The 57,671-nt window shown below is 69.5% G+C and carries 53 protein-coding genes and 1 pseudogene (2 of these 54 running past the window's edge); 31 read left to right on the top strand and 23 right to left on the bottom strand.

Features of this window, described 5'->3' with window-relative positions:
- The 5 genes in view from ACIA5C_RS39430 to ACIA5C_RS39410 are tightly spaced (at most 50 nt apart) and all read right to left on the bottom strand, a layout consistent with a single transcriptional unit that may run on beyond the window.
- Window positions 1-143 carry the beginning of a VOC family protein gene (locus ACIA5C_RS39430; protein WP_396064499.1) on the bottom strand. Its footprint begins 607 nt before the window's first position, so the window shows 143 of its 750 coding nt (coding positions 1-143); its start codon is at window positions 141-143; its stop codon lies beyond the left edge, outside the window.
- A 50-nt stretch (window positions 144-193) separates the two neighbouring features.
- Window positions 194-934 (bottom strand): ABC transporter permease, encoded by a 741-nt coding sequence (locus ACIA5C_RS39425; protein WP_396064497.1) that lies wholly within the window; start codon window positions 932-934, stop codon window positions 194-196.
- Between the two features lie 10 nt (window positions 935-944).
- On the bottom strand, window positions 945-1,811 hold the full coding sequence (locus ACIA5C_RS39420) for an ABC transporter ATP-binding protein (protein ID WP_396064495.1): 867 nt from the start codon (window positions 1,809-1,811) through the stop codon (window positions 945-947).
- Complete coding sequence (locus tag ACIA5C_RS39415) at window positions 1,808-2,125, bottom strand: winged helix-turn-helix domain-containing protein (protein WP_396064493.1); 318 nt, start codon at window positions 2,123-2,125, stop codon at window positions 1,808-1,810. The genes ACIA5C_RS39420 and ACIA5C_RS39415 overlap by 4 nt, the downstream gene beginning before the upstream one ends.
- Entirely contained in the window at window positions 2,122-2,754 is a 633-nt protein-coding gene (locus tag ACIA5C_RS39410) for a transporter (RefSeq protein WP_396064491.1), read from the bottom strand. Before ACIA5C_RS39410 ends, ACIA5C_RS39415 begins: the two co-directional genes overlap by 4 nt.
- 71 nt (window positions 2,755-2,825) lie before the next feature.
- On the opposite strand from ACIA5C_RS39410, the gene ACIA5C_RS39405 reads away from it, so the two are divergent.
- The gene (locus tag ACIA5C_RS39405; protein ID WP_396064489.1) at window positions 2,826-3,254 is read left to right on the top strand and encodes a GNAT family N-acetyltransferase; all 429 of its coding nucleotides are present in this window, start codon (window positions 2,826-2,828) and stop codon (window positions 3,252-3,254) included.
- A 147-nt stretch (window positions 3,255-3,401) separates the two neighbouring features.
- On the opposite strand, the gene ACIA5C_RS39400 is transcribed toward ACIA5C_RS39405, so the two are convergent.
- From ACIA5C_RS39400 to ACIA5C_RS39385, 4 genes and pseudogenes are all read right to left on the bottom strand, one after another.
- Window positions 3,402-4,262 (bottom strand): hypothetical protein, encoded by an 861-nt coding sequence (locus tag ACIA5C_RS39400; protein ID WP_396064487.1) that lies wholly within the window; start codon window positions 4,260-4,262, stop codon window positions 3,402-3,404.
- 146 nt (window positions 4,263-4,408) lie between these two features.
- Window positions 4,409-5,067 (bottom strand): annotated as a pseudogene (locus ACIA5C_RS39395) (LuxR C-terminal-related transcriptional regulator).
- On the bottom strand, window positions 5,052-5,222 hold the full coding sequence (locus tag ACIA5C_RS39390) for a hypothetical protein (RefSeq protein ID WP_396064485.1): 171 nt from the start codon (window positions 5,220-5,222) through the stop codon (window positions 5,052-5,054). Before ACIA5C_RS39390 ends, ACIA5C_RS39395 begins: the two are co-directional and overlap by 16 nt.
- Window positions 5,223-5,263: 41 nt before the next feature.
- Window positions 5,264-7,261 carry a HelD family protein gene (locus ACIA5C_RS39385; protein WP_396064483.1) on the bottom strand — a complete coding sequence of 666 codons (1,998 nt, stop codon included), beginning with the start codon at window positions 7,259-7,261 and terminating at the stop codon, window positions 5,264-5,266.
- Window positions 7,262-7,438: 177 nt separating this feature from the next.
- Here ACIA5C_RS39385 and ACIA5C_RS39380 point away from each other — a divergent pair, with 177 nt between their 5' ends.
- Genes ACIA5C_RS39380 through ACIA5C_RS39370 form a run of 3 tightly spaced genes read left to right on the top strand, consistent with a single transcriptional unit; the run spans window position 7,439 to window position 10,103 of the window.
- Window positions 7,439-8,002: an ArsR/SmtB family transcription factor gene (locus tag ACIA5C_RS39380; protein ID WP_396064481.1), complete on the top strand. Its 564-nt coding sequence runs from the start codon at window positions 7,439-7,441 to the stop codon at window positions 8,000-8,002.
- A gap of 32 nt (window positions 8,003-8,034) precedes the next feature.
- On the top strand, window positions 8,035-9,255 hold the full coding sequence (locus ACIA5C_RS39375) for an MFS transporter (protein ID WP_396064479.1): 1,221 nt from the start codon (window positions 8,035-8,037) through the stop codon (window positions 9,253-9,255).
- On the top strand, window positions 9,252-10,103 hold the full coding sequence (locus ACIA5C_RS39370; protein ID WP_396064477.1) for a menaquinone biosynthetic enzyme MqnA/MqnD family protein: 852 nt from the start codon (window positions 9,252-9,254) through the stop codon (window positions 10,101-10,103). Before ACIA5C_RS39375 ends, ACIA5C_RS39370 begins: the two co-directional genes overlap by 4 nt.
- Before the next feature lie 105 nt (window positions 10,104-10,208).
- On the opposite strand, the gene ACIA5C_RS39365 is transcribed toward ACIA5C_RS39370, so the two are convergent.
- Together ACIA5C_RS39365 and ACIA5C_RS39360 are read right to left on the bottom strand one after the other, a co-directional pair.
- A complete protein-coding gene (locus ACIA5C_RS39365; protein ID WP_396064475.1) occupies window positions 10,209-13,655 on the bottom strand; it encodes a S8 family serine peptidase in 3,447 nt (1,148 codons plus the stop codon).
- Between the two features lie 180 nt (window positions 13,656-13,835).
- Window positions 13,836-14,780: an aldo/keto reductase gene (locus ACIA5C_RS39360; RefSeq protein WP_396064664.1), complete on the bottom strand. Its 945-nt coding sequence runs from the start codon at window positions 14,778-14,780 to the stop codon at window positions 13,836-13,838.
- Window positions 14,781-14,921: 141 nt separating this feature from the next.
- Between ACIA5C_RS39360 and ACIA5C_RS39355 the strand changes: the two genes are divergently transcribed.
- Complete coding sequence (locus tag ACIA5C_RS39355; protein ID WP_396064472.1) at window positions 14,922-16,502, top strand: beta-1,3-glucanase family protein; 1,581 nt, start codon at window positions 14,922-14,924, stop codon at window positions 16,500-16,502.
- A 58-nt stretch (window positions 16,503-16,560) separates the two neighbouring features.
- On the opposite strand, the gene ACIA5C_RS39350 is transcribed toward ACIA5C_RS39355, so the two are convergent.
- The 4 genes from ACIA5C_RS39350 to ACIA5C_RS39335 all read right to left on the bottom strand — a co-directional run bounded on the left by ACIA5C_RS39350 (window position 16,561) and on the right by ACIA5C_RS39335 (window position 21,321).
- A complete protein-coding gene (locus ACIA5C_RS39350; protein ID WP_396064469.1) occupies window positions 16,561-16,923 on the bottom strand; it encodes a winged helix-turn-helix domain-containing protein in 363 nt (120 codons plus the stop codon).
- Window positions 16,920-17,429: a hypothetical protein gene (locus ACIA5C_RS39345; protein ID WP_396064466.1), complete on the bottom strand. Its 510-nt coding sequence runs from the start codon at window positions 17,427-17,429 to the stop codon at window positions 16,920-16,922. The genes ACIA5C_RS39350 and ACIA5C_RS39345 overlap by 4 nt, the downstream gene beginning before the upstream one ends.
- An 80-nt stretch (window positions 17,430-17,509) precedes the next feature.
- Window positions 17,510-18,322, bottom strand: a complete 813-nt coding sequence (locus tag ACIA5C_RS39340; RefSeq protein WP_396064464.1) for an SWIM zinc finger family protein — start codon at window positions 18,320-18,322, stop codon at window positions 17,510-17,512.
- Complete coding sequence (locus ACIA5C_RS39335) at window positions 18,322-21,321, bottom strand: SNF2-related protein (protein WP_396064462.1); 3,000 nt, start codon at window positions 21,319-21,321, stop codon at window positions 18,322-18,324. The genes ACIA5C_RS39340 and ACIA5C_RS39335 overlap by 1 nt, the downstream gene beginning before the upstream one ends.
- Before the next feature lie 96 nt (window positions 21,322-21,417).
- Here ACIA5C_RS39335 and mqnC point away from each other — a divergent pair, with 96 nt between their 5' ends.
- From mqnC to ACIA5C_RS39230, 21 genes are all read left to right on the top strand, one after another.
- The gene (gene mqnC / locus ACIA5C_RS39330) at window positions 21,418-22,656 is read left to right on the top strand and encodes a cyclic dehypoxanthinyl futalosine synthase (protein WP_396064460.1); all 1,239 of its coding nucleotides are present in this window, start codon (window positions 21,418-21,420) and stop codon (window positions 22,654-22,656) included.
- A 353-nt stretch (window positions 22,657-23,009) separates the two neighbouring features.
- On the top strand, window positions 23,010-23,705 hold the full coding sequence (locus ACIA5C_RS39325; RefSeq protein WP_396064458.1) for a demethylmenaquinone methyltransferase: 696 nt from the start codon (window positions 23,010-23,012) through the stop codon (window positions 23,703-23,705).
- A gap of 49 nt (window positions 23,706-23,754) precedes the next feature.
- Window positions 23,755-24,033: a hypothetical protein gene (locus ACIA5C_RS39320; protein ID WP_396064456.1), complete on the top strand. Its 279-nt coding sequence runs from the start codon at window positions 23,755-23,757 to the stop codon at window positions 24,031-24,033.
- 98 nt (window positions 24,034-24,131) lie between these two features.
- The gene (locus tag ACIA5C_RS39315; RefSeq protein ID WP_396064454.1) at window positions 24,132-25,427 is read left to right on the top strand and encodes a geranylgeranyl reductase family protein; all 1,296 of its coding nucleotides are present in this window, start codon (window positions 24,132-24,134) and stop codon (window positions 25,425-25,427) included.
- 79 nt (window positions 25,428-25,506) lie between these two features.
- Window positions 25,507-25,872 (top strand): NADH-quinone oxidoreductase subunit A, encoded by a 366-nt coding sequence (locus ACIA5C_RS39310; protein ID WP_396064452.1) that lies wholly within the window; start codon window positions 25,507-25,509, stop codon window positions 25,870-25,872.
- 6 nt (window positions 25,873-25,878) lie between these two features.
- A complete protein-coding gene (locus ACIA5C_RS39305; protein WP_396064450.1) occupies window positions 25,879-26,550 on the top strand; it encodes a NuoB/complex I 20 kDa subunit family protein in 672 nt (223 codons plus the stop codon).
- Entirely contained in the window at window positions 26,547-27,269 is a 723-nt protein-coding gene (locus tag ACIA5C_RS39300; RefSeq protein ID WP_396064448.1) for an NADH-quinone oxidoreductase subunit C, read from the top strand. Before ACIA5C_RS39305 ends, ACIA5C_RS39300 begins: the two co-directional genes overlap by 4 nt.
- Window positions 27,266-28,582, top strand: coding sequence for an NADH-quinone oxidoreductase subunit D (locus ACIA5C_RS39295; protein ID WP_396064446.1), 1,317 nt, complete (start codon window positions 27,266-27,268; stop codon window positions 28,580-28,582). The genes ACIA5C_RS39300 and ACIA5C_RS39295 overlap by 4 nt, the downstream gene beginning before the upstream one ends.
- Window positions 28,583-28,636: 54 nt before the next feature.
- Window positions 28,637-29,809, top strand: coding sequence for an NADH-quinone oxidoreductase subunit NuoE (gene nuoE, locus ACIA5C_RS39290; RefSeq protein WP_396064444.1), 1,173 nt, complete (start codon window positions 28,637-28,639; stop codon window positions 29,807-29,809).
- Entirely contained in the window at window positions 29,806-31,122 is a 1,317-nt protein-coding gene (nuoF, locus tag ACIA5C_RS39285; RefSeq protein WP_396064442.1) for an NADH-quinone oxidoreductase subunit NuoF, read from the top strand. Before nuoE ends, nuoF begins: the two co-directional genes overlap by 4 nt.
- Window positions 31,122-33,614 carry an NADH-quinone oxidoreductase subunit G gene (locus tag ACIA5C_RS39280; RefSeq protein ID WP_396064440.1) on the top strand — a complete coding sequence of 831 codons (2,493 nt, stop codon included), beginning with the start codon at window positions 31,122-31,124 and terminating at the stop codon, window positions 33,612-33,614. The genes nuoF and ACIA5C_RS39280 overlap by 1 nt, the downstream gene beginning before the upstream one ends.
- Window positions 33,611-34,987, top strand: coding sequence for an NADH-quinone oxidoreductase subunit NuoH (gene nuoH, locus ACIA5C_RS39275; RefSeq protein WP_396064437.1), 1,377 nt, complete (start codon window positions 33,611-33,613; stop codon window positions 34,985-34,987). The genes ACIA5C_RS39280 and nuoH overlap by 4 nt, the downstream gene beginning before the upstream one ends.
- Before the next feature lies 1 nt (window position 34,988).
- Window positions 34,989-35,645, top strand: a complete 657-nt coding sequence (nuoI, locus tag ACIA5C_RS39270) for an NADH-quinone oxidoreductase subunit NuoI (protein WP_396064435.1) — start codon at window positions 34,989-34,991, stop codon at window positions 35,643-35,645.
- Window positions 35,642-36,394, top strand: a complete 753-nt coding sequence (locus ACIA5C_RS39265; RefSeq protein ID WP_396064432.1) for an NADH-quinone oxidoreductase subunit J — start codon at window positions 35,642-35,644, stop codon at window positions 36,392-36,394. The genes nuoI and ACIA5C_RS39265 overlap by 4 nt, the downstream gene beginning before the upstream one ends.
- Entirely contained in the window at window positions 36,391-36,690 is a 300-nt protein-coding gene (nuoK, locus tag ACIA5C_RS39260) for an NADH-quinone oxidoreductase subunit NuoK (protein ID WP_015618499.1), read from the top strand. Before ACIA5C_RS39265 ends, nuoK begins: the two co-directional genes overlap by 4 nt.
- A 60-nt stretch (window positions 36,691-36,750) precedes the next feature.
- The gene (gene nuoL, locus ACIA5C_RS39255) at window positions 36,751-38,619 is read left to right on the top strand and encodes an NADH-quinone oxidoreductase subunit L (RefSeq protein ID WP_396064662.1); all 1,869 of its coding nucleotides are present in this window, start codon (window positions 36,751-36,753) and stop codon (window positions 38,617-38,619) included.
- Window positions 38,616-40,169 carry an NADH-quinone oxidoreductase subunit M gene (locus tag ACIA5C_RS39250; RefSeq protein WP_396064429.1) on the top strand — a complete coding sequence of 518 codons (1,554 nt, stop codon included), beginning with the start codon at window positions 38,616-38,618 and terminating at the stop codon, window positions 40,167-40,169. The genes nuoL and ACIA5C_RS39250 overlap by 4 nt, the downstream gene beginning before the upstream one ends.
- A gap of 2 nt (window positions 40,170-40,171) precedes the next feature.
- Window positions 40,172-41,704: an NADH-quinone oxidoreductase subunit NuoN gene (gene nuoN, locus ACIA5C_RS39245; protein ID WP_396064426.1), complete on the top strand. Its 1,533-nt coding sequence runs from the start codon at window positions 40,172-40,174 to the stop codon at window positions 41,702-41,704.
- Window positions 41,705-42,102: 398 nt separating this feature from the next.
- Window positions 42,103-43,074 carry a polyprenyl synthetase family protein gene (locus tag ACIA5C_RS39240; RefSeq protein WP_396064660.1) on the top strand — a complete coding sequence of 324 codons (972 nt, stop codon included), beginning with the start codon at window positions 42,103-42,105 and terminating at the stop codon, window positions 43,072-43,074.
- Window positions 43,075-43,753: 679 nt separating this feature from the next.
- Complete coding sequence (locus tag ACIA5C_RS39235) at window positions 43,754-44,548, top strand: IclR family transcriptional regulator (RefSeq protein ID WP_396064423.1); 795 nt, start codon at window positions 43,754-43,756, stop codon at window positions 44,546-44,548.
- A gap of 90 nt (window positions 44,549-44,638) precedes the next feature.
- Window positions 44,639-45,319 (top strand): anti-sigma factor family protein, encoded by a 681-nt coding sequence (locus tag ACIA5C_RS39230; protein WP_396064421.1) that lies wholly within the window; start codon window positions 44,639-44,641, stop codon window positions 45,317-45,319.
- A 16-nt stretch (window positions 45,320-45,335) separates the two neighbouring features.
- Here ACIA5C_RS39230 and rarD read toward each other — a convergent pair whose 3' ends face one another.
- The 4 genes from rarD to eccE form a co-directional block, all read right to left on the bottom strand.
- Window positions 45,336-46,238, bottom strand: coding sequence for an EamA family transporter RarD (rarD, locus tag ACIA5C_RS39225; RefSeq protein ID WP_396064418.1), 903 nt, complete (start codon window positions 46,236-46,238; stop codon window positions 45,336-45,338).
- Window positions 46,235-46,705: a GNAT family N-acetyltransferase gene (locus tag ACIA5C_RS39220; protein ID WP_396064416.1), complete on the bottom strand. Its 471-nt coding sequence runs from the start codon at window positions 46,703-46,705 to the stop codon at window positions 46,235-46,237. The genes rarD and ACIA5C_RS39220 overlap by 4 nt, the downstream gene beginning before the upstream one ends.
- A 70-nt stretch (window positions 46,706-46,775) precedes the next feature.
- A complete protein-coding gene (locus tag ACIA5C_RS39215) occupies window positions 46,776-47,159 on the bottom strand; it encodes a phage holin family protein (protein WP_396064413.1) in 384 nt (127 codons plus the stop codon).
- A gap of 712 nt (window positions 47,160-47,871) precedes the next feature.
- Entirely contained in the window at window positions 47,872-49,611 is a 1,740-nt protein-coding gene (eccE, locus tag ACIA5C_RS39210; protein WP_396064411.1) for a type VII secretion protein EccE, read from the bottom strand.
- Between the two features lie 408 nt (window positions 49,612-50,019).
- On the opposite strand from eccE, the gene ACIA5C_RS39205 reads away from it, so the two are divergent.
- The 5 genes from ACIA5C_RS39205 to ACIA5C_RS39185 all read left to right on the top strand — a co-directional run bounded on the left by ACIA5C_RS39205 (window position 50,020) and on the right by ACIA5C_RS39185 (window position 55,291).
- Window positions 50,020-50,352, top strand: coding sequence for a WXG100 family type VII secretion target (locus ACIA5C_RS39205; RefSeq protein WP_396064409.1), 333 nt, complete (start codon window positions 50,020-50,022; stop codon window positions 50,350-50,352).
- 25 nt (window positions 50,353-50,377) lie between these two features.
- The gene (locus ACIA5C_RS39200; protein WP_396064407.1) at window positions 50,378-50,674 is read left to right on the top strand and encodes a WXG100 family type VII secretion target; all 297 of its coding nucleotides are present in this window, start codon (window positions 50,378-50,380) and stop codon (window positions 50,672-50,674) included.
- A gap of 299 nt (window positions 50,675-50,973) precedes the next feature.
- Window positions 50,974-54,366 (top strand): SseB family protein, encoded by a 3,393-nt coding sequence (locus tag ACIA5C_RS39195; protein ID WP_396064405.1) that lies wholly within the window; start codon window positions 50,974-50,976, stop codon window positions 54,364-54,366.
- Complete coding sequence (locus ACIA5C_RS39190) at window positions 54,363-54,728, top strand: hypothetical protein (protein WP_396064403.1); 366 nt, start codon at window positions 54,363-54,365, stop codon at window positions 54,726-54,728. Before ACIA5C_RS39195 ends, ACIA5C_RS39190 begins: the two co-directional genes overlap by 4 nt.
- On the top strand, window positions 54,725-55,291 hold the full coding sequence (locus tag ACIA5C_RS39185) for a hypothetical protein (protein WP_396064401.1): 567 nt from the start codon (window positions 54,725-54,727) through the stop codon (window positions 55,289-55,291). Before ACIA5C_RS39190 ends, ACIA5C_RS39185 begins: the two co-directional genes overlap by 4 nt.
- Here ACIA5C_RS39185 and ACIA5C_RS39180 read toward each other — a convergent pair.
- From ACIA5C_RS39180 to ACIA5C_RS39165, 4 genes are all read right to left on the bottom strand, one after another.
- Entirely contained in the window at window positions 55,288-55,650 is a 363-nt protein-coding gene (locus ACIA5C_RS39180) for a DUF2203 domain-containing protein (RefSeq protein ID WP_396064399.1), read from the bottom strand. The two genes, ACIA5C_RS39185 and ACIA5C_RS39180, sit on opposite strands and share 4 nt — an antisense overlap.
- A 9-nt stretch (window positions 55,651-55,659) precedes the next feature.
- On the bottom strand, window positions 55,660-56,571 hold the full coding sequence (locus ACIA5C_RS39175; RefSeq protein WP_396064397.1) for an alpha/beta fold hydrolase: 912 nt from the start codon (window positions 56,569-56,571) through the stop codon (window positions 55,660-55,662).
- Window positions 56,572-56,600: 29 nt separating this feature from the next.
- Window positions 56,601-56,795, bottom strand: a complete 195-nt coding sequence (locus tag ACIA5C_RS39170; RefSeq protein WP_396064395.1) for a hypothetical protein — start codon at window positions 56,793-56,795, stop codon at window positions 56,601-56,603.
- A gap of 231 nt (window positions 56,796-57,026) precedes the next feature.
- A protein-coding gene (locus tag ACIA5C_RS39165) for an immune inhibitor A domain-containing protein (RefSeq protein WP_396064393.1) crosses the window boundary here: on the bottom strand, window positions 57,027-57,671 show its end. It continues 1,713 nt past the right edge of the window; 645 of the gene's 2,358 nt are visible here — the last part of the coding sequence; its start codon lies beyond the right edge, outside the window; it ends in the stop codon at window positions 57,027-57,029.

The raw sequence follows: 57,671 nt of genomic DNA, 5'->3' as shown, positions 1-57,671 counted from the left end.
AGCCCGTTCAGCAGAAAGGTCGTATAACGGTCCGAGACATCGGTGGTCCAGCCGAACAAGCGGGTGTAGAACTCTTTTGCGCCGTCCGGATCGGCCGTGGCCAGATCCACCCAGTTCGGTGCGCCGGGCGCCGGTGAGGTCATACCCGCATCGTTACATCGGTGGCCTTAAAAGCGACTTAAGTGTCGTAGTTCTAGCTGAACCGCCGACCCTCGTCCCGTCGATAGGCCCATAGCGCCAATCCGGCGAGGGCGATAGTCCACGCGATCAGGGAGACCAGCGAACCGGCATTGAACGGGTAGTCACCGACGGTCGCCCACATCAGTCGCACCGCCCCACCGGTCGGAACGTAGGGCGCCAGATGCTCGACGAACCCGGGTGCCTGGCCGGGCGCGGTCATCAGGCCGCCGGCGAACGCGAGCGGGAAGAACAGCACCTGGGCGACGACGATCGCGGCCTTCTGCGGCAGCGCATAACCAATGGTCAGGCCCATCAGGATGAACGGGACCGCCACCACCGCGGTCACGCCGGCCGCGGCCAGGAAGGCGAGCGGTGTGACCGTCGCCCGGGTGAACACGGCGGCGATCACCAGCACCGGAAGCAGCGAGAACGCCGTCATGGCGAGGCCCGCGAGCAGGCGCCCGGTGAACCGCGGGAACGCGCCGGCCGGGAGCGTACGGAGATAGGGATCCCAGGGCTCGGCGCGGTCGGCGGCGACACCGATGCCGTACTGGAAGAGGTTGGTGCTCATCACCGCGAAGGTGATCATCGACACTGTCGCATAGGTCGCGACGACCGGGTCGTCGCCCGCGAACGGAACCACGAACGCGAGCATCGACGCGGCCGGCCAGAACGCGCTGCCGATCACCGCGATCGGGATGCGGATCGTCTCCAGCAGTTGATAGCGGGTATGGGTGAGAACCAGGGACGACACGGCCGCCTCCTCAAACGCTCGTGAGAGTCAGGAATGCCTCTTCCAGCGAGGTCGGTCGGACCTCGAGGTCGGCGAACTTCACGTTTTCGGCGACCAGGTCGCGGACCAGCCGGTCGGCGTCCGGGGTGAGCAGGTGCAGCCGGCCGCCCTCGCGCTCGACGCCGAGCAGGCCGTCGAGCGACGGCAGCGGGTCGGGAGAGGTCAGGCTGACCCGGCGGATGGCGACGAGGCCGCGCACCGCCGCGACGGTGTCGTCGGCGAGAACCCGGCCACCCCCGATCACCACGACCCGCCGGGCCAACGCCTCGACCTCTTCCAGGTAGTGACTGGTCAGCACCACCGTGCCGCCGTCGTCGTGGAACGCGCGGATGCCGTCCCACAACGACCGGCGGGCCTGCACGTCGAGCCCGGTCGTCGGCTCGTCGAGAAAGACGATCTCGGGACGGCCGACGAACGCCAGCGCCACGGCCAGCCGACGCTTCTGGCCACCCGAGAGTCCACCGGTCTGACGGCGTACGAGATCGGCGAGACCGAACCGGTTGAGCAACTCGCCCCGCCCGAGTGGGTGATCGAAATGCGCGCGGACGAAGTCGACGACCTCGCCGACGCGAAGCGAGGCGGGCAGACCCGTCTCCTGTGGAGTGACGCCCAGCCGGCGCCGGCTGGACGGGTCGCGCGGGTCGCCGCCGAAGAGCTCGACCGTGCCCGAGGTCGGACGACGGATGCCGGTCAGCAGGTTGACCAGGGTGCTCTTGCCGGCGCCGTTGGGGCCGAGAAGGCCGACCAGCTCGCCGGCGCGGACGTCGATGTTGATGTGGTCGAGGGCGAGCGTGTCGCCGTAGCGGCGTGTCGCCTCGAGGGCGCGGGCCAGGATCACGACTCCTCCGAGGGGTTAAGCAGGGCTCTCAACGCCGCGGTGTAGTCGTCGAAGGCGAGGCGGCCGCGGCGGGTGAGCCTCACGAGCGTCATCGGGGTGCGGCCGTGGTGGGTCTTGGTGACCTCGACGTAACCGGCATCCTCGAGTTTGCGCAGGTGGACCGAGAGATTGCCGGCGGTCATCCGCAGCGTCTCCTGCAATCGGGGAAACGCGATGCGGTCCGCCTCGCGCATCACCGACAGCGCCGAGACCACCCGCAAGCGGGCCTGTGCGTGGATGACCGGGTCAAGTTCAGGAATGTCGGTGCCGGTCATCGCAGGCGCTTCCACCCGATCTGGCCGAGCACGAGCATCCCGCCGCCGGCCAGGACCGCCACGATCAACGGATGCCAGCCGACGCCGAACAGGATGCCGACGATGTTGACGACGCTGGTCCAGGCGCCGAGAACGAAGAGATTGCGGTCGTTCCACATCGCGCCGCCGGCCATGTGCAGAGCGCCGGTGAGGGCGACCATGCCGCCGCCCCAGAGCAGGCTCTGGCGGGCGTCCGGCAGTTCGGCGGTGAACTGCGCGAACACGGTCGACAGGCCGGCGAAGGCCACCGACCAGGTCAACCCGTACATCAGGCCCTGGCGGCTGGACGGCCCGGCGACCTGGCGCCCGGCCCGCCCACCGGCGATGCCGGTGGTGATGCCGGCCCCGAGCAGCAGGACGAGCAGGATCGTCGACGGCAGCCAGGCCGGCATGTTGACCAGCACCCGGCCGCCCGGCGCGAAGCGCAGGAAGAGGGCGCCGAAGCCGACCAGCCAGGCGATGCCCCACGGCCAATACATCAAGCGGGGATCGGGCGTGAGGGTGCGGGCCAGGTTGGCCTGCTCCGCACGGATCAGCCGCAACGACTCGGCGGGGTCGCCGAGCGGGGTGTCGTCGTCGATCGGTGTCATGCAAAGAACTTTACCGCACAAAGTCAAAGAGGTTTGTGCCATAAAGCTCGCGGTCTGAAAAGATCTTCGGCATGGTGGACCTGTCGATCCGCGCCGCGCAGGCGCACGAACTGCCGGCGATCTTGGAGTTCTGGCAGTTCGCGGCCGAGAACGAGAACCGCCCGGCCGACACCCCGGGTGCGCTGGCAGCGCTGCGCCTTCGCGATTCCGATGCGCTGCTGGTCGCGGTGGACGGCATGGACATCGTCGGGACGATCATCGCCGGGTGGGACGGGTGGCGCTGCCACCTCTATCGGCTGGCCGTCGCCCCCGGCCGGCGCCGAGCCGGCATCGGCCGCCGGCTGATCGCGGCGGCCGAGGAACGCTTCCGGGCGCTCGGAGGCACCCGCGCCGACGCGATGGTCCTCGACGGCAACGAACAAGCGCACCTTATCTGGGCGGCGGCCGGATATGCCCGCCAGGACGAGTGGTCGCGGTGGGTGAAGCCACTCTCACACTGACCCACGCCGGGCTTTTCCGCGCATTGTTCCGGCTCTCAATAAAATGCGGAACCGCCGGGCACGGTGTCTGCCCGACGGTGCCAATCATGCCGGCGCCTCGTTAAAGGAAAGCGCGCAATGCGTGCCTTCGGCGGTGAGCCGCAGGAATCAGTGACCCATCCCGTGCGTCGGCGTGCCATTGGGCACAGTGGTGCCTGGCTGTGGCATCGTGCCCGGGCCGGTGTGGGTGTTACCGGGACCGGGCAAAGTGTTGCCCGGGCCGGTGTGAGTGTTACCCGGGGCGGGGAAAGTGTTGCCGGGGCCAGGGAGGGTGCTGCCGGGGCCGGTGTGGGTGCTGCCGGGGCCGGGGAAAGTGTTGCCGGGGCCGGTGTGGGTGTTGCCAGGGCCGGTGTGGGTGCTGCCGGGGCCGGGGAAAGTGCCGCCCGGGCCGGTGTGGGTGTTACCGGGGCCGGTGTGGGTGCTGCCGGGGCCCGGGAAACCGGGGTGGCCGTTACCCGGGCCGGAGTGGCCGTTACTCGGGCCGGAGTGGCCGTTACCCGGGCCGGAGTGGCCGTTGCCAGGACCCGGGAGACCGGGGTGGCCGTTGCCCGGGCCGGGGTGGCCAGGGTGGCCGGGGTTGAACGTGCCTGCCCAGACCGGCCGGAACTGGTTCGGGAAGCCGTGGGTGGCGCGGAACGGCACCCCGAACCCGTGCCGATGCCAATCGTCGCGGCTGGCGACCTGCAGGGCCCACGCCCCGCGACGGATGCCGATGCGGATCACGCTGCAGTTGTGGTCGTCCCAGTTGCCGGTCCGCTCGCCGAACTGGCCCGCCCGTTCGCAGTCCCGCAGCGTCCGGTAGTAGCCGACCACGTCGTCGCCGGCCCGCCACTGGACGTGGTGGACGGCCGTCGCCCCGCCCTCCGGCATGATGCGCGAGGACGCCGCCTGAGCCGGCCCGGCACCGCTCGCCAGCGCAGCAAGTAGACCGAAGCCGCCCATGGTCAGGATGTGGGTGAGGTTCTTCATCGCGTTCCCTTCATGCGGTTTCTCGCGGTGCATTTCGAAAGGGGAAACGCGATTGCCGCTACGGCGGTATTCGCCGGAATGACCGTTGACGGATGGACCGTTCGGCTGACCGCCGGGGCGACTATTAGTAAAGGTGAATTCGCCGGCTAGTCGGACGGGGTGGCGGCGTCCAGGTAGGTGAGGACTGCGCGTACGCGGCGGTTGGTGTCGTCGTCGGCGATCAGATCGAGCTTGGCGAAGATGGTCGTGGTGTATTTGCTGATCGCGCCCTCGCTCAGGACAGCTGGGCCGCGATCGCCGTGTTGGACAGGCCTTCGGCCATCAGGGCCAGCACCGAGCGTTCGCGTTCGGTCAAAGTGGACAGTGGGTCGGCTCGTTCGGGGCGGCTCAACAACTTTGCGACCACCGCCGGGTCGAGGGCCATGCCGCCGTCGGCGACCCGGCGGACGGTGTCCATGAACTGGTCGGCGTCGAGCACGCGGTCCTTGAGCTGGTAGCCGAGGCCGCCGTTGCCGTCGGCCAGCAGTTCGCGGGCGTAGAGCTGCTCCACGTGCTGCGAGAGGATGAGCACCGGCAGCCCGGGGACTTCGCGGCGGGCGGCCAGCGCGGCCTGCAGGCCCTCGTCGGACTGGGTCGGGGGCAGGCGTACGTCGACGACCGCGACGTCGGGTCGCTCCTTGACCAAGGCTGCCGGCGTGGCCGGGCCGTTGTCGACCGCGGCCACCACCTCGTGCCTGTACGCCTGCATCAGCCGCACCAGGCCGTCGCGCAGCAGGAATAGGTCTTCGGCTATGACAATTCGCATGGCACCGCCACGGTGATCCGGGTCGGCCCGCCGGCCGGGCTGTCGATGGTCAGGGTGCCGCCGAACGCGCGGGCCCGCCGTTGCAGACCGGCCAGGCCGGACCCGGCACCCGCCGCGGCTCCGCCCACGCCGTCGTCGACCACGGTCGTGGTCAACGTGCGGTCCGAAAACCGGGACGGGTGGGCCTGGACCCACTTCAGGCCAGCGGCCCCGGCAACGGCTTGGCGTGGATGACCGACAGTCGTGACACGGCACGGGTGAGCACGACGTAGAGCCGGTTGAGCCCGCGCGCCTCGGCGGCCACGATGTCGGCCGGCTCGTGCACGATCACGTGGTCGTACTCCAGGCCCTTGACCACCGTGGCCGGGACGACCATGACCCGGGCCTCCGAGTCGACGTCGTCCGGGGTCGCGTTGTCGATGCCGGCCGCCGCCAGGTGGCCACGCAGCCGGTCGACCGCGGGGTCGGCGGCGATCACCGCGACCGAGCCCTCGTGCTCCAATGCCCGCGTGACCTCGGCCAGCGTCTCTCCGTCCAATTGCGAGGGAGCGACCGGGATCAGAGCGAGGTCGCCGTCGTGGCGCAGCGACACCGCCTCGGGTACGTCGACGCCGAGCGCCGGGAGCAGCCGGTTGGCCAGTTCGACGACGGCGGCCGGCACCCGGAACCCGATCGTCAGCGGCACCACCGGGGCGTCGGGCTTGCCGAGGTGGCCGAGCGTCTCGCGCCAGTCGGCGGCGGCCCACGGCGCGGTGCCCTGTGCCAGGTCGCCGAGCAGCGTGATCGAGCCGTGCTCGCTGCGCCGGGCGATCGCGCGGGCCTGCATCGGCGAGAGGTCCTGCGCCTCGTCGACCACCACGTGGCCGAAGCTCGCCTCGCGTTCGATCAGGCCGGCCGCCTCGTCGAGCAACACCAGGTCGGCGACCGAGAACTTGGCCGACTTCACCGTCTTGGGTGCCTTGGGCCAGCGGATCGTCTCGATCTCGTCGTCGGTCAGCACGCCGGCCGCCGCGGACGGGTCGACGAGCAGTTCGACGACGAGGGACTCCGGGGTGACCGCGGGCCACGAGTGCTCGAGGAACTCGGTGACCGACGCGACCTTCGCCATCTTGCGGAGCCAGCCTTCGGCCGGGGAGTTGCCGGTGCGGTATTCGGACTGGCGCTGGAGCAGGCCGACCACGCGGGCCCGCACCCGGTCGCGCCCGACGCCGTAGGGCAGGCCTTCGCGGCGGGCCTCGTCGACGATGCGGCGCAGCGGTTCGATGTCGATGCGCCAGCGGTAGGAACCGTCGGACACCATGATCGGATTGATCGGCTTGCGGAGGCGGGACCACAGGGCCTTGCGGAGCACCTCCGCCATGCGTACGTCATGTTTGACCGACGTCGCCGCCGGCGAGTCGACCGCCCGGACCGGCACCCGGCCGATGAGACCGTCCACTGTCGACTGCTGCACCTCGACCTCGCCGAGGGCCGGCAGCACCGCCGAGATGTAGGCCAGGAAGGCCGTGTTGGGCCCGACGATCAGCACGCCCGACCGCCGGAGCCGTTCCCGATGCAGATAGAGCAGGAAGGCCGCGCGGTGCAGCCCGACCGCGGTCTTCCCGGTGCCCGGCGCGCCCTGCACGCAGATCGAGTCTTCCAGTTCGGCCCGGACGAGCTCGTCCTGTTCGGGCTGGATGGTCGCCACGATGTCGCGCATCGGCCCGACGCGGGGCCGCTCGATCTCGGCGGTCAGGATGCGGCTCTTGGTGCCCAGTTCCTCACCCCGGTCGAGGTGCTCGTCCTCGAAGCTGGTCAGATCGCCCCGCACGAAGCCGAACCGGCGCCGGGTCGAGACGCCCTGCGGATCGCGCACGCTGGCCCGGTAGAACGAGCGGGAGAGCGGCGCCCGCCAGTCGAGCACCATCGGCTCGCCCAGGTCGTCGGTGACGTGCCGCCGCCCGACGTGGTAGGCCGCGTCGTCGATGTCGAGGCGGCCGAAGAAGAGGGGAGTGGTCGGGTCGTCGGCCAGTTCGGCCACGCGGCGGGCCATGTGCCGGCCCAGTTGTTCGGCGGTGTAGGCGTCGCCGGCCACCTTGTCGCCGGTGCTGAAGAGGGCCTCGGCGCGGCCACGCATGCGCCCGAGCGCGGCCCGGGACTCGGTGAGGTGGTGTCGTTCGGCGGCTAGCTCGGTGTCCAGGTCATTTGCGGGCACGGGTCATCCTCGGGCAGGCTGGTTTGTGCAGGCTGCGCTCGCGTGTCCGGCGGGAGAACGGCCGGCGCGGGGGGACGTCCGCTGCGGTGCATGCTCACCACGGCCGTCAAGCGGCCCTCCACGTTACGCCGTGGACACCCGCTGTCCACTCATTTTCCCAGCGCCGACAATGGGGGCGTGGCCGAGAGCAACCGGATCAGCGACCCGCGCGTCATGCGGGCGCTCGCGCACCCCGCACGCATCGAGATCGTGGACTACCTGAATTCGACAGGCGAGGCGGTGACCGCGACGGAATGCGCGGCGATGGTCGGTCTGTCGCCCAGCGCGACCAGCTATCACCTGCGGGAACTGGCCAAATACGGCCTCGTCGAACAGGCGCCGAGCCGGGGCGACGGGCGGGAGCGGGTCTGGCGCAGCACCAGCGCCCACGTGCAGATCGCGAGCGTGGACGAGGAGCCGGAGACGCTCGCGGCCCAACGGGCGCTGGTCAACCTTTATCTCGACCGCGACGCGCACCGGCTGGGGGAGTGGCTCGACCGGGGCAAGGACGAGCCGGTCGAGTGGCAGGAGGCCAGCACGATCATGGGCAACACGCTGCTGATGACCGCTGAGGAACTGAAAGCGCTCACCGAGAAGGTGCGCGATCTGGTCGAGCCTTATCAGATGCGTACACGTCGGGCCTCCCCGCCGGAGGGTGCCCGCGAGGTGAGGGTCAACTATCTGGCATTCCCGGCCCCTTGAGTTCCGGCAATGTGAAGGAATAACTTCGAAGTATGTCCTTCACATCTTGGCGCGATGTGTATCTGGCCGCCGGCTCCCGTGGCATCTCGGCTTGCGGCGATTTCCTCGCGGCCACCTCGCTGGCCCTCGTCCTCCAGCAGCGCGGGCACGCCGGGATCGCGGTCTCGGGCCTGCTCATCGCCGCCGCGCTGCCGGTTGCCGTGCTGGCCCCGTTCACCGGACGGCTGGCCGATCGAGCCGACAGCCGGACCCTTCTCGTGCTGGCCGGTGCTCTGCAGGCCGTCGTGGCCACGGTGCTCGCCTTCACGTCGCAGCCGGTGGCGATGATCGGCCTCGTCGCGCTGCTCGCCTGCGGTGTCGCGGTCACCCAGCCGACGCTCGCCGCCCTCACGCCGGCGATGGTGCGGCCCGAGGACCTGCCGCGGGCCAGCGGTCTCGGACAGGCTGCGAGCAGCATCGGAGCGCTCGCCGGTCCGGCCCTGGCGGGCCTTCTCATCGGCACCGCCGGGCCACGCCCGGCACTGCTGCTCGATGCGGTCAGTTATCTCGCGCTGGTCGCGGCGGGGCTTTTGATCCGTACGCGTCGTGGAGCGCGACCTTCCGAAGCATCGCCCGTCGTGCCGTGGCGCCTGACGACCGACCGCACGCTGACCACGCTGTTCGCAGCCATGTTCGTGGTGATCGTCGGCGTGAGCGCGATCAACGTCTTCGAGATCTTCTTCGTCCGGGACACGCTCGGCGCCCCGGCCACCGTCTGGGGCCTTGTCGTCGCGTCGTGGACCGCCGGCGCGCTCATCGGTACGGGGCTGGTGACGCGGTTGCCGAAACGCTACTTCACCGGCTCGATCGCGGTCGCCCTGATGGCCGCCGTGTGTCTGCCCATCCTGATCGCGGGGGCGGTCGGCAGTGCCGTCTGGCTGTTCCCGCTCTGGATCTGCGGCGGGCTCTTCAACGGCGCGCTCAACGTGATGTGCGCGGTGATCCTGGCCGACCGGGTCGTGCCGGGTGCGCGCGGACGGGCGTACGGGATGATGAACGCGGTCGCGCAGACCGCCAACATGGTCGGTTTCGTGGTCGCCGGGCCGCTGGTCGACCATTTCGAGCCTCGCTTGCTGGTCGCCGCGTGCGGTGCGGCCGGGCTGCTGGCCGCGGTGGCCTGCCTTCCGATGGTGCGGTCGGCGGTGCGATGTGAGCCACCCGCTGACCCCGCACCCGGCGAAGCCGCGCCGATGCGGGCTAGCGTCGTGGGATGAGCGACAGCGTCCGTCGGCCCCGGGTCGGGCACATCCAATTTCTCAACTGCATCCCGATCTACTGGGGCCTGATGCGCTCCGGCGCTCTTCTCGACTTCGATCTGCAGAAGGACACCCCCGACCGGCTCAACAACGCGCTGGTCGCCGGCGACCTCGACATCGGCCCGATCTCGCTTGTCGAATACCTGCGGCACGCCGACGAACTGCTCCTGCTGCCCGACCTCGCGGTCGGCAGCGACGGGCCGGTGCTCTCGGTCAACCTGATCTCGACCCGGCCGCTGGCCGAGCTCGATCAGCGGCCGGTGGCGCTCGGCTCGACCTCGCGTACGGGCGTGCTGCTGGCCCAGATGCTGCTGGCCGAGAAGTACGGCGCCGAGCCCAATTACTTCCGCTGCCCGCCCGAGTTGACGCAGATGCTGCTCGAGGCCGACGCCGGCGTGCTGATCGGCGACCCGGCGCTGCGTGCGCTCTACGAGGCACCCAAGAACGGCCTCGACGTGGTCGACCTGGGCCAGGCCTGGCGCGACTGGACCGGCCTGCCGATGGTGTTCGCGGTCTGGGCGGTCCGCAAGGACTTCGCGACGGCGAACCCGGGCGCGGTCAAGGATGTGCACGAGGCGTTCCAGCGGTCGGTCCAGCTCTGCCTGGGCGAGCTGGACGAGGTAGCCACCGCGGCCGCGCGGTGGGAGCCGTTCGACGCGGCGACGCTCGCCAACTATTTCCGGGCGCTCGACTTCTCGCTCGGCGAGCGGCAGATTGCCGGGCTTCGGGAGTTTGCGCGCCATGCCGCCGCCCGTGGTGAGGTTCCGCCCCTTCCGCCCGAAGGCCCGGTTTTCGCCGAAGTTTGATCTTCATTTCCGCAGGCCATACGCTCCTGCGGACCTTGCTGTGGGGGAAATGACAAGTGGGGGACGGCGATACGCCGTCCCCCACTTGTTTGCCATCAACCGGTATTAACCGACCTTGTAGCTGTACGGCAGGTCGATCAGCTCGTCGCCACCCAGGGTCACCTGGCTGACCGTGTCGATGTAGAGGTGGCCCTTCACGGTCGAGCCCTTGGCGGCGCTCGGCGTGATGGTCACCGTGATCGTCGTGCTCTGACCCGGCTGCAGGATCACCGGGCCGGTCGCGTCGGCCGCCGCGGCCTTCGTCGCGGCCTGGCTGCCCGCGGCGTGGGTGCCCGTGGCGTGGGCGACGTACTTGCCGGCCTTGGCGTCGGCCTTGAGCGCGGCCATCGCCGCGTCGTCGCCCGAGCCGACGCCGAGCTGCCAGAAGTCACCGGTCGACGAGGTCACCGCGGGGTCGAAGAGCTGACCCTGGGCCACCGCGGCGGTCGTGACCGTGCCGGCCGGCGCCGGACCGTCGAACGGGCCGGTCTGCCCGATGTCGGCGGCCCAGAGACCCGGCGAGACCTGCGGCGCCTGGACGCGGACGACCGCGCCGTTGCCCTGCGCCGAGGAGTAGAGCTCCGGCTCGCCCGACGAGTAGAAGAGGTCCAGGTTGACCGGCTGGGTGGCCGCGGCCTGCACCGTCAGCTGCTTGCTCTCGGTCGGGACCAGCCACTGCGGGTAGACCCCGGCGGGCACCGGCAGCGGCGTGGTCTCGGCGCCGCTCAGCTCGACCAGCGGCAGGTCGCCGATGGTGTTGAGCCGCGCGTCGGCGAAGTAGGTCAGCGGGGCGGCGCCGGTGTTGGTCACCTTGACCGGAACCGTGACCGCCCGGCCGGCCTTCAGCGTCGAACCGTTGGGCAGCGAAGCGCTGACCTTGACGGTGTTGAAGGTCACCTTGCCGGTGAACGGCTGGGCGACTTCGAGGCCGCTCTGCGGGTTGGTGAAGTCGAGCGTCAGCAGCCAGCGGCCCGCCTGCGGGTTACGCCGGTAGATCTGCAGCGCCTTGTCCTGCACGCCGGTGCCGGTGGCGTCGGCGTAGAGGTTGCTCTGGTACGAGTACACCTGGCCGTCGGGCGAGGTCAGCACGCCGTAGTACGTGACGCCCGGGTCCTGCACGCCGACGCTGATGCCCAGGTCCTTCTTGCCCGCCGGGACATCGAGGTAGTACGCGTTGGTCTGCGCGTACCCGCCGTCACCGGAGCGGCCGTTGCCGCCGGTCAGCACACCGGTGAAGGTGTTGCTGCTGCTGTTCGTCGGGATCAGCGTGCGCGCGGTCAGCGGCACCGACGTGGTGAGGCCGAGCGGCGTCGACAGCTGCACCGAGGCGCTCACGTCGCCCGGGTTCTTCGGCAGCCTGGTGGTGACCTTCACGGTGCCGGTCGCGCCCGGCGCCAGCGACAGCGTCGACGGCGACACCGAGCCGAAGCTGGTGAAGTCCGACGTGGTCGCCTGCCACTTGATCGAGCCGTTGAAGGCCGACGACTTGGAGAGGGCGAGGTAGGCCGTCCACGTGCCGAAGGACGGGTAGTGGACGTCGATGTGCCCGAAGTTGCCGTAACCCTGCGGGATCGAGTACGCCGAGTAGACGCCCTGCGGGTCGATCAGGATGATCCGCATCGCGTACGGCTCGGTGGCCGCCGCGAACGAGAAGTCGAGCCGGTCGGCGCCCAGGCCGACCTTGAACTTCTGGGTCGTGTAGCTGCGGACCACACCGGTCGCGTCGACGAACGTCGGAGCGGTCGCCGCGTTCAGCGTGACCGAGCCCGACTGGTTGCTCACGGTCTTGCCGAGCGTACGGGTCGACAGGTTGACCTTCTGGGTGTTGCCGCTGACGTTGGTGATCGACAGCTTGGAGGTCGTGGTGCCGCCCGGCTGTCCGTCGGTGACCAGCTGGGTCTTGTCGACGACCAGCGAGGTGCCCAGCGGCTTCGGCGAGCCGTTGCTGTCCTTGAAGCTCAGCGCCGCCTTGACCGCGGCCAGCGAGTTGAGCTGACCGGCGCCCTGCTCGTACGCGGGGTGGCCGAGGTCGGTCGCGGTGCTGGTGAGCAGCCGCTTGACCAGCGCCGGGGCCGGACGCACGCCGTGGTGGGTGCTCTCGTAAGCCTGGATGACCAGGGCCGCGGCACCTGCAGTGAACGGCGACGACTGGCTGGTGCCGCCGAAGTTCTGGATCGAGGCCGGCGCGCCCTTGTAGTCGACGCAGTCCTCGTAGATCTCGGTGTTCGGCGTGCAGAGCGCCCAGCCGAGGTCACCGGGTGCGGCCAGGTCGGGCACCCGCCCGTGCGAGGTGACGCCGCCCGAGCTCAGGCCGGAGATGTTGCCGTCGGCCCAGGTCCCGTTGGAGAACTGGAAGCCGGAGGAACCGGTCTGGGCGTACGACCGGAAGGTCGTGGTCGCCGCGACACCGATCACCTTGGCGTCGCTGGACGGCGAGCCGATGGTGCCGGTCGTGCCGGCGTCACCGGTGCTCGCCACGACCGTCACGCCCGCGTCCACGGCCGCGTCGTCGGCCAGCGAGATCGGGTCGTTGCCGAGGTCGGGGAACGGGTTGCCGCCGAACGACTCGTTGATGACGTCGACGGTGGCGTCGTTCACCGCGTAGTCGAGCGCCTGGATGAACCGGGAGGTCGGAGCGGTGTTCGAGTTGCCGAAGACCTTCAGGCCGACCAGGCTCGCGCCGGGGGCGATGCCCCGTACGGTGATGGTGCAGCCCGGGGGCAGCGCGTGCGCCGGGTTGACGAAGTCGGCCAGGTCGTAGCTGTGCAGACCCTGCGCCGCGATCGAGCTGGCGTCGCCGAACGCCTCGGCGGCCGAGCTCGGCGCGTCCGGGCCCTCGCCCGAGAAGTCCTTGTAGTCGACGAAGACGTGGCTGCCGTCGGCCCGGATGAAGTCCGGGTTGTTGATGTCGAGGCCGTCGGCGAGGAAGGCGACCTTCACACCCTTGCCGGTGGCGAGCGACTGCGCCTGGGGCGTCGCCGGGTTGCTGAACGCGGTGTTCGTCGTCTGCAGGGCCTCGGGCTCGAGCAGCGGCTTGGACGGATCCGACGGGCAGATCGGGGAGGCCACACCCGATTGCGCTGCGCCCTTGACCGGCGGGGCCGCGTCGGACCCGGTGGGTGCCTTGGTGATCGGAAGATCCGGGTAGACCGCGGCGACCGTCGGGTCGGCGGTCAGGGCCGAGATCTGGGCGGTCGTCGCAGTCGCGGCGATCGCGTTGACGCTGGTGAAGCCGCGGACGTCGCGCATGCCGGCGGACTTGGCCCGGCTGATCACCGGGGCCTGGTCCTTCTTGGCGGCCCGCGCCCGGGGCGAGTTCGCACTACGCGTGAACGAAAGGTCCTTGTGCTGGTTGCGCAGCATCACGATGACGCCGCGAGCCGGCTGGCCGGCGGTGGCCGGCAGCTTGACTACGGGAGGTGCTGCGAACGCCGACGCCGGATAGGCGGCGGCGGCCAGTACCCCTAGGGAGACGAGAGATGCCGTAAGCACCCCTCTTGCCGGAAATGGCATGCAGTGCTCCTCGCATACGACGACCGGGAGGAACCCCCGTATCCCCCCGTAGATCAATGCGGAGCATTGATCGTTGTATGCAAATGCGCAAGGGCCATTTGTCACGGGTATCGGCGTCGGTGGATACAAAAAATGGGCGCCCCGGGGCAAAAGCCTCGGGGCGCCCACCGTCCGCTGTGGTCAGTTCAACAGGGTTTCCAGCTCCGTCACGTCCTCGGCGCTCAACTGCCAGGCGCCGGCCGCCGCGTTGGCCTGGATCTGCTCGGCGGTCGTCGCGCCGGCGATGACGCTGGCGACGGCCGGGCGCGCGGCCAGGCCGGCGATGGCGACCTCGAGCAGGCTGTGCCCGCGCTCGGCGCCGAACGCGGTGAGCGCGTCGATGGTGTCCCAGTCGGCGTCCTCGAGCCACCTCTGGTAGCGCTCCTGGGACAGCCGGGTGCCCGCGGCCGCCCGCTCGCCGCGCCGATATTTGCCGCTGAGCAGGCCGCTGTCGAGCGGAAAGAACGGCAGGAAGCCGAGCCCGAAGTGCTCGCAGGCGGGCACGATCTCATCCTCGGCCTCGCGGTGCAGGAGGCTGTACTGGTTTTGCGCGCTGATGAACGGGGTGAGGTTGCCGGCGCTCGCGGTCCAGTGCGCGTCCGCGATCTGCCAGCCGGAGAAGTTGGAGTTTCCGAGGTAACGCACTTTGCCCGAACGCACCAGGTCGTCGAGGGCGGCCAGGGTCTCGTCGATCGGGGTGCCCTCGTCCGGCCGGTGCATCTGGTAAAGGTCGAGGTAATCGGTCTCGAGGCGGCGCAGCGACGCCTCGACCGCCCGGACGATGTAGCGCCGTGAACCCCGCGCGTCGAAGTCCTTACCGTTGACGCCTTCCATGTCCATGCCGAACTTGGTGGCGAGGACGATCTCGTCGCGGCGGCCCTTGAGTGCGGCGCCCAGGACTTCCTCGGAGGCGCCGTGCGGGGTGCCGTAGATGTCGGCGGTGTCGAACAGCGTGATGCCGGCGTCGAACGCGGCGTCGACGACCTCGCGGGTGCCGTCGGCGTCCAGCTTGCGGCCGAAGTTGTTGCAGCCCAGGCCGACGACGGAGACGACCAGGCCCGAGGCGCCCAGCCGGCGGTAGCTCATGTCACTCATGATCCGACCCTATGCCCGAATGTCCCCAGCTTTCCCCGTGGACGCCCGACATTGGTCTGCATCTATTGACACACCTAGTTAACAGATTCGAGTCTGCGTGAGAGCGCTCTCAACCCCGAAACGAGGTGTTCCGTGCGTACCGTCCTCCGCGCACTCGCGGCACTGGCCCTGGCCGTCCCGGCCGCCGCGGCCGTCGCCCCGCCGGCGGCCCAGGCCGTCGGACCCGACATCCTCCCGGTGACCTTCACCAACAACACCGGCCGCGCCGACGCGGTCTACCTCTACGTCATCGGCACCCAGCTCTCCAGCGGCCGACTCGGCTACGTCAACCAGGCCGGCGCCTTCACCGCGTGGAGCGGCGGCCAGATTCCCCCCTCGCCCGCGCCGGACGTCTCGATCGCCGGGCCGGGCAACGGTGGCAACACGACCATCCGCTTCCCGCGCAACTTCTCCGGCCGCGTCTACTTCTCCCTCGGTGAGAAGCTCCACTTTTTCCTCACCCCGGACGGCCTCGTGCAGCCCGCGCCCTGGGCCGCCGGCGACGCCAACCAGAACATCCTGTTCGACTGGAGCGAGTTCACCTACAACGACTCCGGACTGTGGTTGAACAGTTCGCAGGTCGACATGTTCGCGATCCCGCACGCGGTCACCGTCACCAACTCGGCCGGCGTCACCAAGCGCACCGGCGACCCGGTCGCCGACGGCCGCACCAACGTGATCAACACGATCAAGGGGACGGCGGGCTGGTCGAGCCTCGTCTACACCCGCTCGTCCGACGGAACGGTGCTGCGGGTGCTGTCGCCCAGCAAGACCAGCAACACCTACCTCGACTCGTACATCAACTCGGCGTGGAACGCGTACGCCTCCAAGACCCTGACCGTGGTGCCGTTCGGCGACCAGCCCAACACCAAGTACTTCGGGCACACCTCGGGCAACACGATGGTCTTCACCAACACCTCGGGTGCCCAGGTGGCGTCCTTCAACAAGCCGTCCTCGGCCAGCGTCTTCGGCTGCGCGGGCGACCTTCCGGCGCCCAACGACCAGGTGGTCGGACCGATTTCCCGTACGCTCTGCGCCGCGCTCAACCGGGGCACGCTCGGCACCGTCGACACCCAGCCGGACGGCAACGCGGCCGACTTCTACAAGAGCAACCCCACAAACGTCTACGCCAAGACCATCCACGCCAACATGGCGGACGGCCGGGCGTACGCGTTCCCCTTCGACGACGTGTCGGACTTCGCGTCGATCGTCAACGACGGTGACCCGCGGTCGGCCGGCATCACGCTCTCGCCGTTCACCGGCGGTGGCGGCACCACGCCGCCGCCCGCATCCGGGTCCTCGCTGATCAGTAGTCTCAACAACCGGTGCATCGACGTGCCGAACTCGAGCTTCGTCGACGGCGCCCAGCTGCAGATGTGGGACTGCAACAACACCGGCGCCCAGAAGTGGACCTTCAGCGGTGGCGCGCTGCAGAGCCAGAACGGCAAGTGCATGGACGTCTCGGCCGGATCGACGGCCAACGGGGCGGTCGTGCAGCTTTACACCTGCAACGGGACGGGCGCCCAGCAGTGGGTGCTGAGCGCGGCCGGTGACCTGGTCAACCCGCAGGCCAACCGGTGCCTCGACATCAAGGACGCGAACGCGAACGCGGGCGGGAAGCTCCAGCTCTGGGACTGCGCCGGCACGGCCAACCAGAAGTGGCGTCAGGGCTGACGTCGATCAGCAGAAGCGGCGCCCGTCTCGGACGGGCGCCGCTTTCTTTCGTACGCCGTCAGTTGTCGGCCGGCGCGCCCTCCGGCTGGTGAGCGGCGCCGGCCGCACGGGCGGCGTCCACGATGCCCTGCAGGGCGGCCAGGTGACGATCCAGCCGCGCCCGGCCCTCGGCGGTGGCCCGGAGCCACGTGCGCGGGGTCTTGCCCACGTAGCCCTTGCGCACCTCGACGTAGCCGGACCCGGACAGCGTCGTGACCTGTTTGGACAGTGCCGGATCGGTCAGCTCGACGGTGTCGCGGACGAAGCCGAACTCGCACCAGTCCGCGCCGGCCAGCAGGGATACGATGCCGAGCCGGGTCGGGTCGAGCAGCAGCGGGTCGAGATCCGAGTTGCCCGGCAGCGCACGGCGACGTGGGCTCACCGGCCGCTTCGCATCAGGTAGTGCCGGGTGATCCGGTCGAGCACCCAGGTCACCGGCATGATGATGATCGCCATTGCCACGCCGAAGACGGTAACGGTGTGGCGGACGGCCCAGGCCGGCGCGCCGATGTCGGCCAGCAGATGGTCGTAGTTGAGAAGCAGGAGACTGCCGAGCGCGACGATCAGCAGAACCACTCGGATGGCGATCCGGGTGTGCGCCGGGACGACATTGCTCGCGGGCCCGGCCCGCATCCCGAACCGGGAGCGGATCCGCAGGCGGAAAGCCGGGGCCGAACGGAACAGGACCAGGACGACGGTCATCGCGATGACCACCCAGAACCCGGCCTGCGGCACGAAGTCCTCGAGTGTGTACAGCGCCAGGGTGTAGACGGACAGCGCGGGATAGATCCAGAACGGCCGCCTTGCCTCGTCGGCCAGAGCCTGCCGGCGAGCCGCCGCAATCTGCAGGTCACGGGCCGCGTCCGCCGGATCGATGGAAGTGGTCATCATTTCTCCCGTTGCTCAAGTACTTGCCTGAAAAGAAAGTACATCAACAGTTTCCAATTAGGCAAGTACTTGCTCGGAGGTTATTGGGAGTCTGCGCCGAGCGATCGGTAGGCCGGCCGCAGCAGGTCGATCAAGGGGATGTGCCGGACCTTGACCGGGGGCGGGTCGAGCGCCCGCAACAGCAGCTCGGGCGGCGTCGTGATGCGTGACGGGCGCTCGCGCAACCGGCTCAGGCTCATCGCCGGGGCGTAGAAGTCGGCCAGCCGGGCGTCCAGCGGCTCCTCGTCGACCGCCAGCGGGTCGATCTCGGGCAGCGGTTCGGGCGTGCCGCGCAACGCGTCCAGCAGCTGCTCGCGGTCGCGCCCGCGCCAGGCCAGCACCAGGAACGGATCGTCGTCGAACGCCTCGGCCAGCACGTAGAGCACGGCCGAGCCGTGCTTGCACGGCACGCCCCAGTCCGGGCAGTTGCACCGGATGTCGAGCTGATCGGGGAAGAGCGGCAGCTCATGGGCCGCGAACAGGTCGACGATCTCGTGCGGCATGTCGCCGGCCAGCAGCGCGGCCCGATAGAGAGCCTGCCCGCCCAGCGCCGACGTGACCGAGGTCCACTGTGCCTCGTCAAAGGCCGAGATCTCGATGCTCACCTCGTACGGCTGCGGCCGTGACCCCTGCACCCGGCCGGTCACCCGCCCGGGCCGGAGGCTGAAGTCGATGACCTGGCCCTTGCGGGCGTAAGCCCGCCCCCGCGCCAGGCGGCCACCGTCACAGATCTGCTCGAGCACGTCGACGAACTTGCGGGACCACCACTGCGACCCGATCTGGCCGCGCTTGGCGCGGACCGCGATGCCGCCGTCGACCTCGATTGGCTTGCCGTACTCCGAGAAGTGGGCCATCACCGCACCGCCGCCGGGTCGAGCGCGAACAGTTCGCGCAGCTGATCGGTGTTGAGGTCGGTGATCCAGTCCTCGCCGGTGCCGACGACCGAGGAGGCCAGCGCCTTCTTCCGCTCGATCATCGCGTCGATCTTCTCCTCGAGCGTGCCGGTGCAGATGAACTTGCGGACCTGCACGTTGCGCGACTGTCCGATGCGGAACGCCCGGTCGGTCGCCTGGTCTTCGACCGCCGGGTTCCACCACCGGTCGAAGTGCACGACGTGGTTGGCCGCGGTCAGGTTGAGGCCGGTGCCCGCGGCCTTCAACGACAGCAGGAAGAGCATCGGCTCGTCGTCTTCCTGGAAGCGGGTGACCATCTCGTCGCGCCGGGCCTTGGACAGTCCGCCGTGCAGCCACAGCACCGGGCGGTCGACGTGCGCGGTGAGGTAGGGCTGCAGCAGCGTGCCCCACTCGGCGTACTGCGTGAAGATCAGGGCCTTGTCGCCGTCCTCGATGATCTCGGCCGCCAGCTCCTCGAGCCGGGCCAGCTTGCCGGATCGGCCGGGCAGCCGCGAACCGTCCTTGAGCAGGTGCACCGGGTGGTTACAGACCTGCTTGAGCTTGGTCATCGCGGCCAGCACGTTGCCCCTGCGCTGGATGCCCTCGCTGCCGTCGATCGCGGCCATCATGTCCTCGACCACGGCCTGATAGAGGGTGGCCTGCTCGCCGGTGAGCGTGCACCACACCTTCATCTCGTTCTTCTCCGGCAGGTCCGAGATGATCGTCTTGTCGGTCTTGAGCCGGCGGAGCACGAACGGACCGGTCGCGCGTTTCAGCGCCGCGGCGGCGTCGGCATCCTGGCGGACCTCGATCGGCTCCTGGAAGCGGCGGCGGAAACGCTTGGCCGGTCCGAGCAGTCCCGGGTTGCAGAAGTCCATGATCGACCAGAGCTCGGCCAGGTGGTTCTCGACCGGCGTGCCGGTAAGAGCCAGTCGGGTGCGAGCCGGGATCGCGCGCACGGCTTGCGCCTGCCGGGTACCGCTGTTCTTGATCGCCTGGGCCTCGTCGCAGACGACCCGACCCCAGTCGACCTCCCGCAGAACCGCCAGATCGCGGGTCGCCGTCCCATAGGTCGTCACGACGAGGTCGGCATCGTCGGAAATGTCAACGCGACGCCGTTCCGCGCCGTGATGAACGTAAACTCGCAAACCGGGCGCAAACCGGGCCGCTTCCTTCTGCCAGTTGCTGACCAGCGACATCGGACAGACAAGCAGGGTCGGCTTAACCTCCTCGCCCGCCGAACGCTCGGCCAGGAGCAGCGACAAAGTCTGCGCCGTCTTCCCGAGGCCCATGTCGTCGGCGAGGATGCCACCCAGCCCCAGCCGGGCCAGAAAATGCAGCCAGGAGAGCCCGCGCTCCTGGTAGGGCCGCAGCGTGCCGAGGAACCCGGCCGGCGTCGCCAGCGGGGTGAGCCGCTCGGCCGCCTGCCCGCTCAGCAGATCGCCCAGCTCGCCGTCGGCATCCACCTCGACGAGCGGCAGATCATCCTCGCCGCCGTCGATCACCTGCTGCAGCACTTCGCCCGCGGTCACCGAGCCCTCGCGCCGTCGGTCGACCGCCTTCAGCGCGGCCTTCAGCTGGCGGTCGTCGAGCTCGACCCACTGCCCGCGCACCCGCACCAGCGGCACCTTGAGCCGGGCCAGCTCGGCCAGTTCCTCGGCGGTCACCACGCCGTCGCCGATCACCAGGTCGATCCGGAAGTCGACCAGTTGCTCGAGCCCGAAGCCGGAGCTCGCGGCCGCCCGCGACGGCGACGCTTTCTTGGAGCGGGTGGTCAGCTTCAGGCCGACCGCCTTGCGCCCGGCCCAGGTCGGCAGCTGCACGCCGAAGCCGGCCGCCTGCAACAGGGGCGCCGCCTGCCGGAGAAACTCGTGGGCCTCTGAAGTGTCGAGCGTCATGCGGTCGGGCTGCTGCTCGCGCAGCGAGAGGTGCAGCAGCGGAAACAGCCGGACCGCCCGGCCCAGGCCGGCCAGCAGGGTCTCGTCGGGCCGCTGCGGCAGACCGGGGAAACGGCCGCCCTCCCACACCTCAGCCGCCGGCAGATAGAGACTCGGATCCTCGGCCGACTGCAACGCGAACTCGAGACCCCACTCGTCGGTCTCCGGCCCGGGCTCGCTCAGCCGGAAGCTGACCCGGATCGGACCGTTCGCGTCGAGAGCCGCCCGCAGCCAGTCGCCGAGCGCGGTGCCCAGCTCGCGGACGTCGTCCGGGCGGGCGCCGGGCAGAGCCGGATCGGGGTCGGTCAGGGCGGCGATCCACCGGTCGGGCAGCGGGCCGCGCGGGCCGGTGCGGTGCCCGTGCAGGATGCGTTCCGGCAGCAACGCGCGGGCGGCGCCGTCGACCAGCGAGTGGAGGGCGTCGCGCAGCGTGCGGCCGATCTCGGCGCCGGTCGCCCGCACCACCGGCGGCATCGCGGCGGCGAAGTCGCGGTAGCCCGCGGCGTCCGCCCCGGTGATCACCGGACGCCAGCGCGCGGCGGGCACGCCGCCCTCGACGACCAGCTGGGGGAGCATGCGCCCGCGAAGGGCCAGATCGTAGGCGTGCGTCGCGAGGATGCCGAGATAACGCAGCGACGCGGCGGGCTGCCAGGCCGCGTCGGGGTCGGGCTCCGCGAGCTGGGCCAGCGCGGCCAGGGCCGCATCACCGGGGATCAGCAGGGCCGGAACGGCCCACTCCCGCAGCCGTACGCCGCGGGCCGGCGCTTCACTGCCCGTTTCGGGGGAGGGCACCGGCCCCTTGGAGGTGCCCGGCAGATGAAGTGTCAGCGTCTCGAAGGCAGCCTGGTCGACGGCCTCACCCAGAAGCTCGGCGAGCGATTCGGCCGGCTCGGCGAACGGATGTTCCCGTCGTTTCGCCTCATATAGGGCCGTCGACCTCTCGGCCCAGAGCGCGAGCCGCCCCGGCCGATCGGTGCCCGGCACCCAGCCGCCCTGTACGACCAAGCCCTGTACGACCAACACGTGCACCCCCTGCGTAACCCGTCGAGATTAGCGGGCCCGCGGGGCCGTGACCCGCACCGCTGACGCGGGTCGTACGGGGGACGTAGTCTTCGTGGCGTGACGGCGAACCCGGAGATCTCGACCATCCTGCAGCGCGCCGCCGACGGCGGTCGCATCACGCCCGAGGAGGCGTTGCTGCTCTATACGGATGCGCCGTTCCACGAGCTCGGCGAGGCGGCCGACGCCGTGCGCCGGCGGCGTTACCCGGACGGCATCGTCACCTACCTGATCGACCGCAACATCAACTACACCAACGTGTGCGTCACCGCGTGCAAGTTCTGCGCGTTCTACCGCGCGCCCAAGCACGCCGAGGGCTGGACGCACCCGATGGAGGAGATCCTGCGCCGGTGCGGCGAGGCGGTCGACCTCGGCGCGACCCAGGTCATGCTGCAGGGCGGCCACCACCCCGACTACGGAGTGGACTACTACGAGGAGCTGTTCTCCACGGTCAAGGGGGCCTACCCCGACCTGGCGATCCACTCGATCGGCCCGAGCGAGATCCTGCACATGTCGAAGGTCTCCGGCGTCTCGATCGAGGAGTCGGTCGTCCGCATCAAGAAGGCCGGCCTCGACTCGATCGCCGGGGCGGGCGCCGAGATGCTGCCCGATCGGCCGCGCAAGGCAATCGCCCCGCTCAAGGAGAGCGGCGCCCGCTGGATCGAGGTGATGACGACCGCGCACCGCAACGGCCTGTCCTCGACCGCGACCATGATGATGGGCACCGGTGAGACGAACGCGGAGCGCATCGAGCACATCCGGATGATCCGCGACTGCCAGGACCTCGCGGTGGCGAACGGCTACCGCGACGACGCCGTCGAGACCTCCGGTGACCGCGGCGGGTTCCGCGCGTTCATCCCGTGGACCTACCAGCCGGAAAACAACCACCTCAAGGGCCGCACCCAGGCGACGACGCTGGAATACCTGCGGTTCGTCGCGGTGTCCCGGCTGTTCTTCGACAACGTCGCCCACCTGCAGGCCTCGTGGCTGACCACGGGCAAGGACGTCGGCCAGCTGTCGCTGCACATCGGCGTCGACGACCTCGGCTCGATCATGCTCGAGGAGAATGTGATCTCCTCGGCCGGCGCTCGGCACCGGTCCAACCTGCACGAGCTGATCTCGATGATCCGCACCGCCGGCCGCATCCCGGCCCAGCGCGACACCCTCTACCGTCATCTCGCCGTGCACCGCACGCCGGCCGACGACCCGACCGACGAGCGCGTGGTCTCGCACTTCTCGTCGATCGCGATGCCGGGCGGCGGCGCGGGCCGGGAATTGCCGCTCGTCGAGGTCTCCTGACCCCTTCTTCGGAGGGGGTGCACCTAGCCGTTCGGACAGGTGGGGATCACCGAATCAGTGAGGGGACGATTGCTCCTTCGTAACGAGGCTCGTCAACCTCTGTACCGCCCTGTTCCCGCTGGTTACGTTGCCTGCGTAACACCTGGAGAACTTCTTGGCACGTCAGGCGGGCACGGCTTGGGCCCGCGGTGACGGCCGCGGATCCGACCGGCAGCGGTCGTATATATAACGCACAAGGGTGCGGGCGGGATGGGTCAACCATCCCGCCCGTTCTGTGTCTGAGTCTGGCCAGCCTTTTAGTCCGTGTGGGGTGGCGGTCGGGGTGGTCGGATGGCGGGTGGCAAAGTTGTCTCGTGACGCGCGCAGACCTGGACAAGCAGCCGCACGAGATCGCCGAGATGTTCGACGGCGTGGCCCAGCGGTACGACCTGACCAACACCGTTCTCTCGTTCGGCCAGGACCGCCTCTGGCGGCGGGCGACCCGGGCCGCGCTGATCCTGCGGCCGGGCGAACGGGTGCTCGACGTCGGCGCGGGCACCGGGGTCTCGACCGAGGAGCTCCAGCGGTCGGGCGCGTTCGCGGTCGGCGCCGACCTGTCGGTCGGCATGCTGGTGGCCGGCCGCCGGGCCGGGCGTACGGTTCCGCTGCTGGCCGCCGACGCGCTGAAGCTGCCGTTCGCCGATGCCACCTTCGACGCGGTGACGATCTCGTTCGCGCTGCGCAACGTGCAGGACACCGAGGGCGCGCTGCGGGAGCTGGGCCGGGTGACCCGGCCGGGCGGCCGGCTGGTCGTGTGTGAGTTCAGTCGCCCGGTCAACGGGCCGTTCCGCACGGTCTATCTCGAATACCTGATGCGGTCGCTGCCCGCGGTGGCCCGCTCGGTGTCGAGCAATCCCGACGCGTACGTCTATCTTGCGGAATCGATCCGCGCCTGGCCGGACCAGGCGGGGTTGGCCGAGCGCATCGCGAACTGCGGCCCGTGGGGCCGGGTGGGCTGGCGCAACCTGACCGGCGGCGTGGTGGCCCTGCACCGGGCAACCCGGGTGTAAAACGGTCATTTTAGTCACACGGCGCTCTTGTGCCTGTTTTGCTCGGTTGATGACGACATTCGGCAATCTTGAGGACACCGATATCGACGTCGCGATCGACGAGCAGGAGGCGGGGGAGCGCCGCAGCATGGAGCTGGCCACCCGGATCCGCATGGTAGCCGCCGAGGACCCTGAGCTTGCTCAGGATCTGGTAGATGAGCTGATCGTCGCCCTTGACCGGGCGATGGGCGGTACGTTTCGGGAATATCTGGACGGAGATGCCCGGGATGTAGCGGACCGGGCCTTGACAGATAGCGGATCGGACAATTCACCGGCGCGGGACAGTTAGGGTCGCCTAACCCGAACGAGTTTCGATGGCCGTCCTAGACTCCGATCTGGGCATGCTTGTGAACCGTTTCACGAGCGTGCGCGAGACGGAGGTGTGCCGTGCAGGACGAGCAACGATCAGGGCTGATCGCCGACGAGGCGGATGTGATCGTCGTCGGCGCGGGACCCGGCGGATCGGCCGCCGCCTATCACCTGGCGCGGCACGGCCTGCGCGTGCTGCTGCTGGAAAAGACCGAGTTCCCGCGCGAGAAGGTGTGCGGTGACGGTCTGACCCCGCGCGCGGTCCGCCAGCTGGTGCGGATGGGCGTCGATACCTCGGAAAAGGCCGGCTGGCTGCAGAACAAGGGCCTGCGGGTGATCGGCGGCGGCGTCCGCCTCGAGCTCGACTGGCCCGACCTGGCCAGCTTCCCCAACTACGGCCTGGTGCGCACCCGCCTCGACTTCGACGACATGCTGGCCAAGCGCGCGGTCGAGGCCGGCGCGCTGCTCCGCACCTCGGTCAACGTGACCGGTCCGGTGCTCGATGCCGACGGCCGCGCCATCGGGGTCCAGGCCAAGGTCGGGCCGGGCAAGGAACCGGTCGAGTTCCGCGCCCCGCTGGTGATCGCCGCGGACGGCGTCTCGGGCAAGGTTCCGATCGCCATGGGTCTGGCCAAGCGCGACGACCGCCCGATCGGCGTGGCCGTCCGGCGCTACTTCCACTCCCCGGTCCGGGCCGACGACGACTACCTGGAGTCCTGGCTCGAGCTGCGCAGCGCGCAGGACCGCGAGCGGCTGCTACCGGGGTACGGCTGGATCTTCGGGATGGGCGACGGCCGGGTGAACGTGGGCCTCGGCATCCTCAACTCGTCGAGCGCGTTCGGCAAGACCAACTATCGCGCCATGCTCAACGACTGGCTGGCCGGCACGCCGGCCGACTGGGGCATGCGCGACGAGGCCAACGCGGACGGCCCGATCCTCGGCGCCGCGCTCCCGATGGGATTCAACCGGGTGCCGCACTACACCCGGGGCCTGATGCTGGTCGGCGACTCCGGCGGCATGGTCAACCCGATGAACGGCGAGGGCATCGCGTACGCGATGGAGTCCGGCGAGCTGGCGGCCGAGGTGGCCGTACAAGCGCTCGCCCGGCCGGCCGGTGCCGACCGCGAGCGGGCCCTGCGTGCCTACCCGTCCGAGCTTAGCCTGCGGTTCGGCGGCTATTACCGCCTCGGCGGGGTATTCGTGAAGTTGATCGGCAACCCGCAGATCATGCGGATCGCCACCAAGCACGGTATGCCGCATCCGACTCTCATGCGGTTCGTTCTCAAGCTGCTGGCCAACCTGACGGATCCACGGGGTGGAGATGCCATGGACCGCATCATCAATGGCCTGACCAAGGTGGCGCCAGCGGTATGAGCAGCTCAGGGACCCCGGTGGTCGGACCCCCGAATCGGATTAATAGTGTGAACGGGCTAACAGTCCCTCAGGAGAGAACATGACGATCAATCCCTACGTCCCGATCGTCGGGTTGCTGGTCCTCGGTGCACTCTTCGCGTTGTTCTCCGTGGGTATCGCGCCGATCGTCGGACCGAAGCGATACAACCGCGCCAAACTCGACGCGTACGAGTGCGGCATCGAGCCCGCCCCGCAGCCGATCGGTGGCGGCCGGTTCCCGGTGAAGTTCTACCTGACCGCGATGCTCTTCATCGTCTTCGACATCGAGACCATCTTCCTGTACCCGTGGGCCGTGTCCTTCGGGGCGCTCGGCAAGTTCGGGTTCGTCGAAATGGTCCTGTTCATCGTCACCGTCTTCATCGCCTACACGTACGTGTGGCGACGCGGCGGACTCAACTGGGACTGATACGCCATGGGTATTGAAGAGAAACTCCCGGCCGGAATCCTGCTGACCAGTGTGGAAAAGCTGTCCAACTGGGCTCGGAAGTCGTCGTTCTGGGGCGCCACGTTCGGCCTCGCCTGCTGCGCCATCGAGATGATGGCGGCCGGCGGCCCGCACTACGACCTCGGGCGATGGGGCATGGAGGTCTTCCGGGCCTCGCCCCGGCAGGCCGACCTCATGATCGTCGCGGGCCGGGTGAGCCAGAAGATGGCCCCGGTCGTCCGGCAGATCTACGACCAGATGCCCGAGCCGCGCTCCGTCATTTCGATGGGTGTTTGCGCATCGTCCGGCGGCATGTTCAACAACTACGCCATCGTTCAGGGCGTGGACCACATCGTGCCGGTCGACGTCTACCTGCCCGGCTGCCCGCCGCGGCCCGAGATGCTGATCGACGCCATCCTCAAGATGCGCGAGAAGGTCATGGCCCAGCCGCTGGGCCCCAACGGCCGCAAGATGCTGGAGGCCCGCCGGGCCGAAGGCAAATTGCCGATCGTCGCGCCGGGCGCCATGCCCTCGTCGTACCGGGTCGACAAGGTCCGCCGCGCCGAGTGGGAGCAGGCGGTGCGGGAAGGCCGGGAGGAGCAGCTGCGCATCGAGAACTGGATGAAGTTGCAGCCCCACCTGCGGGAGAGTGGTAAGTGAGCATCGAACCGAACCCGAACGGCGGCGTACCCGTCGAGGCCGACCCGGTTGGTGCCGACTTCGACGCTCCGGCCCAGGTGCCGCCCAGCCCGGACAAGGGCATGTTCGGCATCCGCGGCACCGGCGACGTCTCCGGCTTCGGCGGCCTGGTCCGCCGGCGGCCCGAACTGGTCGGCACCGAGAAGCCGTACGGGAGCTACTTCGACGAGGTCACCGATGCGCTGGAGGAGGCCTACCCGGGCTTCGCCGACGCGATCGAGAGGGTCGTCGTCGACCGGGGCGAGCTGACGCTGCACATCAACCCGGCCAGGATCGCCGAGGTCTGCCAGATCATGCGGGACGACGAGGCCCTGCGATTCGAGCTGTGCTCCTCGGTCGACGCGGTCGACTACCTCAACAGCGATCCGCGCCGGTTCCACATCTCGTACCAGCTGACCTCCATGACGTACCGCCGGCGCATCCGCCTCGAGGCGGCCGTCGCCGAGGAAACCAGCCTGCCGAGCGTGACCAGCATCTACCCCACTGCCGACTGGCAGGAACGGGAGATCTACGACATGTTCGGTGTCGTCTTCGACGGTCACCCCAACCTGACCCGGATCCTCATGCCGGACGACTGGGAGGGCCACCCGCAGCGCAAGGACTACCCCCTCGGCGGCGTGCCCGTCGAATACAAGGGTGCCGAAATTCCGCCTCCTGACCAGCGGAGGGTTTACCAGTGACTTACGCAGGCGAACGAGAGACCACCGAGGGTCGTGTCTTCACCGTCACCGGCGGCGACTGGGACACGATCACCGAAAACATCGATCCGCTCAGCAACGAGAAGATCGTTGTCAACATGGGCCCGCAGCACCCGTCGACGCACGGGGTGCTGCGTCTGGTCCTGGAACTTGAGGGCGAGACCGTCACGGCGGTCCGTCCGGTCATCGGGTACCTGCACACCGGCATCGAGAAGAACCTGGAGTACCGCAACTGGACCCAGGGCGTCACCTTCGTGACCCGGATGGACTACCTGGCCAACATGTTCAACGAGGCGGGTTACTGCCTCGCGGTGGAGAAGCTGCTCGGCATCACCGACGAGATCACCGAGCGGGCGACCACCATCCGGGTCATGTTCATGGAGCTCCAGCGGATCGCCTCCCACCTGGTGTGGCTGGGAACCACGGGCCTGGAGCTCGGCGCGATCTCGATGATGCTCTACGGGTTCCGGGAGCGTGAGTACATCCTCGACATCTTCGAGGAGACCTCGGGCCTGCGGATGAACAACGGATACATCCGTCCCGGCGGCCTCTCGCAGGACCTTCCGGAGTCCGCGGTTCGCAAGATCCGCGACTTCCTGAAGTACATGCCGAAGAAGCTCAAGGAATACGAGGCGATGCTCTCCGGCCAGGTCATCTGGCACGAGCGTACGCAGGGGGTGGCTGTCCTCGACGTGACCGGCTGCCTGGCGCTGGGCATCACCGGCCCGGTCCTGCGCGCGGCCGGACTGCCGTGGGATCTCCGCAAGACGATGCCGTACTGCGGTTACGAGAACTACGAGTTCGACGTTCCCACCACCAACACGGCCGACGTGTGGGGCCGCTACCTGGTGCGGATCGCCGAGATCCGGGAATCGCTCAAGATCGTCGAGCAGGCGCTCGACCGACTGCGTCCCGGACCTGTCTGGATCTCCGACAAGAAGATCGCCTGGCCGGCCCAGCTCGCACTCGGCCTCGACGGTCTGGGCAACTCGCTCGAACACGTCGCCAACATCATGGGTCAGTCGATGGAGTCCCTGATCCACCACTTCAAGCTGGTGACCGAGGGCTTCCGGGTTCCGCCCGGCCAGGTGTACGTCGGTATCGAGCACCCGCGCGGCGAACTCGGCGTGCACGCGGTGTCCGACGGTGGCACCCACCCCTACCGGGTGCACTACCGCGACCCGAGCTTCGTCAACCTGCAAGCCATCCCCGCGATGGCGGAAGGTGCGCTACTGGCCGACGTGATCGCCGGCGGCGCTTCGCTGGACCCGGTGATGGGTGGGTGTGACCGCTAAATGTCCGACACTGAGCTTTCTGGGCGGCTTCGCCGCACTGCAACGGAAAAAGGCATGGAGATCGACTTCTCCCCGGCAGCCGCTGCGCTGGCCGAAAAGCTGCTTCCGGCCGCGCTCGAGATCATCGGGCGTTACCCGGAGGGCCGCGGCCGCTCGGCGCTGCTCCCGCTGCTGCACCTGGTGCAGACCGAGGAGGGGCACGTCAGCCCGGCCGGCGTGGCCTTCTGCGCCGACGTCCTGGGCATCAACAAGGCCCAGGTCGGCGCCGTCGCGACCTTCTACACGATGTACAAGCGCCGCCCCACCGGCGAATACCTGGTCAGCGTCTGCACCAACACGCTGTGCAACATGATGGGCGGCCAGGACGTCTACGACCAGGTCTCCGAGCACCTCGGGGTCGGCCACGACGAGACCACCGGCGACGGCAAGATCACGCTGGAGCACGCCGAGTGCCTCGCGGCCTGCGACTACGCCCCGGTGGTCACGGTCAACTACGACTTCGCGGTCGACGAGGCCACCCCGGAATCCGCGATCGACCTGGTCGAGCAGCTCCGCAAGGGTGAGCGCCCGGCCCTGAGCCGGGGCGCCCGGCTCTGCTCGCTGCGCGACATGCAGCACCAGCTGGCCGGCTTCGCCGACGAGCGGGACGGCGCGGTGGGCGACGGACCGGCCGGATTGCCGACGCTGCGCGGCGTGACGCTCGCCCAGCAGGCCGGTGTCGCGGTGGCCAACTTCAACCTGGACACCCCGATCAACAAGACCAAGCCCTCGCCGCGCGAGGAGCAGGGCCAGCAGCCCGGCCGGGTCGCGACCGCGGCCAAGAGTGTGGCCGGTGCGGTCAAGGCGGCGGCCGGTGCGGTCGCCGACAAGGTCGAGGAGCGGCGGTCGGTCAAGAGCCCGGCGACCGAGCAGGCTACGAGCAACGCCGGCAAGACGACGACGAACGGGGACGTGAAAGACCCGGAGACGCGTACGGCCGAGCGGCGCAACCCGACGATGAGCACCCCGGACAAGACCGGTGACTCGCAGGCGACGTCCCCGGCACCGACCAACGCAGCCGAGGCGGCCGGGGTCGCGGCGAACCAGCCGGCGGGCGACGGCAAGCCGGCCGGGGACACCGACCGCGGCACCGGCCGGGCCGACGACAAGGACGATGCGGACCAGCCGGCCACGGACAGCAGCCCGGGCTGGACCAACGTCGCACGCGGCAATGAGGAGAAGAAGTGACTCAGCCACGGCGTGAGGTGCTCGAGAAGCTGACGCCGGTCCTCACCAAGCGCTGGCTGTCGCCGGACGCCTGGCAGATCGGGGTCTACGAGCGGCTCGACGGCTATGCGGCGCTGCGCAAGGCGCTCGACGTGCACCCGGACGACCTGATCCAGCTGATCAAGGACTCGGGTCTGCGCGGCCGCGGCGGCGCGGGGTTCCCGACCGGTCTCAAGTGGGGCTTCATCCCGCAGGGCGACGGCAAGCCGCACTACCTCGTGATCAACGCGGACGAGGGCGAGCCGGGCACCTGCAAGGACCTGCCCCTGATGACGTACGACCCGCACTCGCTGATCGAGGGCGCGATCATCGCGGCGTACGCGATCCGCTCCAACCGGGCCTTCATCTACATCCGCGGCGAGGCCGTGCACGCGGCTCGGCGACTGCGTAACGCGGTCGACGAGGCGTACGCGAAGGGCTACCTGGGCGAGAACATCCTCGGCTCCGGGTTCGACCTCGACCTGGTCGTGCACAGCGGCGCCGGGGCGTACATCTGCGGTGAGGAAACGGCGCTGCTCGACTCGCTGGAGGGCTTCCGCGGCCAGCCCCGGCTGCGGCCGCCCTTCCCGGCCATCGCCGGCCTGTACGCGAGCCCGACGGTCGTCAACAACGTCGGCACCATCGCCAGCGTGCCTTACATCGTTCTCGGCGGCGCCGACTGGTGGAAGAGCATGGGCACGGAGAAGTCGTCCGGCCCGATGATCTACTCGCTCTCCGGCCGGATCGCCAACCCGGGGCAGTACGAGTGCGGCCTCGGCATCACGCTGCGCGAGCTGATCGAGCTGGCGGGCGGCATGAAGCCCGGCCACAACCTGAAGTTCTGGACGCCGGGTGGCTCGTCGACCCCGCTGCTGACCGCCGAGCACATGGACACCCCGATGGACTTCGAGGGTGTCGCGGCGGCCGGCTCGATCCTCGGCACCACGGCCATGCAGATCTTCAGCGACCAGGACTGCCCGGTCTACGCGACCTGGCGGTGGCTCGAGTTCTACCACCACGAGTCGTGCGGCAAGTGCACCCCGTGCCGCGAGGGCAACTACTGGATGGTCCGCACCTACCGACGGATCCTCTCCGGCGAGGGCACCTACGCCGACCTGGACACCTTGCAGGACACCGCGGACAACATCTTCGGCCGGTCGTTCTGCGGCCTGGGTGACGGCGCGGCCACCCCGGTCATCTCGACGCTGAAGTTCTTCCGCCAGGACTACCTGGACTACATCGAGGGCCGGACCGCTCCACGGCTGTCCGCAAAAGCCCTGGTTGGAGCGCACTGATGACCGACGTAGCGAAGAAGACGGCTGAGCTCGCAGAGACTGGCGTCACGCTGACGATCGACGGGATCGAGGTCACCGCCGAGAAGGGCGATCTGGTCATCCGGGTCGCCGAGCGGATGGGTATCGCGATCCCGCGGTTCTGCGACCACCCGCTGCTCGCCCCGGCCGGCGCCTGCCGCCAGTGCCTGGTCGAGATCGAGGGTCAGCGCAAGCCGGTCGCCTCGTGCACGCAGGCGGTCGCCGAGGGCATGGTCGTCCACACGCAGCTCACCTCGGAGGTGGCCGACAAGGCCCAGCACGGCATCATGGAGATGCTGCTGGCCAACCACCCGCTCGACTGCCCGACCTGCGACAAGGGCGGCGAGTGCCCGCTGCAGAACCAGGCGATGTCGAACGGCCGGGTCGAGTCGCGCTTCCACGAGCACAAGCGCGAATACGAGAAGCCGATCCACATCTCCAGCCAGGTGCTGCTCGACCGCGAGCGTTGCATCCTGTGCCAGCGCTGCACCCGGTTCTCCGAGGAGATCGCCGGCGACAAGTTCATCGACCTGATGGACCGCTCGTCCGGCGAGCAGATCAACGTCTACCGGGACGACTTCTTCGGCGGTGCCGGCACCGGTGACGGGCAGGTCGGCGACGGCGCCGGCGACGTCGCGTTCAACTCGTACTTCTCCGGCAACACGATCCAGATCTGCCCGGTCGGCGCGCTCACCGGTGAGCAGTACCGCTTCCGCGCCCGGCCGTTCGACCTCGTGTCGTCGCCGACCGCGTGCGAGCACTGCGCGGCCGGCTGCTCGATGCGGGCCGACCACCGCCGCGGCAAGGTCCTGCGCCGCCTGGCCGGCGACGACGCGGCGGTCAACGAGGAGTGGAACTGCGACAAGGGCCGGTGGGGCTTCCGCTACACCACCGCCGACGACCGCATCCTCAACCCGCAGGTCCGCGACGAGGTCACCGGCAAGCTTCGCGAGGCCTCGTGGAGCGAGGCACTGCTGGCGGCGGCCGAGGGCCTCAAGGCGGCCAAGGCCGCCGGCGGCGTCGGGGTGCTCACCGGCGGACGACTCACGGTTGAGGACGCGTACGCGTACGCGAAGTTCGCCCGGGTCGCACTCGGCACCAACGACATCGACTTCCGGGCCCGTCCGATGAGCGCGGAGGAGACCGACTTCCTCGCGTCCAACGTGGCCGGCGTCTCCGACGTCACCTACGACGACGTGGAAAACGCGCCCAGCGCGCTCGTGGTCGGGCTCGAACCCGAGGAGGAGTGCCCGATCCTTTTCCTGCGCATGCGCAAGGGAAACCGACTGGGCAAGCTGCGGGTCACGGCGGTGGCGCCGTTCCTCTCCCGGGGCTTCGGCAAGCTCAACGCGACATTGGTCCAGGCCGTGCCCGGCGACGAGGCCCGGCTGCTGGCCGGCGACCCGGCGGTGGCCGCCGCACTCAGCACTCCCGGCTCGCTCCTGATCGTCGGTGAGCGTCTGGCCGAGGTGCCCGGTGGCCTCTCGGCCGCTGCCGCCCTGGCCGCCCGCACCGGCGCCCGCCTCGCGTGGGTGCCCCGGCGGGCCGGCGACCGCGGTGCGGTCGACGCGGGCTGCCTGCCCAACCTGCTCCCCGGTGGCCGGCCGGTCTCCGACCCGGCCGCCCGGGCTGAGATCTCGCTGGCCTGGGGTGTCGAGGCGGGCGGGCTGCCCAGCGCGGCCGGCCGCAGCACCGACGGGATCGTCAGGGCGGCTGCCGACCGTACGCTCGGCGGCCTCGTGGTCGCCGGCGTCGATCCGGCCGACCTGGCCGACCCACGGCTGGCCGAGCAGGCGCTGGACAACGTGGGCTTCGTGGTCAGCCTGGAGCTGCGCGCGAGCGCGGTGACCCGGCGGGCCGACGTCGTGCTGCCGATCGCCCCGGCGGCCGAGAAGCCCGGCACCTACATGGACTGGGAGGGCCGCCTGCGGTCCTTCGACACCGTGCTGCCGACCTCGGCGATGACCGACGGCCGCGCCCTCGAGGCGGTTGCCGCCCTCCTGGGCGTCACCCTCGGCACCGGCGATGTGATGGCGATCCGCCGGGAACTGGGCGCGATGCCGGCCAGCAACTCGGGCCGCGTCTCGACGCCGAGTGACACCGCCGGCGCGCTGCCGGAGCCGGGCGCCGGCGAGGCCGTTCTCGCCACCTGGCACCACCTGATCGACGAGGGTTCGCTGCTCGACGGCGACGCGGTGCTGGCCGGCACGGCCCGCCCGCCGCTGGTGCGCATCGGCAAGGACCTCGCCGAGTCGCTGGGTGTCGCCGACGGCGAGGCGGTCACGGTCAGCACCGACCGGGGCGGCATCACGCTGCCCGCCGCGATCACCGACCTGCCCCCGCAGGTGGTGTGGCTTCCCACCAACTCGCCGGGGTCGACGCTGCGCCGCAGTCTCGGCGTCACCTCGGGTGCGGTCGTCCGGCTGACGGCCGGCAAGTCCGGCCCGATCCTCGCCCAGGGGGCTGTTGCATGACACCACATTCGATGATCCTGGCGGCAGCCACGGATCCCACCCTGAAGACGTTCGAGAACGACTACTGGTGGGTCACGCTCATCAAGCTGGTCGCGGTCTTCGTGGTCCTGCTGCTGCTGACCCTTTTCACGATCAACTATGAGCGCAAGGTCGTGGCCCGGATGGCAGTCCGGCCCGGCCCCAACCAGGTCGGTCCGAAGGGCTGGTTGCAGAGCCTCACCGACGGCCTGAAGCTGCCGTTCAAAGAGGAGATCATCCCGAAGACCGCCGACAAGGTGATCTACTTCATCGCGCCGGTGATCTCGGCGACGACGGCGTTCACCGCGTTCTCGGTGATCCCGTTCGGTGGGGTGGTCAGCTTCGGGCACTACCACACGGCGCTGCAGCTCACCGACGTGCCGGTCTCGGTGCTGGTGCTGCTGGCCTGCTCCTCGCTGAGCGTCTACGGCGTGGTGCTGGCCGGCTGGGCGTCCGGTTCGACCTACCCGCTGTTGGGTGGTCTGCGGTCGAGCGCACAGATGATCTCGTACGAGGTCGCGATGGGCCTGTCCATCGTGGCGGTCTTCATGACCGCGGGCACGATGAGCACCTCGCAGATCGTCGAGGCGCAGGCGCAGGGCAACGCGTCCGACATCTCGATCCTCGGGTTCCACCCGACGACCCCGAGCTGGTACGCGGTCCTGCTGCTCCCGAGCTTCATCATCTACTGCATCTCGGCGGTCGGTGAGACCAACCGCGCTCCGTTCGACCTCCCCGAGGCCGAGTCCGAGCTGGTCGGTGGCTTCCACACCGAATACTCGTCGTTCAAGTTCGCGATGTTCTTCCTCGCCGAGTACATCAACATGATCACCGTCTCGGCCTTCGCCACCACGCTGTTCCTCGGCGGCTGGCGGGCGCCCTGGCCGATCACGTGGTTCTGGCACGGCGCCAACACCGGCTGGTTCGGGCTGATCTGGTTCTTCGCCAAGGTGCTGATCCTGCTGTTCGGCTTCATCTGGCTGCGGGCCACGCTCCCCCGGATGCGTTACGACCAGTTCATGCGCTTCGGCTGGAAGGTCCTCATCCCGGTCAACCTGGTGTGGATCCTCTTCCTGTCGTACGTGAAGCTCGCCAACAACGAGTTCTCGGACCGCACCAAGTGGCTCTCCATCGGCGGCATCGTGGTCGTGGTGCTGCTGATCGCCATGCTCTGGCCGGCCGCGCGCAAGCCACGCCAGCTGTCGGTCGAGGAACAGATCGCCAGCCGTCCACCGGGCAGCTTCCCGGTGCCTCCGATAGATCTCCAGGTACCCCCGAGCCCGCGGGCCCGCCGCGCGGTGGCCGAACGGGCCCCCGCGACGGTCGGCGGCGACAGCGAAACCAAGGAGGTGTGACGTGGGCACGTTCACCGGATCTTTCAAGGGTTTCGGGGTCACCTTCGCGCACATGTTCCGCAAGGTCGTCACGACCGACTACCCGTTCACCCCGCCGACCCCGGCGCCGCGCTATCACGGCCGGCACATCCTCAACCGGCACCCGGACGGGCTGGAGAAGTGCATCGGCTGCGAGCTGTGCGCCTGGGCCTGCCCGGCGGACGCGATCTACGTCGAGGGTGGCGACAACACCGACGAGGAGCGCTTCTCGCCCGGTGAGCGGTACGCCAGCATCTACCAGATCAACTACGCGCGGTGCATCTTCTGCGGACTCTGCATCGAGGCCTGCCCGACCCGTTCGCTGACCATGAGCAACGAGTACGAGCTGGCCCGGGACAGCCGCCAGGACCTCATCTTCACCAAGAAGGAGCTTCTGGCGCCGCTGCTGCCCGGCATGGAGCAGCCGCCGCACCCGATGCGGCTGGGCGACACCGACAAGGACTACTACCTCGGTGCACTCACCAACCCGGGCACCTCGGTCGGGGCCGAGCGCGCGCCGTGGTCCGAGGCCGGCACTCACGACGCCGCCGACCCCCAGCAGCACGCCGACCGGGCCGAGACGGCCGGCACGAGGCGCCGGGCCGACGCGGGCGATCAGCCCAAGGAGGTCGTCCGATGACACACATCGGCACCGGCGAGCAGTTCGCCTTCTGGATCCTCGGGTCCTTCGCGGTGATCGGCGCGCTCGGCATGGTCTTCGCCCGCAACGCCGTGCACTCGGCGCTCTGGCTCGTGCTGACGATGCTCTGCCTGGGCTTCCTCTACGTGGTCAACGCGGCGCCGTTCCTCGGCGCGGTGCAGATCATCGTCTACACCGGCGCGATCATGATGCTGTTCCTGTTCGTGCTGATGCTGGTCGGCCGGGACGCGTCCGACTCGCTGATCGAGACACTGCGCGGTCAGCGGATCGCGGCGATCGTGCTCGGCGTCGGCTTCGCGATCCTGGTCGCCACCGGGCTGGCCCGCTCGCTGGGCCACGAGGCGTGGACCGGGCTCGACCAGGCCAACGCCGCCCACAGCGGCAACGTGCAGGGTCTGGCCGCGCTGCTGTTCACCAAGTACGTCTTCGCCTTCGAGGTCACCTCGGCCCTGCTGATCACGGCGGCGGTCGGCGCGATGATCCTGGCCCACGTCGAGCGGACCAAGGGCGAGATCGCCAACCAGGTCACCCGGATGACCGAGCGCTTCCGCCCGGGCAACTACCCGGGTGCCCGGCCCGGCCCCGGCGTCTACGCCAACACGATGTCCGTCGCCGCGCCGGCCAAACTGCCGGACGGCAACGGCTCCGACCGCAGCATCTCGGCCATCCTGCCGGTGCGTGAGCTCAGCGCCTCTGAGGCGGCTCCGAAGGGAACCGAGAAGAAATGACACCCGACTACTACCTGGTCCTGGCGGCCATCCTTTTCACCATCGGCGCGGCCGGGGTGCTGGTCCGCCGTAACGCCATCGTGCTGTTCATGTGCATCGAGCTGATGCTGAACGCGGCCAACCTCGCGCTGGTCACCTTCAGCCGGATCAACGGCAGCCTGGACGGCCAGATCATCTCGTTCTTCGTGATGGTCGTGGCGGCAGCTGAGGTCGTGGTGGGCCTCGCCATCATCATGTCGATCTTCCGTACGCGACGCTCGGCGAGCGTCGACGACGCGAACCTCCTCAAGTACTAAAGGGGCCTTCACGTGGAACAGACAGTGGAGTTCGCCCACGCGACGGGGGCGCTGAGCGGAATGTGGCTGTTGGTGGCCATTCCGCTGGCCAGCGCCGCGATTCTGCTGCTCCTCGGCAAGCGGGCCGACAAGTGGGGACACTGGCTCGGCGTCTTCGCCGTGGCCGCCTCGTTCGTGCTCGGGCTGATCTTCTTCTTCAGCCTGCGCGGGCTGGACGGCAACCGCTCGGCCGAGCTGAGCATGTGGAAATTCATCGCGGTCGGTGGGCTGCATGTCGACTTCGGCATGCTCTTCGACCCGCTGTCCGGCGTCTTCGTCCTGCTGATCACGGGCGTCGGCTCGCTGATCCACCTGTACGCCGTCGGCTACATGGAGCACGACGCGGGGCGCCGCAAGTTCTTTGCCTACTTCAACCTCTTCGTCGCGGCGATGTTGCTGCTGGTTCTCGGCAACAACTACGTGATGCTCTACTTCGGCTGGGAAGGCGTGGGTCTCGCGTCGTACCTGCTGATCTCGTTCTGGTACAACCGGCCGTCCGCGGCCACCGCCGGCAAGAAGGCGTTCCTGATGAACCGGGTCGGCGACGCCGGCCTGGCGATCGGCATCTTCCTGATGTTCGACAAGCTCGGCAGCACCCAGTACTCGACCGTCTTCAACGGCGTGAGCAAGCTGTCGCAGAGCACAGTGCTGATCCTCGGCATCCTGCTGCTGCTCGGCGCGGCCGGTAAGTCCGGCCAGTTCCCGCTGCAGGCCTGGTTGCCGGACGCGATGGAGGGCCCGACCCCGGTCTCGGCCCTGATCCACGCCGCGACGATGGTGACCGCGGGCGTCTACCTGATCGCCCGCTCCAACCACATCTTCTCGGCCAACCACAACCTGCAGACGATCGTGGTCAGCGTCGGCGCGCTCACGCTGCTGATGGGCTGCATCATCGGCGCGGCCAAGGACGACATCAAGCGGGTCCTGGCCTGGTCGACGGTCAGCCAGATCGGCTACATGTTCCTCGGCGTCGGGCTCGGCGGCGGGGCGTACGCGCTGGCGATCATCCACCTGCTGGCGCACGGCTTCTTCAAGGCCAACATGTTCCTCGGCGCCGGTTCGGTCATGCACGGCATGCACGACCAGGTCGACATCCGGCGGTTCGGTGGCCTGCACAAATACATGAGGTGGACCTGGCTCACCTTCATGATGGGCTGGCTCGCGATCATCGGCATCCCACCGCTGTCCGGCTTCTTCTCCAAGGACCCGATCATCGAGGCGGCCTTCGAGCGCGGCGACTGGACGTCCTGGCTCTTCGGCTGGGCTGCCCTGCTCGGTGCCGGACTGACCGCCTTCTACATGACCCGGTTGTTCGTACTGACCTTCCACGGACCGGAGCGCTACACCGAGGACAACAAGCACCCGCACGAGTCGCCGTTCATCATGACCGTGCCGCTGATGCTCCTGGCGCTCGGCTCGATCGTCGCCGGCTTCCTGCTCAAGACCGGTGTGCCGCACTGGCTCGCGCCGGTCACCGGCGAGGGCGAGGGCGAGCCGGTCATGGCCGCCTGGCTGATCACCACGCTCGGCCTGGTCTTCTCGGTCGGTGGCGCGGGCCTCGCCTGGGCGCTCTTCCGCCGGGGCACCGCGCTGCAGGAGCAGCCGGCCGGCCCGGTGGTCACCGCCGCCCGGCGCAACCTCTACACCGACGCGTTCAACGAGGCGGTGTTCGAGCGGCCCGGCATCTACCTGACCCGGGCGCTGGTCTACCTCGACAACAAGGGCATCGACGGACTGGTCAACGGCATCGCCGCCGGTGTCGGCGGCAGCTCGGGCCGGATCCGCCGACTGCAGACCGGCTTCGTCCGCTCGTACGCCCTCTCCATGCTCACCGGCGCCGTGCTCGTGGTCGGCGCCTTCCTCGCGATCCAGCTTGGGTGGTTGGCGTGAATAATTTCCCGTTCCTTTCCATCCTGACGCTCCTGCCACTGGTGGGCGCGATCGTGGTGGCGGCGATCCCACGCAGCAAGGGTGAGCTCGCCAAACGGGTCGCGCTCGGTTGGTCGCTGGCCGTGCTGGTGCTGAGCATCATCATGTGGATCGCCTTCAAGATCGGCGGTGACCGGTTCCAGTTCCGCGAGTCGTACGCCTGGATCCCGTCGTGGGACGCCCGGTTCACGTTCGCGGCCGACGGCATCGCGCTCGTCATGCTGATGCTGATCGCGATCCTGATGCCGGTCGTCATCCTGGCGTCCTGGCACGACGTGGAGCAGTCGAACCGCTCGGCGCCGACCTACTTCGCGCTGCTGCTGGCCTTCGAGTTCACGATGATCGGCGTCTTCGCCGCCGCCGACATCTTCCTGTTCTACGTGTTCTTCGAGGTCATGCTCATCCCGATGTACTTCATCATCGGTTCGTTCGGTGGGCAGCGCCGCCAGTACGCCGCGGTGAAGTTCTTCCTCTACAGCCTGGTCGGCGGTCTGTTCATGCTGGCCGCCGTGATCGGGCTGTGGGTGGTCGGCGGGCACACGTTCGACTTCAACCACCTGCTGGCCTCGGCCTCGCAGGTCAACCAGAACACCGCTCGCTGGCTGTTCCTCGGCTTCTTCGTGGCGTTCGCGATCAAGGCACCGTTCTTCCCGTTCCACACGTGGCTGCCGGACGCCGGTGGTGCCGCACCGGCCGGGGCCGCGGCCCTGCTGGTCGGCGTGATGGACAAGGTCGGCACCTTCGGCATCCTGCGGTACTGCCTGCCACTGTTCCCCGAGGCGTCGCGCTGGTTCGCGCCGGCCGCCCTGGTGCTCGCGGTGATCGGCATCCTCTACGCGGCTCTGCTGGCGATCGGCCAGAACGACCTGAAGCGCCTGGTGTCGTACACGTCGATCGCACACTTCGGCTTCATCGGCATCGGCATCTTCGCGTTCACCACGCAGGGCGGCACCGGCTCGGTCCTCTACATGGTCAACCACGGCCTGGCGACCGGCCTGCTGTTCATCGTGGTCGGCATGCTGGTGAGCCGCCGCGGCTCCAACCTGGTGAGCGACTTCGGCGGCGCCGGCAAGGCGATGCCGGTCCTGGCCGGTGTGCTGTTCTTCGCCGGTCTGGCGTCGCTCGCCCTGCCCGGCACGGCACCGTTCATCAGCGAGTTCCTGGTGCTGATCGGCACGTTCACGGTGCACTCGGTCTACGCGGTCATCGCCACCGCGGGCATCATCCTGGCCGCCGCGTACGTGCTGTGGATGATCCAGCGGACCACGCAGGGCACGCCCAACCCGGCCCTGGCCGAGGTGCCGGCGATGAGCAAGGACATCACGCTGCGGGAGAAGGTCGTGGTGGCACCGCTGATCCTGCTGTTGCTGCTCCTCGGCTTCTATCCCAAGCCGGTCACTGACGTGATCAACCCGGCGGTCCAGGCGACCATGCACGACGTCGGCACGACCGATCCGGGCCCGACGGCAGTCGCGAACGGCTCGGCATCTCAAGGGAAGGTAGCGCGCTAGCCATGGAAAACCTCCACCTTCCCGCGATCGACTACGGCGCCCTCGCGCCCATGTTGATCCTCTTCGGGGTGGCGTGCGTCGGCGTACTGGTGGAGGCCCTGACGCCTCGCCGGTCGCGGAACACCATCCAGTTGAGCCTGTCGCTGCTCGCGATCGTCGCCGCGTTCGTGATGGTGATCGTCCAGCACAAGACCCACAAGGTCACCATCGGTGGCGCGGTCGCCGTCGACGGCCCGACGCTGTTCCTGCAGGGCGCCCTGCTGGCGCTCGGCGCGGTCTCGATCATGCTGATCGGTGAGCGCAAGCTCGAGCGGGGCGGCCCGTTCGTCTCCCAGGCCGCGCTGACCGTCGGCTCGAAGAAGGACCTCCAGCAGGCCGGCGAACAGTCGGGCTCCACCGAGGTCTACCCGCTGACGATGTTCGCACTCGGCGGCATGCTGCTGTTCGTGGCGGCCAACGACCTGCTGACCATGTTCGTCGCGCTCGAGGTCTTCTCGCTGCCGCTCTACCTGCTGTGCGCGCTCGCCCGCCGGCGTCGCCTGCTCAGCCAGGAGGCCGCGCTCAAATACTTCCTGCTCGGCTCGTACGCCTCGGCGTTCTTCCTGTTCGGCGTCGCCCTGATCTACGGCTTCGCGGGCGGGATCCGGCTCTCCGAGGTGCACGCGGCGGTCGCCAACCCGGCGCACAGCCAGGTGCTGCTCTACGGCGGTCTCGCCCTGGTCGCGATCGGCCTGCTCTTCAAGAGCGCGCTGGCCCCGTTCCACGTCTGGACGCCGGACGTCTATCAGGGCGCCCCGACGCCGATCACCGCGCTGATGGCGGCCTGCACCAAGACGGCGGCCTTCGGTGCCCTGCTGCGGATCCTGTACGTCGCGTTCGACGGCGTGCAATGGGACTTCCAGCCCGTGCTCGGCGTGATCGCGGTCCTCACCATGCTGGTCGGTGCCGTCCTGGCGGTCACGCAGACCGACATGAAGCGCCTGCTCGCCTACTCGTCGATCGCCAACGCCGGCTACCTGCTGGTCGGTGTCCTGGCGCTCAACAAGGAGGGCCTGAGCAGCACGATGTTCTACCTGGTCGCGTACGGCTTCTCCGTCCTCGCGGCGTTCGGCATCGTCACGCTGGTGCGCGACGCCGAGGGTGAGGCCACCCACCTCTCGCGGTGGGCCGGCCTGGGCAAGAAGAGCCCACTGTTCGCCGGGGTCTTCACGTTCATCCTGCTGGCCTTCGCCGGTATCCCGCTGACCAGCGGCTTCACCAGCAAGTTCGCGGTCTTCGGGGCGGCCGTCGAGGGTGGGCAGACGTGGCTCGTGATCTTCGGCGTGATCTCCAGCATGCTGATCGCCTTCCCGTACCTGCGGGTCGTCGTGATGCTCTGGCTGTCGGAGCCGGGCGAGTCGACGCCGACGGTGTCGATTCCGGGCTTCCTGACGACGACGGCGCTGACGATCGGCGTGCTGGCCACCCTGGCCCTGGGCGTCGCTCCGGCGCCGCTGATCGATCTGACGCGGGACGCGGCTACGTTCGTCCGCTAGTTCTTCTTGAACGAGAAGCCCCGGCCGTACGCGGCCGGGGCTTCTTTGTTCGGAAACCGGCTGTCCGGATGTGATCAGACGGTTAGACGAACTTCGTGACAAGCAGTGATCAAGCTCCATGTCGATGGCGGTACGTAGTGGTGTCGGGACAGAAGAGACCAAACCCACTGGACATGTCCGGCATGTACCACCGGGTCCGCCCGGAACGGGCGCAGAGGACTCTCGTTGCACCCGGCCGGGACTGACGAAACGGGACGAAGCCCCTCCCGTACGTCTCTCGGCTCTTGAGGTTGATCTTGCTACCGAGCCCCCTGGTACCAAAACCGTCCCACCCATGTGGCATCGTGAAGAGCGTGGTGAGCACCGGTGACCTGACGCTCTCGTCGCTCGGCCTCGACATCGACCCCGCGGTCGACGCGTCGGTGTCGGCGACGCTGGCTGCCGTGGAGGACGCGCTGCGGGCAAATGTCGCCAGCGCCGATCCGCTGGTGGCCGAGGCCGCGCTGCATCTCGTCGATGCGGGTGGAAAGCGGTTCCGGCCGCTGCTGGTGGCGCTCGGGGCGCAGTTCGGTGACCCCGGCGCGCCCGAGATCGTCGCGGCCGCCAACGTGGTCGAGCTGACCCACCTGGCGACGCTCTACCACGACGACGTCATGGACGAGGCGACGGTCCGGCGGGGTGCGCCGAGTGCTAATTCGCGCTGGGGCAACTCGGTGGCGATCCTGGTCGGCGACTACCTGTTCGCGCGGGCGGCCGACATCGCGGCATCGCTCGGTCCGGAGGCCGTCCGCCTGCAGGCGCGCACCTTCGCGCGGCTCGTGCACGGGCAGATCGCCGAGACGGTCGGGCCCCGCGACAGCGACCCGATCCAGCACTATCTGCACGTCATCACCGAAAAGACGGGGTCGCTGATCGCGACCTCGGCCCGGTTCGGCGGCCTGTTCTCGGGGGCGCCACGCGACGTGGTCGAGGCACTCGCGGGTTATGGCGAGACGATGGGCATCGCGTTCCAGCTCTCCGACGACCTGCTCGATATCGCGTCGGAGAGTGTCCAGTCGGGCAAGACTCCGGGCACCGATCTGCGCGAGGGCGTGCCGACGCTGCCCGTGCTCTATGCGCTGGCCGGCGACGACACCGACGCTTCGGCGGTGCGGCTGCGCGAGCTGCTGGCGGCCGGCCCGATCACCGACGACGGCCTGCACGCCGAGGCGCTGACGCTGCTGCGCGAGTCGGCGGCGATGAAGCGGGCGCGCGAGACGGTCCGCACCTACGCCGAGGAGGCGCGGGCTCAGCTGGCGCCGCTGCCCGACGGCGAGCCGAAGCGTGCGATGCAGGCGCTCTGCGACTTCATCGCCGACCGCACGAGCTGAGCAGCCGGCTTCCGGGAAGCAGATCGCGGCGGGGGCGACTATCCACATTGGCGGATGGCCGGCGGCCGTCGTGGGCGTGCCTGGGCAGAACACAGGCGGCGACGCAGATTGCGCTACCCAGGGTGAGTGACAGCGGGGCCGCACCGGGCTCGATACGGCGCGCAACCGCGGAGTCGACGAGGTATGTGCCGAGCGCGGCGCCGAGTTCGTCGGTCTCGGCCCGGGAGGCGGCGTTGGCTGAGCCGGCTGCGAGCGCCGCGCCCTTGCCCGCTCGGCCTTTCCGGCACTTCTCGCTCACCCGGATTGCGCTGAGACTCCACAGTGCACGGGCGGCGACCGCGATCATCACCAGCGACGCCGAATCGCTCGACCCGAGCGCCGGCGGGCACCGAGGCAAGTGCGCTTGCCCCGACGTACGCGGAGTCCGCCCACACCGACCCGGCCGGCGCCGGTGGGCGCCCTTGCCCCGCCCGCCGCCTGGGCCGCGTCTCTCCTGGTGAGCGTACTTTCTGCGGCCGAGGACATCGCTCGAAGCCTCTGTCATGCAGGATGCATCTGGACGCGCGGAGTACCGACAGCCACACGGCCGGTGTAAATCGATCGTGATCCACATCCTTTTTGGCATTCCGTCGGAGGAAGATTATTCATATGGTGTAAGTCCCTGGCGTCGGAGGTAGCTGTGCGCGACCCCCTGGCGGAACCGTCGGATCTGATCCGGAGCGTGTCACGCGCCCTGCGCGTGCTCGAGTCAGTCGGACGGGCTCCGCGCGGACTCACCGTGAAGCAGATAGCTCGGCGGTGCGAGCTGACCGTGGCGACGACGTACCACCTCGTGCGCACCCTGGCCTACGAGGGCTACGTGATCCGCCGCGAGGACGGCACGTACATCGTCGGTCTGGAGATCGCCGACCGATATCGGGAGCTGGTCTCCGCCTTCCGCGGGCCGCCGCCGGTCGGCGAGGCGCTGCGGCGGGCCGCGGTCGACACCGGCTACAGCCACTACCTCGGCCGCTTCGTCGGAGGCCGCATCGCGGTGACCGCGTCGGCCGAGGGTGCCCGCTCGCCGTTCGCCGACGACGTCGCGCCCGGCTTCGACGAGGGCAGCCACGCGACCGCGCTCGGCAAGGCGCTGCTCGCCACCCTCACACCCGATCAGCGGGCGCGCTACCTGCGTGACTACGGCATGCGCGGGTTCACCCCGGCGACGCTGACCACCGCCGAGGCCATCGAGGCCGACCTGGCCGCGGGAGAGCGGCGGGGCATGCAACTGGAGATGGGCCAGTTCAAGCAGGGCGTCGCCTGCGCCGCGGTGGTGGTGATCGCCGACCGGGACATCGAGCGCCGCCTCGTGCTCGCCTGCTCCATGCCGGCCGCCGAGATGCTCACCTCCGCCCGGGTTGTCCGGGCCAAACTGACCGCCGCCGCCCGCAACGTGGCCGAGGCCCTCTCCGCGGGAGAGTCCGCCACCGCGTGACAAGGGGCCCTAAGACTCCGTTGAACCACCCGCCGCATCCCTGCGTAAGACAGTTTGCACGCGCGTGTTGGGCGGAGGGTGGTGATGGGGATGCGGTGCGAACACGAACACGACGACGGCGCCTACGTCCTCGGTGCCCTGTCCCCGGCCGAACGAACGGCCTACGAGCGGCACCTGGCCACCTGCTCGTTCTGCCGCGAAGCGGTGCGTGACATCTCGACCCTGCCCGATCTGCTGTCCCGGCTCGACGCCACGGAATTCGCCAAGCTCGTCGACCCGAGCCTGTCCGCGGGCGCGGAACACCACCCGATCCGGCGTCGGGTCACCCGGCGGAAATCCGCCAAGGCCTTGACCGTACGCATCGTCAGCAGCGCCGCCGCCCTGCTCCTGATCGCGCTCGTCGGCGTCGGGGTGTTCGTCCTGACTCGCGGATCTTCGGCGCCCGCCGCGACGCCGCCCGGGCCCGCGGTCGCGATGATGCCGGTCGCCGGTGCCTCGCCGCTCACCGCCACCCTGCGGATGACCAGCAAGGCCGGCGGTACGATCGTCGACCTGACGTGCGAGTACAGCAAGAGCGCGACCAAGCCGTACACGTTCCGCCTGATCGCCTACGGCCCGGACGACGAGAAGGAACAGATCGGCTCCTGGCAGGCCGCTCCGGGCACCGACTTCCCGATGGAAGCGGTCACCCACTTCGCCGCGGGCAGCCTCTCCCGGCTGGAACTGGTGCAGTACGACGGCAAGGCGCTGCTCGCCTACGACGTCCCCTGATCCTCTGATTCCGGATTCATGGGGCCGCGGTGGCCGGTTCGACGGTGGCGGCCGTCGGATCGGCCACCTTTTGCCGTCGTGCGCTCCTGATCGCGTCCGCAGTGAAGATGATCAGCGCGATCCAGACCAGCCCGAACCCGGCGAGCCGCGCCGCCGGCATCGGTTCGTGGTAGAGGAACACGCCGCAGGCCAGCTGAATGATCGGGGCCACGTACTGCAGAATGCCGATGCCGACCATCGGCACCCGGTTCGCGGCCCCGGCGAAGAGCAGCAGCGGGATCGCGGTCGCGACACCGGAGAAGATCATGAGCACGGTGTGCGTCGTGGAGACATGCCCGAACTGCGCATTGCGGTGATCGACCATCAGATAGACGAGCGCCGGGATCGCGATCACCGACGACTCGACGAACAAACCCTCGGCCGGCGGCAGCGCAAGACGCTTCTTCACCAGGCTGTACGACCCGAAGCTGCCGGCCAGGAGCAGCGCGATGTAAGGCAGGCGGCCGTAATCGACGGTCAGCACGACCACCGCGACGGCGCCGACCCCGATCGCCACCCACTGCCAGATCCGCAGCCGCTCCCGCTGAACGGTCACGCCGAGCAGCACGACGACCAGCGGCGTGATGAAGTAGCCGAGCGCGGTCTCGACGACCCGGCCCGAATTGACCCCGTAAATGTAGGTGCCCCAGTTGACGGCGATCAGCACGGCGGCCAGCACGATCCCCGGCTTGATCCTGATGGAGCGCCAGCTGCGCATCGCCGTCAGCAGCAGAGCGACGAAGACCACCGACCAGATCACCCGGTGAGCGAGAATCTCAAGCGCGCCGGCCGGTCGGAGCAGCTTGAAATAGATCGGGAAAAAGCCCCAGAGCACGTACGCCACCAGCCCGTACGCATATCCGCGCCGCTCTTCGCTCATGGCTGCACGGTAAGGCCCTGATTGCCGTCTGCTCGTTGCGTGTGACTCAGGTCGCACTCCATCCAGCGGCCCGGGTCGACCTGCCGGAAACCCTGCCGGGCATAGAGCGGCTGGGCGTCGAGGGTCACCAAAAGAAACCGGCTCAGCCCGCGCGCGGCGAGGTGATCGCGGAGAGACTCGACCAGCCAGCCGCCGAGCCCCTTCCCGCGGTGCCCACGGTCGACATAGACGTCGCAGAGGTACGCGAAAATCGTGGCGTCGGTGACGACGCGGGCCACGGCCACCTGGGCGTCGCCTAGGTAAATGCCGTACGGCTCGGAGCCCTCGACGGCCGCCCGCATGCGGTCGATCGGCCGGTCCATCGCCCAGTAGGCGTCGGTCGACAGCCAGTGGTGCACTCGCGGCAGGTCGATCCGGGCGCGGTCGGAGCTCAGCTCATAGCCGTCGGCACGGCGCAGTTCCAGCACGCCCGCGAGTCAACCCACGATCTTGGGCGGGCGCCAGCGGATATCCCGCGCCGGCGCCGCCCCGCTGGGATCAGTCGTCGCCGCCGTCGGGGACGAGCATGTTGAGCAGCCAGCTGACGATGCCGACGAGCAGCGCGCCGAGGACGGCGCTCGGCCAGAAGTTGTCCACGTGGAACGGCAGGCTCGCCTGCCCGGCGATCCAGCTCACGAGCAGGAACAGCAGGCCGTTGACGATCAGCGCGATGAGGCCGAGAGTCAGCACGTACAGCCCGCAGCCGATCGTCTTGACGATCGGCCGCAGCACGGCGTTAATGATGCCGAAGATGACCGCCACCGCAAGCAGCGTGCCGACCTTGCCAAGCGTGGTCGCCGCGCTGAGGTGGATCCCGTCGATGACCAGCGTCGATATCCACAGCGAAACCGCCGTGATCACCAGTCGGATGAGAATGCCCATGGCCCGGAATGGTGCCATGCCGACGCCATCCCAGTCCGCAACACTCGCCGATCTTGTCGATGTCGTTGCCTGGAACCGCCGCAGAACCAGCAAACCGAGCCCGCTCGCTCTTGAAATCGCCGCGGCCGGCCCGGCAACTCCCGGCGGCGCTTGCTAGCCGCGCAGCGGCACCCTCAGGCCCCCTGCGGCCCAGTCGGACTGCGCGAAGCGCGGGATGAAGTGTTGCCGCTCGGGACTCGGCGGCTTGGGCCGTGCACGGGGTTGTCGGGAGCATCTGGGATGAGGGCGCCCGGGCTCGGCGCGCCCCATGTGCCGTGAGCACATGACGAAAGGGCTGCTTCCGCTCCGTGATTGCGTTGGGTAGGAGCATCGACCGACGGTCGGGCTGCCCTCAGGCCGTAGGACACGTTCGTGGGTTGAGGGCGGTCGGGACGGTTAGCGCCTTCGAGCGGACGTGGAGCAACGAGCGGCGCGTCCGTCGCTGTCGTCGCCCGCCGCAAGGACCGCCTCGCCCTGAGGGCATGCGCCAGCCGGTATTGAAGGCACCGACGGCCCCACCAACTGGCGACGGTTGCCCCTGGCGTCATTGGAGGTATCAGCGGATGGTGGCCGAGCGGGCATGCGGCGTTGCCGGGCGTGGCTTGCCCGGCGGAGGTCTGCGCTAGAGGCCGGTGCCAAGGTCGAAGGCGCCTGCTTCGTCGGCGGGGTGTTGTTAGCGGGTGGGTGGGCCGATCAGCTGGGACTCGATGGGGGTTTGGGCGAAGGCGGCCCAGCGGACGGCGCGGCGGTTGACCACGCCGACCATGTCGGGGCGGATCTTGGTCATCCACTGGGCTACCTCGCCCAGGCCCAGGGCGGTGCCGACGAGGGTGGCCTCGGCCGGGCGCAAGGGCTGGAGCACGAGCAGGTCGGCCCGGGAGGCGACGTCTACGTCGGCCGGGCCGAACTCGTCGCGGACGACCAGGGTGGCCTGCCAGCCGGCGCCCGGGCGGTTGTCGGCGCCGACCGGGCCGACGTCGACGACGACCAGGAGGGGGTGCAGGGCTGAGCCGGGGGCGATCTCGAAGGCCCGGCCCGGCGGCACCACGGCGATCGACTCGCCGGGAACGGCCGCGCCGCGGACGAACGGCTCCCACACCTGCGGGCGAGCGGTCTGCACGACGACCCGGGCGCCGAGGGCCATCGCACGCAGGGCGATCAGTTGCGCCGCCCGAACGCCGCCGACCAGCAAAGCCCGTGTCTGCTCGGGACGGAACAGCCGGATCACGACCGGTTTGCCGTGCCGGTTGCTGCCCAGCATCAGACCGCCGGAGCTCACCGGCAGGTGCATGCCCTCGGCCAGCTCGGCCGGATGCACGCCGTCGAGCGGAACCCCGGGCACGTCAGCCGGCGCGCCGCCGAGCGGCAACGTAGCGGCCAGACCGAGAACGTGCTCGCCGTCCAGACGGCGTACGGAAGCGTGCTCGGGCGCAAGAACCTTGCGCAACGCCTGCGCCGCGGTGCCGAGCGCGGCCGCCTCGGGTGCCGCGAGGCGCACCGTGAGATCGACAGGCGTCGGGCCGTGGGCCGGCCGTGGCCCCGCGGTGAGCGAGACCGTGGTGGCCGCGGCGGGTAGCAGGAGCATGCGTGTCACGACGCGGCGCGCGGTTTCGACCTGCATGTCGGGCCAGCGGTGCAGGCGATAGGTGGCCTGTGCGAGGCCGCCGACCTTGATGCCGGGCCAGAACTCGTGGGCCGGTGTGGCCCCGTCGTCGTGCGCGATCTCGCTGAGCACCCGGACCGCGGCGGCCTCGCCGAGCGGGCGGGCGGGCACCGAGGAGAGGCGGCGGACCAGCTTGCGGGCCAGTCCGGTGAGGGCGCGGAGCAGTTCTTCCTCGGACCAGCCCTCGGTGCGCAGCACCCGGATCGCGAGCAGTGCCCGGCTGTGCCCGAGCAGGCGCCCCTCGGTCAGCTGCCGATAGGAGTTGGCCGGGGTGCCGGCGCCGGCACGCACGGCGGGCGAGGGCGCGCCGGTCAGGAGCAGCTGGATCAGCACCGGCGGCTGATCGGGCCCGGCCGCGGGCAGCAGGCTCGCGGGGGAGGGCAGCATCGGGGTGTCCTCGGCGAGCAACCCTGCCGGGTCGCCCAGCTCGAGGATGGAGACCAGGCCGAGGCCGTCGACGATCACCGCGGCCGGATCGCCGGCCAGCTCGGTCTGCTCGAAGTGGGCGGTCGGGGCGACGAAACTGAGCAGTGAACCGGCGCCGGTTGCCGAGGTGCGCGGACGGCGGCCGAACCGCAGCATCACGCCGAGCCACTCGAAGACCCAGCGGCCGCGCCAGCGCAGCCAGGTGAAGGCGAGCACCAGCAGGGCCACGGCCGCGCCCGCGACGAGACCGATGGTGCCGCTGACCGCGCCGATCAACAGGGCCGCCGCCGCGACCTGAGTGCCGACGAGCTGGCCCGCTCGCACGCCGAACAACCGTCCATGTCGGACCACTCGCGTGTTGACCTTCGGTAGCGGCTTTGCCGGACCGGTCAGCTCGCGGTAATCCCGTCCGCCCGCCACGCCTGCCGTCACCACCCACCGCCTTTTCCTGCTGCGCAGAGCGCATTCAACCTTGTGCGCGGCCTATCGTATGGCCACGGAGCCCGGGGGAGGGGGCGCCTGTGGACAACGCAGTTATCCACAGATCCCGATGCGGGGTATCGCCGCCGGCTGGGCACCGGCTACCGTCGGCGACGAAAAGGACCGCCGTCGGTTGGCCCCCAGCTGTTGAGGGCAGGGGTTACCGTGGGTGGCCCACGTCGATACGTTAAGGGTTCGTGACCCGTCCAATTTGGATCATGGCGTACGGCGAAGACCGAACGAGAAAGCGGGGTGACGTCCGGGGTGTCCCAGACGCAGTCTGATCACGAAGTGATGGCGCAGACCGCCGCCAAATTCGATCACGTCAACCACTCGCTGCAGCAGATGCTCAGCACACTGATGAACGAGCTCTCGACGCTCAACAGTCAGTGGAAGGGCCTCGGCGCGGCCGCGTTCGAGCAGGTCAAGCAGCAGTACGAGGCCGATCTCAAGAGCCTCAACAAGGCGCTGTCCGACACCGCCGAGTCGATCCGGGCGTCCGGGGTCGGCTACCACTCGACCGACAGCGATGCAGCCAGCCGGCTTTCGGGCTCCGGTGGCGGCGGCGTCTCGCTGCCGCTCTGAGCCGACCACGGGGAGGAAAAAGCATATGGCGAACGACGGAATGCTTCTCGTCAACTTCGGCGCGATGCAGCAGGCGAGCTCCGACATCCACAAGGCGATCACCAGGATGCAGTCGCAGCTCGACCAGCTCGAGAGCGACGCCAAGCCGCTGATCGCGACGTGGAACGGTGCCGCCCAGGAGGCGTACGCGCAGCGTCAGGCCAAGTGGCGGCACGCCTCGGCCGACCTCAACCACATCCTGCAGAACATCAAGCGGGCCGTCGACCAGTCGACGGAGGACTACGTCAACACCGAGAAGGCGGCAACCCAGCGCTTCCAGTGAAGGACGAGACGGCCGGACCAGTCGTACGACTGTCCCGGCCGTTCCGTTTAGTCCGTTCTTGCGAGGTTGTTGTCCCCCGAACGCTGTAATGGCCTGAATGGCCGACAAGACTACTATCGGTGCCTGGATGATCGCTTGCAGCGACCGAAACAGGCGTACCAGTTTGCTTCCGGAGCAGCGCCGAGGGTGCCTTTTACCCGACTTCTGAGTCAGCGCACTGCCGCCCATTGTGATCGCCGCCTGACCTTGTAGGTTGTACGCGTTGAGATGGCCTCGTCGCGCGTTGGGGAGAGGTGGACGTGTCCGACTGGGAACCGGCTACGGACGCCGAGGTGTCGATGCGCGATGCGCTGCGCACCGACGACCAAGAGTCGTACTTTCGCATTCTCTCCAGCGTTGACCTGCTGCTACCGGTGTCAGCCGACGCCTTGGCGGGTCAGGAGCCCCTGGGCTGGGGCACGTGGAGCACTGGTGGGCGCACGCACGTGCTCGCCTTCACGTCGAGTCAGGCGCTTCAGTCCTGCCTGTCCGACTACTCGGGCTCGGCACGTCGGGTGCCGTACGCAGAGCTGGCCAACACGTGGCCAAACCTGGAGTGGTGGCTTGCCGTCAACCCCGGGTTGCCGATCGAGGGCTATCTTCCGGCCTGGTTCGTCGCCCAGCTGTCCCGCGGCGACCTGAGGCTGCCGACCCGGGGCCCGGGCCGCGAGCCTTCCAAGATCCAAGATCTGCACGCCGCCGCCGTTGCGCACAACGCTGCCTCCGCGTCCGGCGATGCGCAGGGCGCTGTCTACGGGCAGGTCACCAGCAGTCCGGCCGCCGGTGCCACGCCGGTCGAGCCCGCGGCGGGGCTGCCGAGCCAGCCTGTCTCGGGCGCGGCTCCGGCAGGCTATGTCCAGCGGGGTCAGCAACCGGGCGTCGGCGAGGTGGCCGCTGCTTTCGGGCGTACGCCCGGGCAGGGTGCCGCGGCCGCGTTCGGCCAGGCCGCCGCCGCGTTCGGTGGCCAGGGCGGTGCACCGAACCCGCCGGCCGCCTACGGGCAGCCGGGCAGCCCGGCCGCACCTTCCGCTCTTGGTCAGTCCGGCAGTCCCGGTGTTTCGGGGTACGGCCAGTCCGCGTACGGGCAGGCGGCGGGAAACCCTGCCACGCCGGCGCCCTACGGCCAGCCGGCAGCCGCCGCGAGCAGCCCCGGCCGGCCCGGCGTTCCGGCCGCCTATGGCCAGCCGGGAGGCGCAGGTAGCTACGGCCAGCCAGGAGGCGCAGGAAACAGCCCGGCCGGCATGGGTCGCCCCGATGAAACGGCCGACAGCCCGGCCGGCATGGGTCGCCCTGGAGCGGCCGACAGCATGGGCCGCCCTGGTGGAGCAGCCGACAGCCCGGCCGGCATGAGCCGCCCCGGAGAAGCGGCCGGCAGCCCTGCGAGCTACGGCCCGCCCGGAGGAGCGGCCGACGGCCCAGCCGGCTATGGCCGGCCGCCCGGAGCAGCGACAAGCGGTCCTGCGGCCTACGGCCAGGCGGCGGGACAGCTCGGCGCAGCCCCCACAAGCCATCCCGGCGCGCCAGGCCATGCCAGTGCCCCGGGCCGTCCCGGTGCTCCGGGCCAATCCGGTGCTCCGGGCCAATCCGGTGCCTCGGGTGCGTCGCCCTACGGCCAGCCTCCCGCCGCCGCAAGCCAGTCGCCCTACGGTCAGGCTCCCGGACGCCCCAGCGGATATGGGCCGCCTCCTGCCGCCCCCACCGGTGCGGCCCCGCCGCCCTACGGTCAGACCCCGGGCGCCCGCCTCGGCGGTGCCTTCGCGCCGCCCGGTGCGCAGCCTCCGGCGTACGGTCAGCCCGCCGCCCGCCCGACCAGCGGCGCCCAGCCGCCGGCCGCCTATGCGCCTCCCCTTCCTCCGTCGGTCGCGGGCAAGCCGGAGGTCGGCCCCGGTGGCCTGCCCATCCGCACCCCGGGCGCCGTAAACCCGACCAGCGGCCTGCCCACCCGAACCCCTTCGGGCCCGGCCTCCGCTCCCTCGGGTGGCGGCTGGGACGGCGAAAGTGACCGCCGCGGCCCGCTCCCGGACCCGGCCGGGCCGCTCCCCGTGCGTACGCCGATGGCCCAGACACCCCCGGTGCCGGAGAATTTCGCTCCGCACAACCCGGAGGAGACCCCGTTCGAGCCTCGGTGGCCCGGCCGGGGCGCAGCCGCGGGGGCCTCGGGCCTCGGTGGCCTGCCGCGCCGCAACGTCGCTGCGCCCGAGCCGACCGCCCCGGCCGGCTTCCCGCAGGGCCCGGCGACCCCGGCGGCGGCACGCACCGCCCAGCCTGAACCGCTCGCCTCGCGCGCTGCCACGCCGGAACCGGCTGCGGCCCGCGCCGCCCAGCCGGAAACCGACCGGCCGGGAGCGGCTCAGCCTGCGAGCCCGCCCGCTCCCACGCCCGGCTTCGGCAGCCCGCTGCCGCGGCGCCAGGCCGGCTCGCCGTCGGCCACTGCTCCCGACATGACGAGTTTCCCGGCCTTCCAGACTGCCGCCGAGCGGGCCGCCCGTCCGGCCAGCGCCCCGATGAACTCGGCCGCCGCGATTGCCCCGCCGGGGCGTCCCGGCGTGGTGCCGCCGGTGATTCCCGGTGCTGCCGGCAGCGACCGCCCGGCCCGGTTCCCGGAGGCCAAGCCGCTCGAGACCCGCGGTGCCGCCGCCCCGGCGTTGCCCACCCGGCAGCCGGTTCCGGCCCCGCCGCCGCCGCCTCCTCCTCCGGCCGAGCCGTTCGTCCCGGCCAACGACGTCGAGCGCGAGTTGCACGACGCCGCCGAGGCCGCCAACACCGACCGGTTCCTCTCCACCCTGCTGCTGGCGACCGTTCTGGTCCCGGTCGCGCACCACTCCCGTCCGGGCAGTGCGCCCGGCGAGTCCGGGTTCGCGTTCCGCACCGAGCAGATGGACGGTGAGCAATTTCTGGTCGTCTTCACCAGTCGTGACCGGCTTTCCGAGCACTTCGCCGAGCCGACGCGTACGGTCGGCGTCCGGTTCTTCGAGCTGATCCGTAATTGGCCCGACCCGGCATGGTCGTTCGCCGTCAATCCGGGCAGTCCGGTCGGCGCGAAATATCCGGGGCCGCAGGTCATCGCCCTGGCGAGTTGGGCGACCGAGGCCGGTCTGGGCGCCGAGCCCGAGGCGGCGGCCGAGGTCGATCCGGTGCCCGCGCCGGCGCCGGTCAACGACGAGGCGCAGCACGCCACCGTCATGCAGAAGACGATTCCGCCGGAGCAGGTCGACTACTACCTGGAGCGCGGGTACGACCGGGTGGCCGGTTTCGTGCACCGGGCGACCGAGGTCGAGCACCTGCGCACCCCGGGGGAGCTGTTCGGCGCGCTGGGGCTCACCTATGACTCCTCGCCGCATCAGCCGGACGCCAAGGAGGCGTACGTTCTGCGCTGGCCGGCCTATCGGCCGAGCCTCTACCGCATTCCGTACGGCGGGCAGAACGAGCAGGCGTTGAAGGCGATGGACGGCTGGGTGATCGAGCGTCCGCCGTTCCGGGGCAACGGTTTCGCCCCTGGTGAGGGGCGTGATGTCGTCGCCGAGTTCAAGGTGGACAGTGTGCGGCTGCCGCACGGCGCGCAGCTTTGGCGTCTCGACGCCGACGGCAACGAGCGCATGGTCGCCATCTTCGACAACGACGGTCCGTCCTGGCGCCGGGTGGGTGAGCAGTGATGCGCGACGGCTACGTGGTGAGCTGGCAGGGCCGGGAGTACGACGCGGCCCCGGACGGCGACGACGTGCGGATCTATTCGCCCGAGCCGGCTCCCGGCTTCGACGAGGTCAAGCCGGGCCGGTACGCGCGGGTGCTCGGGCCGGACGACTACGACGAGCTGGTTTACGTGCGTACCACCTGCACGTGGCGTGGTGCCCCGTTCATCGTGCTCGGCGAGACCGATTCCTGGCTGCGGGTCGAATACACCGGTGGCCGCGCCCCGATCGCCCGCCAGCTCGGCCTGGAGGAGTTCGACTTCGGCGTCTATCAGGGCTGGGCCCCGGTGCATGAGGTCTCCGACCTGGGCGAGCAGCGCATTTGACCATCGACTACTACCTTGTGCCGGACGGCGTCCTGATCGAGGAGTTCGTGCGCGAGCGGGACTATTCGGCGCGCGGGCTGTGCGGGGCGATCTGGACGGCTGGGGAACCTCGCTGGCGGGGCGCTTCGTCGTTCAGCCGGGCGGTGCGTACCGATCCGGGGCTGTCGGCGCGGGTCGTGCCGACGGACCGCGCCGGGGCTCAGGCAGTGATCGCGGATCTGGCGGCCGAGGGGGAGCTCCGGGCCCACTTCGTCGACTACGAGCCGTTCAACACGGCTCCTCCGCTGCGGCTCCGGCCCGAGGAAGAGAGCCGCAGGCTCTATCGGGTCCTCTTCGCCAAAGACCTGTCGGGCGCTGACTTCGAGGGTGGCAGCCGTACGGTCGGCCACGACCATTTCAGCTGGACCCTGCGGCGGGTCGGCGGCGGCCTCGGCTGGGGTCTCGACGTGACCGTGCTGCTGGCGACCGATGCCGACGACACGGTCGGACCGGTCGTCGACGAGTTGACCGGCGCTCTTCGAGGGCGAGGCCTGATTCCGGTGACGACCGAAAGATTTGCCTAGGAAAGACGGCGCCGGGCGGCGAAGCCGAGATCTTGACGGTGGTACCAGGTGATGTCGTTCTCGTTCTCCAGCCAGCACAGGTGCACCGGCACACCGTCGAGGTCGGCCGGGAAGTCGACCAGCAGCGGCGCGACACTTTTCAGCTCGGCCCCGGTCTCCTGGATTTCGGTCATCAGCTCGTTGAGCCGGGCCTCGACCGCTTTGCGCTCGGGCAGCCCGCCGAGCGGGCTCCGCTCGCCCGGCACGGCCAGCGCCGCCGACAACTCGACCATGTCGGCTCGCAACGTCACGATCTCGTCGAGCACCGGGCGCAATCGAGCCAGTTCCCCGCGGGCCTCGTCGAGCGTAAACAGTCCCATGAATGAACCCTACGGCGTCTTCAGCCAGCGCAGGATCTCGCCGGTGACGACGTCGGTCGCCTCCTGGTGGAGGAAGTGGCCGGCTCCCGGGATGAGGCGCCACTCGTACGGCGCGACGACGTAACGCCCGGATCCCTGCGCCGTCCGCGGCAGCGTGGCCGTGTCGAGCTCGCCGTGCAGTTGCAGCGTGGGCGTCACCAACGGCACCTGCATCAGCTTGACGAACCGGTAGCCCTGCAGCCGCATCGCGCTGCGGAACACCCAGCGGTAGGCCTCGAGCGCGCAGAACGCCGCCTGCGGGATCTGCATGGCCTTCCGGCAGCGCGCCGAATAGTCGGCGAATTCCTCGGTGGCCCGCCACCGCGGGCTGCTCCATTTGGACATCAGCTCGCCGATCGGGGCGGCGTCGTCGCGGGTCAGCACGTGCTCGTAGCGCGGTACCTGGAATTTCAGGATGGTGGCCGATGCGGCGAACTGGCCGCGCGGGTCGGCGAACAGGGCCGCCCGCAACCGCAGCGGGTGGGCCGCGCCGAGCACGACCAGCCGGCTGACCATCTTGGGGTGGAACGCGGCCGCGGCCCAGCCGACCATGCCGCCGGCCCCCGCGCCGACGATCATCGCCGAGCGCTCGCCGAGGGCCCGGATCAGGCCGGTCACGTCGGCCGCCATCGTGTAGCCGTCGTAGCCGCGGGGTGGCTTGTCGCTGGCGCCGTAACCACGGAGGTCGATCGCGACTGCCCGGAAGCCGGCGTCGGCGACCCGGGTCATCACGTCGTGCCAGGCCCACCAGAACTCGGGAAAGCCGTGCAGGAACAGCACGAGCGGCCCGGTGCCGGCCTCGACGACGTGGAAGCGGCTGCCGTTGGCCCCGACGAAACGATGCGTCCAGGGGCCTTCCACCAGCACGCTCGAGTCGTCCATGCACCCAGCGTAGGCCGTTGTGACTTTTCTCAGCGCAGCGGCTCGGCGGCGGTCATCTCGACCAGCTTGCCGGGCCCGCACCAGATCCGGGCGACCGCCGGCTTGATCGTGATGCGCATGCGGGCACCTTTCACCAACGTGGTGCCATCGGCGGCGTGCAGGGCGTACCGCGTACCGTCGTCGGTCGAGAGTTCGTAGCACGGACCGGAACCCCCGGCAGTCACCGTGCCCACCACATAGCCCGGAGGTTTGAGCCGATCTGTCGGCATATCGGGGGGCCCGCTGGAATGCGTTGGTGCGGGGGCCGCGGCCGGCGCGGCGCAACCGGCCAGGAGCAGCGACAAAGCCGCGATGATGAAAGTCCGCATATCGCCTCCGACGTGGGCCGGCGGGCACCGGTTCCCAAACAACAGCGCCCGGGAAGCGAACTTCCCGGGCGCCGTCGAGGTGACGGGTCAGAAGACCCCGACCGTCATCGAGGTGCCGCTCTGGCTGAGCACCCCGATCCGGACGCCGACCGCAGGCAGCTTGACGCCGTGGTTCGGCAGCTCGCTGTAGAAGTACTTGCCCTTGTCGTTGAAGAGCGGAGAGGGCAGCTGCGGGTAGACCGGCGAGGCCTTGCCGTCGACGTGCAGCAGCATGCCGTCGGTCGGCCGGAGGCTGAACGGCGCGTCGTAGACCTGCACCCGCGAACGCCACGGCACGCCGTTGACGTTATTGAACGGCTTCGGGTGCGCGTCGATGTAGAGGTTGCGCCCGACGCCCGGGTGCACGTTGGTGTTGTTGTCGGCCTGCGAGGTGTCCCAGTACGAGATCAGCAGGCCGGTCTGGTAGTTGTAGTGCTCCACGAAGTCCGGCTTGGTCGAGGTGAAGCCGAAGTTGTACGGCCCCGTCTCGAGGTAGCGGTCGTAACCCGTGTAGCTGCGGTTGCCCGCAATGTAGTAGTTGGCGAAGTCGGCGGTCGTGCTCGCCCCGACGATCGAGAAGCCGTCCATCGCCCAGGTCGTCGTGCCCTCGGCGCCGTCGGCCAGCACGGTCGCGCCGTTGGCGGTGATGGTCAGCTCGTCGCCGAAGAAGCCGCCGGCCGAGACGCCACCGTC

Source organism: Actinoplanes sp. NPDC051343 (genome assembly GCF_044455125.1).
Taxonomy (GTDB): domain Bacteria; phylum Actinomycetota; class Actinomycetes; order Mycobacteriales; family Micromonosporaceae; genus Actinoplanes.
Note: the sequence above shows the minus strand (reverse complement) of the source record. Positions and strands in the feature narration are given on the sequence as shown.

Coding starts and splice junctions, on each gene's coding strand:
- ACIA5C_RS39200 (WP_396064407.1), top strand. CDS start 50,378: ATGGCGAACGACGGAATGCTTCTCGTCAACTTCGGCGCGATGCAGCAG.
- ACIA5C_RS39410 (WP_396064491.1), bottom strand. CDS start 2,754: ATGACACCGATCGACGACGACACCCCGCTCGGCGACCCCGCCGAGTCG.
- ACIA5C_RS39320 (WP_396064456.1), top strand. CDS start 23,755: ATGACGACATTCGGCAATCTTGAGGACACCGATATCGACGTCGCGATC.
- ACIA5C_RS39405 (WP_396064489.1), top strand. CDS start 2,826: ATGGTGGACCTGTCGATCCGCGCCGCGCAGGCGCACGAACTGCCGGCG.
- ACIA5C_RS39180 (WP_396064399.1), bottom strand. CDS start 55,650: ATGGGACTGTTTACGCTCGACGAGGCCCGCGGGGAACTGGCTCGATTG.
- ACIA5C_RS39400 (WP_396064487.1), bottom strand. CDS start 4,262: ATGAAGAACCTCACCCACATCCTGACCATGGGCGGCTTCGGTCTACTT.
- ACIA5C_RS39305 (WP_396064450.1), top strand. CDS start 25,879: ATGGGTATTGAAGAGAAACTCCCGGCCGGAATCCTGCTGACCAGTGTG.
- ACIA5C_RS39175 (WP_396064397.1), bottom strand. CDS start 56,571: ATGGACGACTCGAGCGTGCTGGTGGAAGGCCCCTGGACGCATCGTTTC.
- nuoH (WP_396064437.1), top strand. CDS start 33,611: ATGACACCACATTCGATGATCCTGGCGGCAGCCACGGATCCCACCCTG.
- ACIA5C_RS39375 (WP_396064479.1), top strand. CDS start 8,035: ATGTCCTTCACATCTTGGCGCGATGTGTATCTGGCCGCCGGCTCCCGT.
- ACIA5C_RS39415 (WP_396064493.1), bottom strand. CDS start 2,125: ATGACCGGCACCGACATTCCTGAACTTGACCCGGTCATCCACGCACAG.
- ACIA5C_RS39310 (WP_396064452.1), top strand. CDS start 25,507: ATGACGATCAATCCCTACGTCCCGATCGTCGGGTTGCTGGTCCTCGGT.
- nuoK (WP_015618499.1), top strand. CDS start 36,391: ATGACACCCGACTACTACCTGGTCCTGGCGGCCATCCTTTTCACCATC.
- nuoE (WP_396064444.1), top strand. CDS start 28,637: ATGGAGATCGACTTCTCCCCGGCAGCCGCTGCGCTGGCCGAAAAGCTG.
- ACIA5C_RS39280 (WP_396064440.1), top strand. CDS start 31,122: ATGACCGACGTAGCGAAGAAGACGGCTGAGCTCGCAGAGACTGGCGTC.
- nuoN (WP_396064426.1), top strand. CDS start 40,172: ATGGAAAACCTCCACCTTCCCGCGATCGACTACGGCGCCCTCGCGCCC.
- ACIA5C_RS39265 (WP_396064432.1), top strand. CDS start 35,642: ATGACACACATCGGCACCGGCGAGCAGTTCGCCTTCTGGATCCTCGGG.
- ACIA5C_RS39215 (WP_396064413.1), bottom strand. CDS start 47,159: ATGGGCATTCTCATCCGACTGGTGATCACGGCGGTTTCGCTGTGGATA.
- ACIA5C_RS39345 (WP_396064466.1), bottom strand. CDS start 17,429: ATGACCACTTCCATCGATCCGGCGGACGCGGCCCGTGACCTGCAGATT.
- ACIA5C_RS39340 (WP_396064464.1), bottom strand. CDS start 18,322: ATGGCCCACTTCTCGGAGTACGGCAAGCCAATCGAGGTCGACGGCGGC.
- nuoL (WP_396064662.1), top strand. CDS start 36,751: ATGTGGCTGTTGGTGGCCATTCCGCTGGCCAGCGCCGCGATTCTGCTG.
- ACIA5C_RS39365 (WP_396064475.1), bottom strand. CDS start 13,655: ATGCCATTTCCGGCAAGAGGGGTGCTTACGGCATCTCTCGTCTCCCTA.
- ACIA5C_RS39360 (WP_396064664.1), bottom strand. CDS start 14,780: ATGAGCTACCGCCGGCTGGGCGCCTCGGGCCTGGTCGTCTCCGTCGTC.
- ACIA5C_RS39230 (WP_396064421.1), top strand. CDS start 44,639: ATGCGGTGCGAACACGAACACGACGACGGCGCCTACGTCCTCGGTGCC.
- ACIA5C_RS39370 (WP_396064477.1), top strand. CDS start 9,252: ATGAGCGACAGCGTCCGTCGGCCCCGGGTCGGGCACATCCAATTTCTC.
- rarD (WP_396064418.1), bottom strand. CDS start 46,238: ATGAGCGAAGAGCGGCGCGGATATGCGTACGGGCTGGTGGCGTACGTG.